The 48,933-nt window shown below is 67.8% G+C and carries 44 protein-coding genes and 2 pseudogenes; 18 read left to right on the plus strand and 28 right to left on the minus strand.

Annotated elements, in window-relative coordinates:
• The first annotated feature begins 111 nt into the window (after positions 1-111).
• From ACH4YP_RS46685 to ACH4YP_RS46695, 3 genes are all read left to right on the plus strand, one after another.
• Positions 112-507: a hypothetical protein gene (locus tag ACH4YP_RS46685; protein WP_398497559.1), complete on the plus strand. Its 396-nt coding sequence runs from the start codon at positions 112-114 to the stop codon at positions 505-507.
• 659 nt (positions 508-1,166) lie between these two features.
• Positions 1,167-1,961 (plus strand): hypothetical protein, encoded by a 795-nt coding sequence (locus ACH4YP_RS46690; RefSeq protein WP_398497560.1) that lies wholly within the window; start codon positions 1,167-1,169, stop codon positions 1,959-1,961.
• Entirely contained in the window at positions 1,954-2,340 is a 387-nt protein-coding gene (locus ACH4YP_RS46695; protein ID WP_398497562.1) for a GntR family transcriptional regulator, read from the plus strand. Before ACH4YP_RS46690 ends, ACH4YP_RS46695 begins: the two co-directional genes overlap by 8 nt.
• On the opposite strand, the gene ACH4YP_RS46700 is transcribed toward ACH4YP_RS46695, so the two are convergent.
• From ACH4YP_RS46700 to ACH4YP_RS46710, 3 genes are read right to left on the minus strand one after another with little or no spacing between them, the layout of a single operon-like run.
• Entirely contained in the window at positions 2,337-5,735 is a 3,399-nt protein-coding gene (locus tag ACH4YP_RS46700; RefSeq protein ID WP_398497564.1) for a hypothetical protein, read from the minus strand. The genes ACH4YP_RS46695 and ACH4YP_RS46700 overlap by 4 nt on opposite strands.
• On the minus strand, positions 5,728-6,588 hold the full coding sequence (locus ACH4YP_RS46705) for a serine protease (protein WP_398497566.1): 861 nt from the start codon (positions 6,586-6,588) through the stop codon (positions 5,728-5,730). The genes ACH4YP_RS46700 and ACH4YP_RS46705 overlap by 8 nt, the downstream gene beginning before the upstream one ends.
• Positions 6,585-6,920: a CU044_2847 family protein gene (locus ACH4YP_RS46710; RefSeq protein ID WP_398497568.1), complete on the minus strand. Its 336-nt coding sequence runs from the start codon at positions 6,918-6,920 to the stop codon at positions 6,585-6,587. The genes ACH4YP_RS46705 and ACH4YP_RS46710 overlap by 4 nt, the downstream gene beginning before the upstream one ends.
• 391 nt (positions 6,921-7,311) lie before the next feature.
• Here ACH4YP_RS46710 and ACH4YP_RS46715 point away from each other — a divergent pair, with 391 nt between their 5' ends.
• Complete coding sequence (locus tag ACH4YP_RS46715; RefSeq protein WP_398497570.1) at positions 7,312-8,184, plus strand: hypothetical protein; 873 nt, start codon at positions 7,312-7,314, stop codon at positions 8,182-8,184.
• A 127-nt stretch (positions 8,185-8,311) separates the two neighbouring features.
• On the opposite strand, the gene ACH4YP_RS46720 is transcribed toward ACH4YP_RS46715, so the two are convergent.
• Positions 8,312-9,514, minus strand: a complete 1,203-nt coding sequence (locus ACH4YP_RS46720) for an IS110 family transposase (protein WP_398497572.1) — start codon at positions 9,512-9,514, stop codon at positions 8,312-8,314.
• 243 nt (positions 9,515-9,757) lie between these two features.
• Between ACH4YP_RS46720 and ACH4YP_RS46725 the strand changes: the two are divergent.
• Positions 9,758-10,150 (plus strand): annotated as a pseudogene (locus ACH4YP_RS46725) (transposase family protein); the annotation flags it as partial.
• 491 nt (positions 10,151-10,641) lie between these two features.
• On the opposite strand, the gene ACH4YP_RS46730 reads toward ACH4YP_RS46725, so the two are convergent.
• The 8 genes from ACH4YP_RS46730 to ACH4YP_RS46765 form a co-directional block, all read right to left on the minus strand.
• Entirely contained in the window at positions 10,642-11,226 is a 585-nt protein-coding gene (locus tag ACH4YP_RS46730) for a hypothetical protein (protein ID WP_398497574.1), read from the minus strand.
• 209 nt (positions 11,227-11,435) lie between these two features.
• A complete protein-coding gene (locus ACH4YP_RS46735) occupies positions 11,436-13,490 on the minus strand; it encodes a hypothetical protein (protein WP_398497575.1) in 2,055 nt (684 codons plus the stop codon).
• Positions 13,487-14,227: a hypothetical protein gene (locus ACH4YP_RS46740; protein WP_398497577.1), complete on the minus strand. Its 741-nt coding sequence runs from the start codon at positions 14,225-14,227 to the stop codon at positions 13,487-13,489. Before ACH4YP_RS46740 ends, ACH4YP_RS46735 begins: the two co-directional genes overlap by 4 nt.
• 158 nt (positions 14,228-14,385) lie before the next feature.
• The gene (locus ACH4YP_RS46745; RefSeq protein WP_398497579.1) at positions 14,386-15,114 is read right to left on the minus strand and encodes a Crp/Fnr family transcriptional regulator; all 729 of its coding nucleotides are present in this window, start codon (positions 15,112-15,114) and stop codon (positions 14,386-14,388) included.
• The gene (locus ACH4YP_RS46750) at positions 15,111-15,632 is read right to left on the minus strand and encodes a Pycsar system effector family protein (RefSeq protein WP_398497580.1); all 522 of its coding nucleotides are present in this window, start codon (positions 15,630-15,632) and stop codon (positions 15,111-15,113) included. Before ACH4YP_RS46750 ends, ACH4YP_RS46745 begins: the two co-directional genes overlap by 4 nt.
• 335 nt (positions 15,633-15,967) lie before the next feature.
• On the minus strand, positions 15,968-17,875 hold the full coding sequence (locus tag ACH4YP_RS46755) for a UvrD-helicase domain-containing protein (RefSeq protein ID WP_398497582.1): 1,908 nt from the start codon (positions 17,873-17,875) through the stop codon (positions 15,968-15,970).
• Positions 17,876-17,878: 3 nt separating this feature from the next.
• On the minus strand, positions 17,879-19,759 hold the full coding sequence (locus ACH4YP_RS46760) for an ATP-dependent nuclease (RefSeq protein ID WP_398497584.1): 1,881 nt from the start codon (positions 19,757-19,759) through the stop codon (positions 17,879-17,881).
• A 409-nt stretch (positions 19,760-20,168) separates the two neighbouring features.
• Entirely contained in the window at positions 20,169-20,471 is a 303-nt protein-coding gene (locus ACH4YP_RS46765; RefSeq protein WP_398497626.1) for a helix-turn-helix domain-containing protein, read from the minus strand.
• Positions 20,472-20,929: 458 nt separating this feature from the next.
• Here ACH4YP_RS46765 and ACH4YP_RS46770 point away from each other — a divergent pair, with 458 nt between their 5' ends.
• On the plus strand, positions 20,930-21,937 hold the full coding sequence (locus ACH4YP_RS46770) for a tyrosine-type recombinase/integrase (RefSeq protein WP_398497585.1): 1,008 nt from the start codon (positions 20,930-20,932) through the stop codon (positions 21,935-21,937).
• Between the two features lie 16 nt (positions 21,938-21,953).
• Here the strand turns inward: ACH4YP_RS46770 and ACH4YP_RS46775 are convergent, their stop codons facing one another.
• Together ACH4YP_RS46775 and ACH4YP_RS46780 are read right to left on the minus strand one after the other, a co-directional pair.
• The gene (locus ACH4YP_RS46775; RefSeq protein ID WP_398497587.1) at positions 21,954-23,102 is read right to left on the minus strand and encodes a hypothetical protein; all 1,149 of its coding nucleotides are present in this window, start codon (positions 23,100-23,102) and stop codon (positions 21,954-21,956) included.
• Complete coding sequence (locus ACH4YP_RS46780) at positions 23,003-24,004, minus strand: ATP-binding protein (RefSeq protein ID WP_398497589.1); 1,002 nt, start codon at positions 24,002-24,004, stop codon at positions 23,003-23,005. Before ACH4YP_RS46780 ends, ACH4YP_RS46775 begins: the two co-directional genes overlap by 100 nt.
• A 326-nt stretch (positions 24,005-24,330) precedes the next feature.
• Between ACH4YP_RS46780 and ACH4YP_RS46785 the strand changes: the two genes are divergently transcribed.
• Positions 24,331-24,762 carry an MFS transporter gene (locus ACH4YP_RS46785; protein WP_398497591.1) on the plus strand — a complete coding sequence of 144 codons (432 nt, stop codon included), beginning with the start codon at positions 24,331-24,333 and terminating at the stop codon, positions 24,760-24,762.
• Between the two features lie 231 nt (positions 24,763-24,993).
• On the opposite strand, the gene ACH4YP_RS46790 is transcribed toward ACH4YP_RS46785, so the two are convergent.
• From ACH4YP_RS46790 to ACH4YP_RS46805, 4 genes are all read right to left on the minus strand, one after another.
• Complete coding sequence (locus ACH4YP_RS46790) at positions 24,994-26,346, minus strand: hypothetical protein (RefSeq protein WP_398497593.1); 1,353 nt, start codon at positions 26,344-26,346, stop codon at positions 24,994-24,996.
• A 198-nt stretch (positions 26,347-26,544) separates the two neighbouring features.
• On the minus strand, positions 26,545-27,774 hold the full coding sequence (locus ACH4YP_RS46795; protein ID WP_398497595.1) for a sensor histidine kinase: 1,230 nt from the start codon (positions 27,772-27,774) through the stop codon (positions 26,545-26,547).
• The gene (locus tag ACH4YP_RS46800) at positions 27,764-28,441 is read right to left on the minus strand and encodes a response regulator transcription factor (protein WP_398497596.1); all 678 of its coding nucleotides are present in this window, start codon (positions 28,439-28,441) and stop codon (positions 27,764-27,766) included. The genes ACH4YP_RS46795 and ACH4YP_RS46800 overlap by 11 nt, the downstream gene beginning before the upstream one ends.
• Positions 28,442-28,976: 535 nt before the next feature.
• Positions 28,977-29,303 (minus strand): hypothetical protein, encoded by a 327-nt coding sequence (locus tag ACH4YP_RS46805; RefSeq protein ID WP_398497598.1) that lies wholly within the window; start codon positions 29,301-29,303, stop codon positions 28,977-28,979.
• A gap of 339 nt (positions 29,304-29,642) precedes the next feature.
• Between ACH4YP_RS46805 and ACH4YP_RS46810 the strand changes: the two genes are divergently transcribed.
• The gene (locus ACH4YP_RS46810) at positions 29,643-29,891 is read left to right on the plus strand and encodes a transposase (protein WP_398497600.1); all 249 of its coding nucleotides are present in this window, start codon (positions 29,643-29,645) and stop codon (positions 29,889-29,891) included.
• A 105-nt stretch (positions 29,892-29,996) separates the two neighbouring features.
• The gene (locus tag ACH4YP_RS46815) at positions 29,997-30,806 is read left to right on the plus strand and encodes a hypothetical protein (protein WP_398497602.1); all 810 of its coding nucleotides are present in this window, start codon (positions 29,997-29,999) and stop codon (positions 30,804-30,806) included.
• 450 nt (positions 30,807-31,256) lie between these two features.
• Here ACH4YP_RS46815 and ACH4YP_RS46820 read toward each other — a convergent pair whose 3' ends face one another.
• From ACH4YP_RS46820 to ACH4YP_RS46830, 3 genes are all read right to left on the minus strand, one after another.
• The gene (locus ACH4YP_RS46820) at positions 31,257-31,529 is read right to left on the minus strand and encodes a LuxR C-terminal-related transcriptional regulator (protein WP_398497604.1); all 273 of its coding nucleotides are present in this window, start codon (positions 31,527-31,529) and stop codon (positions 31,257-31,259) included.
• Between the two features lie 94 nt (positions 31,530-31,623).
• Positions 31,624-32,085: a hypothetical protein gene (locus ACH4YP_RS46825; RefSeq protein ID WP_398497605.1), complete on the minus strand. Its 462-nt coding sequence runs from the start codon at positions 32,083-32,085 to the stop codon at positions 31,624-31,626.
• 249 nt (positions 32,086-32,334) lie between these two features.
• Positions 32,335-32,943 carry a TetR/AcrR family transcriptional regulator gene (locus ACH4YP_RS46830; RefSeq protein ID WP_398497607.1) on the minus strand — a complete coding sequence of 203 codons (609 nt, stop codon included), beginning with the start codon at positions 32,941-32,943 and terminating at the stop codon, positions 32,335-32,337.
• Between the two features lie 241 nt (positions 32,944-33,184).
• Between ACH4YP_RS46830 and ACH4YP_RS46835 the strand changes: the two genes are divergently transcribed.
• From ACH4YP_RS46835 to ACH4YP_RS46850, 4 genes are all read left to right on the plus strand, one after another.
• Positions 33,185-34,240, plus strand: a complete 1,056-nt coding sequence (locus ACH4YP_RS46835; RefSeq protein WP_398497608.1) for an aldo/keto reductase — start codon at positions 33,185-33,187, stop codon at positions 34,238-34,240.
• 393 nt (positions 34,241-34,633) lie between these two features.
• Positions 34,634-34,933 (plus strand): winged helix-turn-helix transcriptional regulator, encoded by a 300-nt coding sequence (locus ACH4YP_RS46840; RefSeq protein WP_398497610.1) that lies wholly within the window; start codon positions 34,634-34,636, stop codon positions 34,931-34,933.
• 417 nt (positions 34,934-35,350) lie between these two features.
• Entirely contained in the window at positions 35,351-36,817 is a 1,467-nt protein-coding gene (locus ACH4YP_RS46845; protein WP_398497611.1) for an amidase, read from the plus strand.
• A gap of 168 nt (positions 36,818-36,985) precedes the next feature.
• The gene (locus tag ACH4YP_RS46850; protein WP_398497628.1) at positions 36,986-37,459 is read left to right on the plus strand and encodes a hypothetical protein; all 474 of its coding nucleotides are present in this window, start codon (positions 36,986-36,988) and stop codon (positions 37,457-37,459) included.
• A gap of 55 nt (positions 37,460-37,514) precedes the next feature.
• Here ACH4YP_RS46850 and lpdA read toward each other — a convergent pair whose 3' ends face one another.
• Both lpdA and ACH4YP_RS46860 read right to left on the minus strand, forming a co-directional pair.
• On the minus strand, positions 37,515-38,927 hold the full coding sequence (gene lpdA, locus ACH4YP_RS46855; RefSeq protein ID WP_398497613.1) for a dihydrolipoyl dehydrogenase: 1,413 nt from the start codon (positions 38,925-38,927) through the stop codon (positions 37,515-37,517).
• A gap of 226 nt (positions 38,928-39,153) precedes the next feature.
• Complete coding sequence (locus ACH4YP_RS46860; protein WP_398497615.1) at positions 39,154-40,395, minus strand: saccharopine dehydrogenase NADP-binding domain-containing protein; 1,242 nt, start codon at positions 40,393-40,395, stop codon at positions 39,154-39,156.
• 33 nt (positions 40,396-40,428) lie between these two features.
• Here ACH4YP_RS46860 and ACH4YP_RS46865 point away from each other — a divergent pair, with 33 nt between their 5' ends.
• Positions 40,429-41,058, plus strand: coding sequence for a TetR/AcrR family transcriptional regulator (locus tag ACH4YP_RS46865; RefSeq protein ID WP_361062770.1), 630 nt, complete (start codon positions 40,429-40,431; stop codon positions 41,056-41,058).
• Between the two features lie 66 nt (positions 41,059-41,124).
• Here ACH4YP_RS46865 and ACH4YP_RS46870 read toward each other — a convergent pair whose 3' ends face one another.
• The 3 genes from ACH4YP_RS46870 to ACH4YP_RS46880 all read right to left on the minus strand — a co-directional run bounded on the left by ACH4YP_RS46870 (position 41,125) and on the right by ACH4YP_RS46880 (position 43,332).
• On the minus strand, positions 41,125-42,183 hold the full coding sequence (locus ACH4YP_RS46870) for an LLM class flavin-dependent oxidoreductase (protein WP_398497617.1): 1,059 nt from the start codon (positions 42,181-42,183) through the stop codon (positions 41,125-41,127).
• Positions 42,183-42,716, minus strand: coding sequence for an SRPBCC family protein (locus ACH4YP_RS46875; protein WP_398497619.1), 534 nt, complete (start codon positions 42,714-42,716; stop codon positions 42,183-42,185). The genes ACH4YP_RS46870 and ACH4YP_RS46875 overlap by 1 nt, the downstream gene beginning before the upstream one ends.
• Before the next feature lie 118 nt (positions 42,717-42,834).
• Positions 42,835-43,332, minus strand: a complete 498-nt coding sequence (locus tag ACH4YP_RS46880; RefSeq protein WP_398497621.1) for a winged helix-turn-helix transcriptional regulator — start codon at positions 43,330-43,332, stop codon at positions 42,835-42,837.
• Between the two features lie 111 nt (positions 43,333-43,443).
• Here ACH4YP_RS46880 and ACH4YP_RS46885 point away from each other — a divergent pair, with 111 nt between their 5' ends.
• The gene (locus ACH4YP_RS46885; RefSeq protein WP_361062758.1) at positions 43,444-43,728 is read left to right on the plus strand and encodes a hypothetical protein; all 285 of its coding nucleotides are present in this window, start codon (positions 43,444-43,446) and stop codon (positions 43,726-43,728) included.
• Positions 43,729-43,966: 238 nt separating this feature from the next.
• Positions 43,967-44,537, plus strand: a pseudogene (locus ACH4YP_RS46890) (PP2C family protein-serine/threonine phosphatase); the annotation flags it as partial.
• Positions 44,538-44,591: 54 nt separating this feature from the next.
• Here ACH4YP_RS46890 and dhaL read toward each other — a convergent pair.
• Together dhaL and ACH4YP_RS46900 are read right to left on the minus strand one after the other, a co-directional pair.
• The gene (gene dhaL, locus ACH4YP_RS46895) at positions 44,592-45,194 is read right to left on the minus strand and encodes a dihydroxyacetone kinase subunit DhaL (RefSeq protein WP_398497623.1); all 603 of its coding nucleotides are present in this window, start codon (positions 45,192-45,194) and stop codon (positions 44,592-44,594) included.
• A gap of 11 nt (positions 45,195-45,205) precedes the next feature.
• Positions 45,206-46,207 (minus strand): dihydroxyacetone kinase subunit DhaK, encoded by a 1,002-nt coding sequence (locus ACH4YP_RS46900; protein ID WP_361062752.1) that lies wholly within the window; start codon positions 46,205-46,207, stop codon positions 45,206-45,208.
• Between the two features lie 124 nt (positions 46,208-46,331).
• On the opposite strand from ACH4YP_RS46900, the gene ACH4YP_RS46905 reads away from it, so the two are divergent.
• Both ACH4YP_RS46905 and ACH4YP_RS46910 read left to right on the plus strand, forming a co-directional pair.
• A complete protein-coding gene (locus ACH4YP_RS46905) occupies positions 46,332-47,147 on the plus strand; it encodes a GntR family transcriptional regulator (protein ID WP_362307170.1) in 816 nt (271 codons plus the stop codon).
• A 131-nt stretch (positions 47,148-47,278) separates the two neighbouring features.
• The gene (locus tag ACH4YP_RS46910) at positions 47,279-48,643 is read left to right on the plus strand and encodes an ABC transporter substrate-binding protein (protein WP_398497625.1); all 1,365 of its coding nucleotides are present in this window, start codon (positions 47,279-47,281) and stop codon (positions 48,641-48,643) included.
• Positions 48,644-48,933 lie beyond the last annotated feature (290 nt).

A 48,933-nucleotide genomic window follows, 5' to 3' on the forward strand; every position in this document is an offset into this window, starting at 1 on the left:
GCTCTCCCGGTCCCCTTGCTGCACAACGGACATGACGCCACGTCACTCACGAGACCGGCGAACCGGACCAATCCCAATCACGCAATGCCCCTGGTCGCCTGAGGAGGCACGATGACCGGGACGGGCGGGCCGCAGTTCTTCGGGCCGGTCAGCGGAAGCCAGTTCGCCATCGGCAACCGCGATGTGGTGCAACACCAGTACGTCGCTGGTGGAGAACCGGGCTCGCAGCTCGCGAGGACGATGCGGACACTGCTGACTGCACTGGAAACCCTGGGGTTGTCTCCCGAAGGCGAGGTGACGGTACGCCAGGACGCCGAGGCGGTCCTCGAAGAGGTAGCGAACGAACAGCCCGACGAGGGGCGCCTACACCGGTTGGTGTCCCGCATCAGGAACGCCCTATCCGCCGTTGCCGCCGGAGCAGTCACTGGGGCCGCGACCGGCGCAGGAAGTGGCGCTGCCGAGCTGGCCCAGAGCATGCTGACTGATCTTCAGCGGGCGTTGCCCTGAAGGAGTAGCTCTACGTGGACGGCGACCGGGACGTTGTACGTCACCACAATCAAGTTGGAGCGGAAGCTGCAGGACCTCCAGTAGGTCCCGCGCTCCGAGTCCGATCGCAATGGCGAGCTGGATCATCGTCCCGGCACCCCGCGCTCATGCCGGACGGGAGCACCCTGGCTAGGACCTGTCTGATAGTTGATGAACGTCGAAGAGAAGCGGCCGCACCGTTGATGGTGCGGCCGCTTCTGTTCTCCCTCGCCATAGCGGGTATGCAGCATCGGAGAGGCCGCTCCGGGACGTCGTCCCGGCTTCGATGCTCACGGGACCGCCTGCGGCCATCGAGCTGCGTCAGCTGACCGTGTTGTACATGGTGAGCTCGAATTTGTAGTTGTCATTGCGGAGGCTGCCGAGAAAGTTCAGGCAGCGCGACGTGGAGTAGCTGCTGTTTTCTGCCCAATGCCAGTCGCCGTGCCCACCGCGGACCGCCTCCCCGTCGAACCGACCGCCTGCCCGTCCGCCGGCCGCTTCCCCGTCGTGTCTCGGGAACCGCCCCGCTCCGGAACCCGTCTTCCCCTCGCACCGCCTTGTATCGAATGTTTGACACAAGATCCCGGCCACGGCATCTTGTACTCACTGCTTGATACAAGATGATCCGGGGGGATCTCCGCATGCTCGACGCCGCCCCGCCCCAGTACCGGTTGCTCGACCACGCCGACCACTACGCCCGCTGGTCCGGTCTGGCCATCGGCCTCGTGGTCGCGCAGGCGCTGTCCACACTGGGGGACGTCGAGTTCGAGCAGCGCGTCGTGTTCTGCCTCACGGCCTTCGGCCTGTGCGCGGTGGCGGGTGTCCTGCTCGCCGACGCCCTGACCCTGCGCCCCCAGGAGGCGGTACGCACCGCGAGCCTCGCACCACGCCTGGTCAGAGACCATGTGCCGCCGCACATGGGCCCTCTGATCGCCCTCCAGGGGCTCTCCCTCGTCGTCCTGCTGGTGATCACGGCCGCCACGGCCTCCGTCGACCCCGACCGCGTCTTCAGCACGGGAAAGATCCTCACCCTCACCTGCAACGGGATGCGGGCGACCACCGGCCCCTGGCCCGGCCTGTACTACACCCTCCCGATGTTCGGCGCGCTCGCCATAGCCACCCCCACCTGCGTCTGGGCCCTGCGCCGCATCGCCCACGGTCCGGGTGAGGAGCAGCAGCGCCGCGACCGCGCATGGGCGGTCACCGGCGCCTGGGGCCTGCTGGTGTCCAGCCAGCAGCTGTACGCCGTGCTGATGGTCTCCCTCGCGCTGACGGAGACGGGCTGCGGCGGCGCGCTGGGCGTGCTCACCTTCTGGGTGTTCTACCCGCTGGCCCTGCTGAACCTGTTCACCGCCGTCTGGTCCCTGGTCACCGTGCTGGCACCGCGGGCCGTCGCCGACGAGGCGGCGGCAGAGGGGTCCTACGACGATGAGTGAGGCCGCCGTCCGCGTCGACACCACCAGCCAGGTCCCGCCGTACGAGCAGATCCGCGCGCAGCTCGCCGCGCTGATCGTCACCGGGCGGCTGGCCGAGGGCGACCGGCTGCCGACCGTGCGCCAGCTGGCCACGGACCTCGGGCTGGCACCGGGCACCGTCGCCCGCGCCTACCGTGAGCTGGAAGCCGGCGAGCTGATCCGCACCCGTCGGGGCGCGGGCACCCGGGTGGCGGCGCCGCCACCCGGCCCGACCCGCCCGCACACTGTCCAACTCGCCACTCTCGCCCGTGACTTCACTTCGTCCGCCCGCGCCCTGGGCGCCGACACCGAGGCCATTCTGACCGCCGTCCGCGACGCCCTGGGCCCGGACCCTGCCTAGTAGGACCGCGGCGGCAGCGGCTGGTGTTCCGGCGATTCGTGCAGCCGGCTCGCCGAGGGGGGCAGCGGCGGGCGGGAACGCGCGATCATGCGGAGGCGCTCCTCGGCGAAGGAGGGATCCGCGGCGTACTCGGCGTGTCCGAGGATCGGGGCTGGCAGCGGGTGGTGCAGGCTGCGGCCGTAGGTGAGCGGATCCTTCAAGTAGCGGTCGACCTCGGATCCCGCGTCTCCTACGAGGCGGACCGGGCCTCCGAGGGGATCGGTTGGGCGCCACAAGTTGCGCCAGACGTCCACTTCACGGTGGAGTCCACTGAGCGCCACAGGGCCGAAGTATGCCGGGAACCACCTCCCGTACAGCCGCTCCAACGGAGAGCCGTACGTGAGCAGCATGACGCGCTTGCGAAGGCTTGGGTCGAGCTGCCACAGGGCAGCGACGGCAAGCACGCTGCCCTGCGAGTGCCCGGAGATCAGGATGCGGCCTCCCGTACTTCGACCCCAGGCCGTCAGACGCCACACGAGATCGGGCACAGCGCGCTCTGAGTAGCACAGCCGCGCGAAGGGATGGGCGGCCCGCGGCCAGAAGGTGGCCAGGTCCCACAGCATGCCCAGCGCACCGCGGGAGTCGGGACTACTGCGGGTCCTGCGGCCGAAAGCGAGGAAGAGCAGAAGGCCGGCGGCGATGAGCCAGGAGCCCAGCGCCTGCGCGGTCTCGGCGACCTCTCGCACCATTCCGGATGCCTCTCCCGATGCCCGGCCCGGCGGTGTGTCGGTTAACGTGGGCCCGGTCAGGGCGTAGGCGTTGAACACGGCGGCGGCTGCGGCTGTGCTGCTCACCAGCAACGGTGCGAAGTCGGCGACCGTGGCGCGCGCCAGAGCGGCAGCGATGGTGCGGCTCCGCAGGGCGTCCTGGGGCTCGTCGGGATAGCTGTACCCCACAGAGGCCGCCGCCCTCCGCTCGGTCAGCCGCAGGCGGATGGACAACGTGCCCGCTTGGACGACGAACAGCGCGAGCAGCACCGGGATTGCGGACACCTGCCAGGTCATCACCAGGGGCGGCCCTGCGATTGAATCGTCCGCACCCGCCGACCTGCTGAGCCAGTCCGAGAGCCCATGGACCGCGCCCGCAGCCAGGATGTTGTAGAGGAAGCAGGCGAGCATGACGGCGGCCGCCGGCGCCAGTCCCGACAGCGCGGTGCGGATATTGGGCGTGGAGCGGTGGAGCGAGTGCCCGACGACCCCTAGTGCCACGACGAGGAGCCCTTGGACCAGAGGGCCCACCGAGAAGAGCGAGACGCCCGGCAGCCGCGCGACCGACTGCCAGTTCGGCCGGGACCACAGCGCATACCCGACGGCAAGCAGGAGGAGGGCTGCGGAGACGGCGGGAAGGCGGCGGACCAATGGGTCGGTCCGCGGGTCGATCCTCGCGGCGGCATGGCCCCGGCGGCACACGACCCACACCACGGACACGGCGAGCGCCGTAATCGCGCCCTCCAGGATCCACCCGGCCACGGCGAGCTCCGCGACACCGTCCGGTCCGCGGTCGAACCTGGCCGGCGCGAGGGTCAGGAAGGCGGCAACGACTAGGCAACCCGCCGTGGTGTGGGCGGCGTTGAGCCGGGCAACGAGGCGTCGGCCGTACCAGAAGCCGGGCAGTGATAGCGCCGGCTCCCAGCTGCCGGACTCCGGCTCGGGGCGGCGCTCGGGCGGCCGTTGGGACTCATACGCGTTCCAGGTCCGGTGGGACAGCCGCCACAGGAGGACGACGAGTGCACCGGGCAGCAGGGCGCCTGCCATGAGCCGCGGGCCGGGCCGACTCCACCAGCCGCCCGAGGACGGCGACATGAAGTCCAGCCAGAAGCTCTGACCGCGTGCGCACGCGGCGCTGCCCGCGCACTGCCAGGCGACCAGGTCCATCGAGAGCTCGCAGGCCGCCGCCACCATCAGGACGGTCAGACTGAGTGCGGCGAGCCGTACGAGGATCCCGTGGAGACGGAGAACCCTAGGGCGCCCCTGGGCCACTGGATGCATCCAGTGGGCGAGGTTGACGACCAGGAAGGGGAGCAGCAGGAACCACAGGGCCCGGCTGCCGCCGACCGACGCGAGCTTCGCCCAGCTGTAGGCCTCCGGAACCGGCGAGGTCCGATCGTCCTCCTGCTCCGCGTGTACGTCGTCGAGCCTGCGGTAGAACGCCGACGTGTCGTCCCCGGTAATCCGTACCACGCGGGGATCTCCCAGCATCTCCTCGGGCGTGGCTCCGTCGATACCGTGCAGCAGCAGCTCCAGCAGCGGGCCGGACGGTGAGGAGGAGGCCCACCTGGAGGGCGCCGCCCCCTGCGGCTCCGGCGGGGGCTCCTCCTCCGGCTCGGGTGCGGCGGCTTCGGCTCTCCGGCGGGTGGCGACGGGGCCGCCTTCCTCGCGCCCGTGCACGGCGAGGGCACCTTCCTCACGGACAGGTGCCTCTTCCTCGCGGACCCGTTCCGTGGCCTCATAGGCCTGTTCCAGTGCGCCCCGTACCGCCCGCGCCTGCGGATGCCGTGCTCCGAGCGTCGCCGAGAGCCGCTGAGCCGTCGCCGCGAGCACGTCGGTGAGACGGTCCATACGCTCCAGGTCGCGGTCCCGGAAGGCCAGTTCGTGGCGGGCCGAGGCCATGAGGGCCAGCGCCTCCAGGGACCGGAGGTGGCCACTTCCCCAGCGGTCGATCTGCTGCTGGCAGACGGCCTCCAGGTCGCGCGCGAACCGCCGGACGCGCCGTGTGCTACCGCCCTGGCGGGCAGCGAGGAAGAGTACGGACGTGGTCCGCATGCGGATGTCGAGCCGCTGCTTGTCCTCCCGCGCCCCCCGGGCGAGGCGCTCGCCGCGCCGGGCCTGGGCGCTGGCCCTGCGCCACCTCCCCTCCCGGGCGGCGAGGAGGGCGAGACCAGAGCGCGTGTAGGCCTCCTCGGTGCGGGTGCTCGCGGAGCGCAGGGCACTGTCCAGCGCGGCCTGTGCGCAGCTGAGGGCGTGCGTCGCAGAGAGGTCCGGAACCTTCTCCTCGGCCGCCTCGGTGAAGATAGTGGCCAGTCGGTTGAGCACCAGGCATCGGTGCTCCGGCGGGGTACGGCCGTTCACGATCCATTGTTCTGCGAGGGACAGGTGGCCGAGCCACAGCTGCCACAGCTCCAGCTCGCGCAGCAGGGCCATGAAGTAACCGAAGTCGGCGACGGACCGCGGCGTACCCAGCCACTCGGCGTCGCGGGGGGATGGCAGCAGACTCGACAGCCGACCCCGGGCCTCCGCCTCGCCCTGCACTGCAGCCTCGGCGGCTTCGATCCGCTTGCGCCAGGCACGACCGGCATCCGACGAGGCGTACTGCACCTCCTCCGCACGTCCGACCTCGGGCGGTGGCTCACTACGCACCGTCGGCCCCCCTGCCCAACAGTCGGTCGCTCAACTTCCGTAGAGCGCCGCGCCGTTGCTCCTCGGCCTCCGCCCGCGAGATAAGGCCACTCTCCTCCCATGCCCGCAGCGAGGCCAGGAAGTCCTGAGCGTCCGCGAGCGCGCCCTCCTGCGTTCCGCCTTCCGTGTGCGATGCCGGACGCTCCGGCTGCCGGGGTTCGGCGGACAGCCCCTCGGCCCCGGACACCAGCCACCTCAGATGTTCGACGTCGAAATACGGGAACAGTTCCAGCGCGTGCCGTACGGACGCTGCGTACAGCACGTTGCTGCCCTGGCCCGCGGCCTCGTCCCGCCGTGGCTCCTGCTCCATGAGGATGCCCACCACGCGCCGGAGCGCGCCCTGGGGGTCGCCCTCGGTGTCCACGGGGCTTCCGGAGTAGCCATGGAAGTCGCCGATCTCCTGGTCCACGGTCAGCTGAAGGCCAGTGAACTGCCTGTCCTCGACACGGTGGCGGACAGGCGCGTGGGTCACCATTCCGCTCAGGCGTGTGGTCTCGCCCGGCGGAAGGTACGCCCCCTGCCAACTCACCTGCGGGCGCGGCCAGTCCGTGGCAGGTGCGGGCGGCAGCCCGTGTGTGTGGGCGTACTCGACGGCAATCAGCGCAAGGTCGGCATCCTTGATCGCGTCGCACAGCCGGCCTGACAGCTCGCGGCCGTCCGCCAGGCGGAGATCCATCACGGCGTCCGGAGACGACAGGTCGCGCAGGCAGTGCAGTGCGGTGAGGACGAAGCCCCGGGTGACCAGGAGCCCGGCGCCGAGGTGCCGCAGACCCTCGTCTATCCGCACCCAGTGCGATGGCAGCGGCTCGCTCATGGTGCCGGAGTGGTCCGCTCCACGGTGAGCGTCACCTCGAAGGATGCCTCTGCGGACGCCTTGGAGAGAATGACCCCTGCCTCCGCCGAGAGCGTCAGCCCGAAGACCACCTCCATGCTCTTCACGGCCCACCCGGCCCGCTCGGGCACCCGCGCGAGAGAGTCCTGAGCGATGGCAGAAGCCTGCAGGATCGCCTCCTGCACTTCGCCGGCACGTTCGGTGAGCGGAGCCGACGTGCGTGATCTACGGGAAATCTGGCGTGCTCCCTGCGCGTCCAGCTCAACGGTCTCGACACGTACGACGGCCGCGCCGTCCGCCGACTGGTCCCCCATAGCCGTTCCCCTTCGCGCCGCCCGGTCGATCAAACAGCAGGGTAGACCGCGCGGCAGACCTAGGAGGGGTGGAATCGGAGGCCGGAGGGCGACGGCGGCCGTTCCCCGACCTAGACGACGATGTGCACGGTCCTTCCGGCATGAGTACGCCCGGCCCGAAGCCGTTGGCGCGTGACCATGACGACGCCGTCGCGAGGGACCCGGCGGGTGACGCTGATCGGCCCGGCGGCTGGTGGGGGCAGCGGGTCGGTGGCGAGGAGACCTGCGGGACCGGTCCCGGCGTCATCGGGCACACTGGACGCCAATGGAACCGGGGCTTGAACTACGCGGGCATAGTTGGATCATCCACCGTCTTGTCACCGTCCGTTCCGACGATGGTCGCGTTCTACTTGTGAGTGCTGACACCCACAACTCCGTGCGGGTATGGGATCCCTTGACCGGTGAGTTGGTGGGTGGGCCGGTCAAGGGCGATGAGGTCCGCACTAAGTTCGCCGCCCTGCGGTTCGGGCCAGTCGAGCTGGCACGGGCGTCCGGCCGCGGTGTCGTGCCTGCCACGGAACGGACTCGCGCCCTCATCGTGGACGTCGGCGGCGAGCGCGTTCGGGTCATCGACCCCGACACAGACCTGGTGGTGTTCGAGTTCACGCAGCCCCCCGACCCGCCGGAAAGCATCGGCCCAAGGGTTTTCGGGGAGGCTGGGGTGCGGTTGAGCGGCGGCATAGCAGGTTTCGTCACCGCTCGGTTCAGCGGCTTGGTCGAGCTGTGGGCGCCGACGCGGCCCCAGTTGGTGCCAAAACGGTGGAGGTGGCGTAGGCATGACCTGGCCCACGGATGCTTCGGAGGAGATTTGGCCGTGCTTGACCCCGGATCGGGCGGCTCGCACCTGGCTGTGAATCGTCGCCGGGCAATCGCGGTGTGGGACGTCACCGCCCGGCGCCAGGTGGCGCGGATTGACCTCGACGCACCCATCGACACCTTGGCACCGGTCCCGCTCGCGAGCGGACCGCTCCTCGCCGTAGGCGTCGGCTGCGGCCTTGATGCAGGGGTGCAGGTATGCGATCCGTATCGGGGACAGCTCGTCGGAGAGGTATTCAACCGGCACGGCCCCGCTTTCGGTCAGCAGGGCTACAAGTCGTCGATCATGGCGCTGACCGCAGTGCCCGGCCCTGAGGGCACCGTCCGGGTGGCGAGTGGAAGCCACGACGGCGTGGTCCGTATCTCGCCCCCGATCGGCAAGGCCAGTGATCTGGCGTTCACCAACTGACTGGATCACGAAGCCCTGCCAGGAGTCGCCTCAACCTGTAGCGCCATCAGGCTGCCTGGGCGAGGGAGGGCGGTGTCACGGCCGCCCCCGGGGTTGCCGAAGCGGGGGGGTGCCCCTATGGGTTTCGTCAAGCTGATGGGGCGGGCTGGGGTTCGTAGAAGGTGCCGTCGCGGAGCATCGCGAAGAGCACGTCGGCTCGTCGTCTCGCGAGGCAGAGGAGGGCTTGGGTGTGGTGCTTTCCCTGGCTGATCTTCTTGTCGTAGTAGGTCCGGGAGACCGGGTCGGCCAGAGCTGCGAACGCGGACAGGAAGAAGGCCCGTTTGAGCTGTTTGTTTCCGCGGCGGGATGGTTGTTCGCCGCGGATCGAGGAGCCGGAACTGCGGGTTGTGGGGGCGAGGCCGGCGTAGGCGGCGAGGTGGGCGGCGGTCGGGAACGAACTGCCGTCGCCGACGTCGATGAGGATGCGGGCTCCGGTCCTGACGCCGATCCCCGGCATGGACGTCAGGACCTTCGAAAGAGGGTGGTTCTCCAGCAGTTCATCGATCCGAGTGGCCAGGAGTTTCCGCTGGTCAAGCACTGCTTGGAGCGAGTTGGCGAGGCTGGGGACGATCAGAGCGGCTGCGTCGGTGCCCGGGACGACGACGGTTTGTTCGTCCAGTGCGGTGAAGATTTCTTCGACGAGTCGCTCGGCCATCCGCGGTGCCTTCGGACGTATCAGCGTAATGAGCCGTCGGCGTCCGGCTTTGCGGATCTGGGCCGGGGAGCCGAACTGGTCGAGGAGCTTGAGCACGGCCGGGTGCTGGACGCGTGGGCCCAGGACGCGTTCCAGCGACGGGTGGATCTGCGTCAGCAGGCCCCGCAGGCGGTTGCTGATGCGGGTTGCTTCGCCGGCCAGGTCGTCGTCGAAGCCGACGATCATCTCCAGCTCGGCGATGGTCTCGTCCTGGAGGTCGACCGAGCGGAGCGTGTGCGGCATGACGCGGGCCGCGTCCGCGATGACGAACGCGTCGCGGGCATCGGTCTTGGCCTCGCCGGGATAGAGGTCGGCGATCCGTCGCATCGTCAGGCCGGGCAGATAGGCGACCGGGCAGCCCATGTCCCGGGCCACCGCCAGCGGCAGGGCGCCGATGGAGGCCGGCTGATCGACCACCACGAGCACGGTCCCGTGCTTGGCCTGCAGTTTGCCGAACACTTCGCGGAGTTTCGGCTCGCTGTTGGGCAGCCGCTTGTCGAAGGCCTTCTTTCCGGCCGGTGTGACGGCGGTGGCGTGGTGTTCGCCCTTGCCGACGTCCAGGCCGAGGAAGGCGCCGATGTCACTGACGTCGATCACGTGCGTCCTTCGGTCGTCCTCGCCCGGCCGTCCCACGGCACCGATCGCCACATCCACATTACGAAGAGCCTCCCGACCTGCGAAGAAGCCGGTGGTCATGCCCCTAATCAGCGGTCTGTCGATGCCTCCGGAGCCGGTGACACCACCCCCCAAGACATGCGATCGACAGGGGGAGAAAGTCATGCCAACTCCGAAGGCCGGGCGCCCCATTGCGGGGCTACCAAAAAGGTAATGGGGGGCAGGAAACATAAACGGCAGGGCATGAACGTCCAGGTCCTCACCGATGCCTTCGGACGACTGATCTGGGCCTCGCCGGCTCTGCCCGGCTCGACGCACGACCTGACCGCCACTCGACAGCACGGCATCATCGAAGCCCTCGCCGATGCGGAACTCACATGCTGGGCGGCCAAGGCGTACCAAGGCGCCGGCGGACCCGTCCGAATACCGTTTCGGGGCCGCCACCTCAAGCGATGGAAGCGCCGCCACAACACCACCCACGCCAAGATCCGTTGCCTCGGCGAACGGGCCATGACCATCATCAAGGGCTGGCGCCTCCTGCGGCAGTTGCGCTGCAGCACCAACCGAATCACCAACCTGGTGAAGGCCGTCCTCGCCCTTCACCACGCATCAACGTGAGGTTGGAAAACGCTCATTGTCTGGATGGCGCTTGTCGGCGACGGGATTCAACCACCGTCGACACCGCTCGCACAGAATCCCCGGGCGAAGCACTGAGGGGTCCCTCCAGGCCGCCGATTGTCGGGGACTGCAGCGGACTGTGCAAGGCCCACCACCACCCAGCAGACGAGCAGGGATGGGCCCAAGGCCAGCCAGCCACGCCGCAGTCCGACCGGTCCCCCTCAGCGAGGTTCAGGCAGGGTGCTGTATCTGCCAAGGCGTTGAGGGGGGAGCAATCGATTCTCCCTTCTACCCGTCTGCTTACTGCGCTTCGTCGGGTGGGTCCTCGGCGAGGTGTCCGTGGTGGCGGTACACCATTTCGTCGGGGTGGCGTATCACCCGGGCCAGTCGCCAGGCCGCGTCGTAGGACATGCGTCCGCGTTCTTGGGCACGAAGCTGTAAGGCCAGGAGGCTGGTTGCCGGGTCGAGCAGCCAGCGCAAGGCGGGTGGCTTCATCGGGCGGTGCCCGCCTCAGCAACGAGGCGCGGCTCTGCCCCGTCACCGCGGCCACTTTCGGGCGAACCAGCGGCTGATTGCTCGCCCGGCGTCAGCAGGGCGATCGCGTCGTTCCAGCCCATCTGGTCCAAGACGGTGCGCACCGTGGTGGTGAAGCGCGCATGTTGCCCTGGGTTGTCGCCCAGTTTCTCCCAGACGTACAGGAGGGTTTGGGCGATGCGTTCGGCCTTGGACTGGATGTCGTCAGCCGCGCCGACCAGCGGGAGGATCTTCTCCTTGAAGACGTTCCAGTCGAGGGAGTCGAGGTCGTCCAGGTGGCGGTCGAGCCACCAGATGCGCGTGGTGTCCGGCGTGTGGAAGACTGCTTGTCTGAACCGTTCTCGGCGTTCGTGTTCCTGCGCAAGCTGGAGCGTCACCTCGCGTAAGGCGTCTTGGTGTCTCTGGGCCCGGTCCGCGTTTTGCTCGGTGAGCATCAGCGTGATGCGTGCCTTCAGCCAGAGACCAGGGGTGTCTTCGGGGGTGTGCCAATGCGCTGCGGCGAGAGTGAGGCGTTCCTGTGCGGTGGCGAGTTGTTCGGGCATGTGACACTCGGTGATGCCACGACCGAGTTCGTCCAGGGCGAGTCGCGCGGCGGCTCGGGCGGCTGCTGTGCCAGCTGTCTTGAGGGGGGCGGGCACCCGGTAGGCGAGTGTGCCGCGGGCGCAGAAGCGGATACCGGGCAGGCGTGTGGGCCACTGGGCCCGGATCCGACTGCGCCGGCGACTCCACCACGGGCCCGGTCCGTCGATCGTCAAGAGGTTGATGCCTCCTCGGACGCCCGGTAGCGGTAGGCGGCCCGTTCCAAGACCTCCCGCCAGAACGGATCGATCGCCGACTCTTCCGTCACCATGAGCCCGTCGAGGCCGGAGCGGCGGCTGGGCGGGGTGAAAATGTCCGCGAGCAGGTCCAGTACCGGTTCCTGGCGCTCGGGGTCGTCTTGGAAGCGTTCTTGCCACCGGGTCAGTTGCCTGCCGACCGCCTTCACAGCGGCGTCGGTGGACAGCAGTTGCTGCCATGCGCGGACGAGTCGCAGCCGAGCCTCAGGGGTGGGCACGTCGTTCAGGACCAGGTCTGTTCCCTCGTCACTGGAGACAAGAGCGAGGAACGCTCGCAGAGTCTGACGGCGCACGGCCTCGTCGGCTTGTCCGGTCTCTGCGTCGCTGAGCCATTGGTCGACGGCCTTGCGCACCTGCTCCGGCCGTCGCACGGCGAGCTGCTGGAAAGCATGGACGACGGTCGCGGAGCCGAAGTCCTTATGCCCTGCCGCCTTGCCCAGACGTGTCAGTGCGAGCGCCGGCTGGTTGATTCCCCAAGTGCCTGCGCAGATCTCGATGACGAGGTCGACCTTGCTGTCCGACGGGTTCTTGGCATCCATCCACTGGCGCAGGCGATCCCTGACGTAGCGGCCGAACTCAGCATCCCCGGCTGCGTCGGTCAGGGCTTCCACGGCCAGGACCCGTCGGGGGCCTTGGAGGTCGCTGGCCAGCCCGTCGAGGACGGCCCGGTCGTGGCGGCGCACCGCCAGATCCAACAGCGCAGTAGTGACCCGGCGGGCGTCCTCTTCCGGGATGGTCCGGTCTGCGGCGAAACCGATGGCCCACGTGCGCAGAAGTTCGCGCTGAGTGGGGAACTCGTCCCACAGATGGCGCAGGATGGCTGCGGGCAGGCCTTTCATATTCTTGTCATGGAAGGCCCGGTCCCCGTCGCAAGTGATATTCGCAGCGTCCAGTCGGCTCGACGTGGTGGCGTCGGTCAGGACGTTGGCAGGGTCGCGTTCGAAGCCGAGTCGGGCCAGGAGGTCGTCGGCTGCTTTGACGACGGACCTGCGCTGCCCTCCGTGCAGCAAGGCGCCAGCCCAGACCATGACCCTGGTGGACAACAGCTGCGTGTCGCTCCCCCTCGCCCGGTCCTTGCTGAGGAGGGTTTCGATGTCGGCGTGCCAGTCGCCGAACTCGTTGACGATTGCCTGGATCTGCTCAGGACCGGATGCCCGGATGAGACGGTCGGCCAGACGCCACGACGCGCGTGCGGAGGGGTTGGCCTTCCAGATGTCACCAAACTGGTTCCCCTCCAGCCAGGCCACACGATCGCCGCGATGGTGCGCCCGCAGTTCGGCCGTGACGAGGGCCCTCGCGTCGGGAGACTCCAGCCGGACGGTGAAAGGCAGCGTGGGTTCGGCCCAGTGGCCGTACCAGTCAGCGGGCGTGGCCAGGATGACGAGGAAGGAGTTCTTCTTGCGCAAGTCCTCCCCATAGCCAACCAGGTCAGTGCCCAGCCGGTCGTCTGGCTGCTCCGGGAGGTCGGATAGATCGAGGACGTATCCCGTCGCTTCCTCTTCCGGTAGCGGGCGGACCGAGGGCTTGGACCACTCCGGGTCAAGGTCGAAAATGGCCGGCGGAGGGTTGGTCGCCTTACGTAGCAGGCGTACGGCAGCCGTGCGTCGGCCAGTGCCTGAGGCTGCACAGAGCACGACGACTCCGTGCTCCTCCAGCAATTCGGAGGCGGCCTCCCACTGGCCCGTGTTGCGCGGCGGGACGAACCGGCCGTCCTGGCTCGCCTTGTAGGCGGCGTCGCTCTCGGCGATGAGGATGGGGATCGCCTGGTCGCCGTTCAAGTGCAGGTTGTAGGCCTGGATACCGTGCTTGCCGGAGTGACTGAAGCTCACCGGGCCGGAGCGCGGCTGGCCGTTGTGCTCCCTGTCTTCTGGCGGTGAAGGGAAGCCTGCAGGCTCGTGCGGCACCGCGGGCTCCGCCGACGGTGCCGCGGGGTCCGTACGGTCTTGCTGGCGCGGCTCGTGGCCGATCATCGCTGCCCCCGTCCAGCGCCGAAGTGGTTGTAGGCCTGGACGCCGTGCTTGCCGGAGTGACTGAAGCTCACTGTGCCCGGGGCGGGGGAAGCCGCCTGGGGTGAAGCTCCGGGCACAGAGGCCAGCTGCTCAGTGGCCACGTCCGTGGTGTGGAGGGGTTCGAAGATTTCCGGATCCGCGAGCCGCCAGTCGAAGCCGGGGACGTGGACATAGGCCGGCTGCTGGAACTTCTTCACCTTCACCAGGTGGCGCATGAACTGGTCGGGCAGGACGTCGCCGTTGAGACAGCCGCTTTCGAAAACGTCCTCGTAGACGCGTTGCGAGATGATCACTGCGGTGTTGGTGATCTCCGGGTTCGCGCGGTTCAGCAGGGTGCGCAGCGCGTCGTCGTCCAGGAGCCGGTGGGTGTGAACCATTGGTACGCCCAGTCCGGTGTTCGGCAGCGGGCCTACGTGGATGCTGACCCTGAGTTGCAGGGGCGTGCTGGCGGGGGCATCGGCGCGTCGGTGGGCCAGGGCCTTCCGGAGGGCATCGGGGAAACAGCCCACCAAGGCGGGCAGGACCTCTGGGTCCATGCCGGCGACGTAGCTGTCGCCGGCGTGCTGGCCGAACATCCGCCGCTCCCAGTGAGCGCTCACGTTGCTTGCGCCGAGCGACTGCGCCAGCAGCGGCAAGATGTCGGCGTTCACCTGTTGCATGCCCTTGCTGTCCAGCGCGCTGAAGTTGCGGGCGTCCACGGCCAGTACGGCTCGGTAGGGCCACAACGGTTCCCATGACGGCAACATGTGCCGCTCCTCTCGTCGCGTGTGTTCGCCGCAAATGACGGCGAACGCCACCCTCGTGGAGCAGCAACGGCGAGACGGTCCAGCATTGGACGGTACGAGCGTGCGGTGAATCACATCGCAGATGTGGCGCCCTTGCGGCTTTTGACGCTGGGGAACTCTCCACCCCGGGCGACTGCCCTGAGGCGGGCCATGTCTGTGATGATCAGGCGCCGTCGACCCAGTGTCAGGATGCCGGCCAACTGAAGCTCGCCCAGAGCTGCAAGCGCAGACGAACGGCGCATCGCCGCCATGGTGGCCAGCTCTGTGCGGGGCATGCCCAGTTCCACGAGCAGGCCGGTCGCCCCCTGGGGACGCCCGACTTCGTCCGCGAGATGGCTCACTACTCGGGCCACGCGTGCCGTACAAGATAGGTGCATCAAGTCTGCCCGTAGGCGTTCGTGGCTGTTGAGCCGTTCCACGGTCAGCTGGTAGATGACCGACTCCAAACGATGACGCTCCACATAGCCGCGGAAGGCATGGGCGGGGAGCACGACTCCGGTACAGCGGCGTGCCGCCGTTACGGTGGCTGAGCGTGGACGACCGAGTAAGGCGCCCATTTCCCCGAGGACTTCGCCTGGTCCGCGCAGCATCAGAGTCAGTTCGTCACCACATTCGTTGCTTTGGCCGACCTTTACTAGGCCGTCGACCAGTGCGATCACGCAGTCGGGTGACTCGCCCTGGGCGAGGAGCACGGATTTGGATGGGTAGGTCCGTCGACGTCCACGGTCGATCAGGTCACGCCAGACGTCGGTGGATACCAGGGAGCGGAAGTTCACGGCGGTGCCCTCCTGGTGTGTCATCCGACGACGGTTGCCAAGCCGAAGGCGCCACATCCCGCGACCGCCAACATCAGCGACCACTGCACCCGGCGGTGCTTGTTCCAGGCGATCTCGCTCATCACCACCACCTGTCGGGACAACGACGGCAACGGGTCCTTGTCCCGAAGCGCCGCCTCCAGCACCAGCGGATCCAAGTTCCGAACGTGCCCGAAGTACAGGAAGTCGTCGTTACTCTGCGGCCCCCGTCGTTCCTTGCGGAGGTTGGGAGAGATGGCCAATGCCGCGCAGCCGATTCCGCCCACCATGAGTAGGACACCGGTCCACAGCAGCAGCCGGGAACCGGTCGAGTCGAGATCACCAGCCGCTCGCTTCGAGCTTGCCAACAGACCCAAGACGGCAAGAGCAGTGGATTGCATCGTCAGGGCGAACGACGCCTTGGAATCAGCCTTGGCCGTCCAATCTGCAACAGATGCCTGGATCCGCCACGCAGTCTCTGCCGGTTCAACCGCCATCACGTCATCCCCCTCGGAGTCGGCCAAGGCATTACCTGCCCGCCCGGGCAGAAGCCTGGACAAGGCAGCCAGACCCAAAACACCACTTAGGGCACTTTGGCCGAGAAAGGACACTTGTCGACCGCAAGACGAGAGACAACCCGCCGCCAGAAGAAGAACACCCACGGCACGCACGAACCGGGCATCCGCCACGGTGCCGGGCCGCCATCCACGCCGCCCGCCAGCGCCGAAATCGGCGCCCTGCGCGCCACGGACAAGCCGCGTGTTGGGCCGCTGCGTCGCCACCGCACGTAGTTGCTGACCTGCTCGGATCGCACCTGACTCACAGAGACGGTCCTGATCACAGCGGTTCCGTCACAGGTTTAGCGGATGCCGATGTCGTGGACGGACCAGCCTCGGGCCGTCATCGCCTCGACGTACGGTTCGGCTCTTGTGCGGTGCGCGGCGAGGGCCAGAAGATGGGTGGGGCGGGTGGCGCCCACGAAGACGAGCTGTGCAGCGCGCTGGATCGTGACGAGCGCCTTGGAAGCGTCCTGCTGCCGGCTCAAGAGTCCCAGGACCTCGTGCACGTCGTACTTCTTGCCGCTGCGTTCCAGGCATTCGAGGATGAGCGTGGCCGCATGAGTTTCGCCCTTGGCGCTCTGGATCGATCCCGCAACCGACAGCACCACACCCTGCTCCGCGTCAGCCGACGCCTCAAGCACGGAGGCTGGCTGGGCAACGTACGGGACGTGAGCAAGGGGATCTGCGAGGCGCACCACCCCTTTCAGGGGGCTCTGAGTCAGGTCGGGCAGCAACCGCACAAGCCGGGCGGTGAAGACAGCCCATTCGGCGTGGCTTTCGAGTGGGCTCGTCAGCATCTCGTGCAGGAGCAGACGTGTCCGGCCTCCGGCGGTGGCCGGGTCTCGGTCCAGTCGCCTCAACGGGGGCAGGCCGCCTGAACTGGTCAGTCGGGCGAGGTCACGTATTGCCTTCCACAGAAGGGTGACGGCTGCGTGGTTGTCGCCGGATTGCCGCGCTGTCTGGGCAGCGCGTGCCGTCGTGATGAGGCTGCCGGTTGCCTGGCTGGGCACGGTGGTGAATCCGGGCACGTAGCAAGAAACGGATTGCGGAAAGGCCTGCGCTCCTCCGCGGGTGAGGCGGGCGCCCAGTACGCGGGGCGGGCAGTCCAGCAGCAGTTGCCGTGGGACCGCGGCTGCTGCCATCCGCTCGAAGGTCGGCACGACCTCGGTGACAGAGTCGTCGTCGAAGAGCAGGAGGGCGATGGTCCCCTCGTGGCCGGCGCCGTCGATGCTCTGGCGGCGGTGGACGGTGAGGTCGCTGGCGAGTGCTGCGACCTTGCTGCCGAAGCGGCGGCTGACGGGGAGTTGGGCGGCGTGAGGCAGGGGGAACGACGAGGGCTGTGCAGCATCCGGTCCGTCAGCAAAGATGCGCTGATTGACGTCACCCACTCGCTGGACGACCGTGCTCGGCGAGCCGAAGACCTTGTCGAGCAGGCGTTGCTGAAGGTCACTGGTGTCCTGCATTTCGTCCAGGAGGACGAAGGGGAAGCGGTGGGCGGCGGCCAGCGCGAGCTGGGGGTGATGAAAGAGGTGGTGCTCTGCGATGGCGAACATGTCGTGGTAGCGGAAGACGCCTCGCTCGGTGAGCGTTTCTTTGAGAGCGGCGAATTGTTGGCCACTGTCACTGGATGCTTTGAAGGGAGGGGTGCCGTCAGGTCCTGTCGCGATCAGATCTCCGGCGTCACACACGTAGCGGGCCTCGGCGACCAGAGAGGGGCCGTTCGTGCGGTGTCCGAGTGCGGTGTTGAGTTTCCGAAACTGGGGGTGGCGTTCGAACATCCGGAGGGCTTCGTCCGCGTAAGCGTGGTCGTCTACGATCTGGACCTCAATGCCCCGGGCTCGTAGGGCCGGCAGGGCGAAGAAGGTGTTGGTGAACGCCTGGATCGTGCCGATGAAGTGCGGGTACTGCAGCAGGCGGCGCCCCGCCGGGCTGGCGGCGAGGCGGTGGGCAATTTCGTCCTTGGCCGTGTTGGTGTGGGACAGGACGCAGATGCCGCGCGTGGGCGAGGTCCATCCCTGGCACAGGAGGGCGAGCTTGAGTCCGATCAGGCTGGTCTTGCCCGAGCCGGGAGCTGCTTGCAGGTCTAGGGTCTCCGCGCTCTGGATGAAGTCCCACTGTTCCTGGTGCGGCAGTTCGAGGCCGAGTTGCTGGGCGAGTGCCTCGACCTTGTCCTTGATGAAGACGTCGGGCGCGTAGAGGCTTGTCATCGCTCAGACCTCGCTGCACAGGTACGTGAAGGCGGCCACGAGGTAGGGCGGGAGATCGGCCTCGGTCACGGAGGTGGTCTTCAGAAGCCTGGCCGCGTGATGGGCGGCGATGGGCTTGCTGCCCCGGGCCCTGCGCAGCGGTTCATAGATGTCCAACGCCGCTTTCTCCAGGGGGACGTTGTTCTCTCGCCACTTCGTGACCTCGTCCCGCGCGGAGCGGTCGAGGTCAGCGAGCTTGTCCGCGGTGGGCCAGGTGGTCTTGGAGGCGACGGCGGCGCGGACGGCCTGGTGCATCAGGGTCGCCATGGTCCAGGAGGCGGCGGCCAGGTCGTACTCCAGGGTCCAGTGGTCGGAGACGAAGGTGCGTACGTGGCCGCTGTCCTCTTCTTTCAACCCTGCGACGTGTTTGTCGATCTCTTGCTTGGTCATCTCCGCTGAGCACTTCAGCTTTTTGCGCATTTCCTCCGAGGTGCCGGCGGGGACGAGGTCCCGGTCTCGGATGCAGGCCACTGCGACCGGGATCTGCTCGCCGTCGCGTTGGAAGATCCGGCTGTAGCGGAAGAGGCCGACGCCGCCGACGTTGACGACGCTGACGCCGCATTCGTTGAACGACTTACCGACTGCCTGGGCGAGGGCGGGCAGGACGATGGCTTCGGCGTCGCCTTCGACAATGGCGACGCTGCGGGCGAAGAACAGGTTGGCCTTGGTGACGTCGAGGAAGCGGGTGAGGAAGGCGTAGTCGCCGTCGTCGAGGCGGGTCAGGCCTGGGGCGAGGCGGAAGGTGGATCCGCGGGCGACGAGGGTGAGGTGTTCGACCGGGATGGCCGACGCGAGGTTGGGGCTGTGAGTGGTGAGGATGACCTGGACCGGTGGTGTCCCAACCCCTTTGGGGGCGCCGGCGCGATCCCGCAGAAGGTCCATGATGCGGGTCTGGAGCTGCGGGTGGAGGTGGGCTTCGGGTTCCTCGATCAGCAGCAGGGGCGCGAAGGCGCTGTTGCCGAGCAGGAGCAGTTCGGCCGCCATGAACAGGGCGTTGTTGTAACCCAGGCCGTGCCTGGTCCACTCCCCCGTGCCCGCGAACAGAGTGAGCTCCAGCCGCTCCAGCGCACGGGCGAGCGTGGCGTCACCCGCGACACCGATCTCGCCGCGCAGGACGTCGGAGCCGATGGAGAACTTCTGCAGGTAGCCGGAGTTGATGTCGTCCCGGGCTGCCTTCACGGCCTCGTTGTCGCTGATGTCGCGCTCCGCGCGGCGCAGGATGCCGACCAAGGTGGTCGCGCTGCCTGACTCATCGTCGAAGTCGACCTCACCTTGTGCGCGCATGGCCGGATAACCGGCCAGGATCTGCGAAAGCCGTGATCCACGGCCCGAGCGCAGCTCCGCCTCGGCATCCCGCAACGGACGCAGGTAGGTGGCCTTCAACAGTTCTCGGGCGGCACCGTCCAGGGCCGGCCCCTGCCCGTCGCGCCCGGTGCGCGTGGTCACCGCGACGCGATGGGGACGCAGCGGGTCCATCAACTCCGCTTTGACGGTGACGTAGAGGGCGACGTTGCCGTCGTCGTCCGTGGTGAGCAGCTCCAGGAAGACCGCTTGTTCTTCCGTCGTCAGGTCCTTGAAACCGCAGGTGATCTTGAAGGTTCCCGCGCGGCCGTCCGGTCCGACGTGGAAGTCGTCGCGCGTGATGCGGTAGAAGTCAGCCGCGGTCGTCAGCAGGCACAGGCGGATCGCATCAATGATGGCCGTCTTGCCGCTGTCGTTCTCGCCGACGAGGACGTTCGTGGCGGGACCGAAGCCCAGGCTCAGACTGGCGTCCTTGTCACCGTCCTTCTGCGGCGCCGCGCCGAAGATCCGGAAGTTCTCCGCGTACAGGCAGGCAAGGTACAACGACGTCCCCCGAGTGATGAGCCCGAGCCCCGAATGGCCCAAGCGGCTGCAACCGCCTCAAGTGCCCCACTCGCATGCGGTCCTGACGCATCATACGATTCTTCGCAACACTTATGTCCCGTTAGGAAAATCCGCTCCCAAAGCTGGAAAAGACACCTCAGATCGCCAACTCCAACAGCAGGGCGAGATCGTCATTGCGGCACGTCTGCAAGGAGATGGACCCTCACGGCGAGCGTGCGTGACAGCAGGACGCCTCCCACGTGCACGCCTTGTGGCGCCGCACTGAGTGGACGCGTCGGTAGGTTCGCGCGCACCTCCTCCGCGGGGCCTCCGAAAGCATCGCGACGATCACGCCTGCGGGCTCACCGTGACCCCGGGAAAACCACGATCGTTTGGTTGACGCCCCGGACTACTGAGGCCGGGATTTGCCAGATTCTTCCCGGGTGATGTGGTTGACGAGTTCCCCCGGCTCTACATCGAGCCCAGCAGCGATATCCAGGAGCGTAAGCACGCTGGGGCTGCGCTGCCCATGCTCGATATAGATGAGCCCACGGAAACTCAACCCGCTGCGCTCCGCGAGCTCTTCCAAGCTGTATCCCCGCCCCTCTCTGAGTCGTCGAATCTGCATACCGAGGGATAGGAGTCGGGGATCTGGTGACGGTTCGCGTGCTGGCACACAGCGACACCATCCGCACCACTTCCCCCAGACCATGAACAGCTGTGCATAATCGAGCCCCAAGCGGGAAATCCTGCATGTGAGCACACACGACCAGTTCCGCAGCTACGGCACCCGTGCACCTTGCCCGGCACAAACGGGCAGACCCCCTGTGACGGCAAGGCCGCCAGCCCACCAGCAATGAACGAGAAAATATGGCCAGACCCGCGCTGCCATTCGACCGATGGCATAAGTCATTTCCGAAACCCCACCGCGGCGATACACCCTGCAGGTGCGGGACCAGAAACCGGCCCCTCTACCCGTCAGCAGACCACGGACGGGGATTCCGCTGGCAGGCCCGCTACGTAGATCACCTCAGGAAGGAACGCAGAGAATCGTTCGGCACGTGGCAGGAGGCTCTCGACCGGCTCTGCGAGTTGACGGCGGAAGGTGCGACCGCAACGGGATGGAACCCGTCGGCACGCGGTGCGCGAGTAGCCTTCTTCGGTGCGCAGATGATTGAGCGCAAACGGAAGAAGAAAAAGAGACCCAACACGATCAACAACTACGAGAGTCATCTCCGTAACCACATTCTCCCGTTCGCCGGGGATCGCCTGCCGGCATCACTGCGGCGCCGTGACTCGATGGCCTTCATCGATCACCTGCTGGAGAAACCCAGCCTCAGATCAGCGCGCACAGTTGTCCAGATTTTCAAGACGTGGCGCATTCTCATCCACTACATGACGGACGAGGATATTCCGCTGCCCGCAAACATCGTGTCCCGCATCGAGCTTCCCGAGATCGATGACAGCGGAGTCGCTCTGACTCCCGATGAGGTGGCTGCAGCAGCCGTAGCCATGCGGGAGATCGAGCCGCGCTACGAAGTCCTGGTATGGATCGGCGCGTGCGCAGGACTACGCGTCGGCGAAGCCCTGGGCCTCACGCGCTCACGCGTCGACTGGCAGGAAGATCTCCTCCACGTCCAGGAGCAACGCCAGCGCGGCAAGGCAGCGCCACTCAAGACGAAGGCCAGCTACGCAACCCTGCCTGTGGATCACTTTCTGATCGAACGGTTGACGGCACATGTGGCTTGCTTCAGCGAGCCGGAACCCATCACCCAGGAGGCTGCGCGCAAGCGTCGGGCCCGGGGTCACGTCGAACCAATGGACGAAGACCTCATCGTGACAAACCGATATGGGAAGCCCGTGCAGAGCAGTGACTTCAACGGGAAGTGGCGACGCGTCGTCGCCCGAGCCGGTCTTCCTGAAGGAACCCGCTTCCACGACCTCAAGGGCTTCTACACCACCATCCTCGGCGGGCCAGGCCAGCATGATCCGAAGACAGTCCAAGTCCTCTCACGTCACGCCCGGTTCACCGAAACATGGGACACCTATGCGCGCCCGCCGAGGGCAGCGGAGGGCCTGCACGTGACCGCGTTCGGCGACGCATTCCGTTCCATGAGCTTCGTGAGTCTGCGGTGCGGTGGTGTCACCACCCGTTCAACGAACGAGTCCTGGATATGAGGGCTTCCGCCCCAGGTCAGGGGATCTGCGCGCTCTCTGCTTCAGTGCCCGTGTCGCTGCCGGCCGCTGCCGCGCCGTTCTGGCTGTCCTCGGCGAGGCTCTCCGGGATGAAACGGGAGTAGCTTTCGCGCAGGTGCTGTGTGACGCGGTCGTCGGTGGCCTCGTAGTTCAGCTGTCGCTGGAAGAACAGCAGTTTCTTCTCCGCCGTTTCCAGGATCTCGCCCCAGTTCTTGACCCAGACTTCGTAGTCGTGGTGGTCGTCGGCGAGGCCCTCCAGTTTGTCCTTCTGCCGGATGTCGCGAAGAATCTTGTCCGAGTATTCGTAGGTGATCAGGTAGAAGCGCCATTTGCAGTCGACGCCGCTGTACTGCGGGTCGTCGACGATGGCCCGGGCGTAGCCCTTGATCTGGTCGAGTTCCTTCTTACCGACGCGGACATTGGGGCGCTTGAGCTCGATGACGAGCCGTTCGGTGGAGCTGTCGTCGCGCCGACTGCGGAACAGCAGGACGTCCACCCGGCCGGAACGTCCGTCCGGCTGCGTGACGGTTTCGAGCCGGTTCTCCAGCACGACGTCCTCACCAAAATGGTCTTCCAGGTGGGCTTGGAGCACGTTGGTGAGCCCGACTTCGTTCATGGCCATGTTCCAGTCGTCGCCGAACAGCCAGAGGTTCTTGGCGATCATGGGGTGAAGCTGGTCGACTTCACGCAAGTCCTTTCGGAGATGGGGGTCGGCAAAGATCTTCCGCAGTGCGCCGATGAAGTTGAGGCGGTTGGTGACGGTGGTGGCGGCCTCGATGACATGGGTCAGGTCGGTGCTGTCCAAGAGATTCTTCAGGTGCCGGCCGTCTTCGTCACTGAGCGCGAGAACCTTCGCCAGGATGGCGTGGAGGTCGCCGGGGCTGCTTTCCAGTGCGGTCTGGATGAGACTCACGGAGAGCCGGCGCGCTGCGCCTTTACTCGGGAGGGCGTCGCGAGCGACGGTCACCACAACATCAAAGGTCTGGCGCTCAATTGCCTGTGTACGGCTGGCGGGCGGCCCCGAGTAGGGGTAGATACCTTCGTCCTTCAGCTGCCGCACCACCGCTGCGGAGATCTGGGCACCGCGTAGAGAGAGGTGTTCCTGGACGGCCTTGGCGGCTGCATCCAGGAGGCCGCCGCGAGACATGGGCAGGCCGTGCAGGTCGTCGACGGAGATGTCGTTGAACAGGTTGGACCGCAGGTAGGGCGTGAAGCTGACGATACTGTCGGCCCACTCCCCACCCTGCTCGTACAGGCGATGCCGTCGGCGTTACAGATGAGCATCCTGCGGTCGCTCATCCGCTGGTTCCATTCCACGAAGGTCACGACGGGAGCCGGGTCCTCCTGGGTGTATTCCTCTGGCAGGCTCAGCGGCAGGTCGACGGGTTCACCGACGATGATGTCGCTGGGATCCAGTCGCCTGCCGTCGAACGTCACGCAGACATCGGGGTAGGCCATGAGGTAGAACGCCAGCTTCGCCGTGAGGTTCGCAGCAGCGTCGTCGCGCTCTAACCGGCGCAGTGTCTTGCCCTGGGGAACGTCGATCCGGACCGCGGTACCGGTCTTGTCACGGGCGGGCGTCGTCTCCTGGGCCTGCCAGACAGTGGAGTGGTCGGCATTGCCGCCGATCCAGACCCCGACGAGTCTGCCGTCGATCTCAGCCACCGATTCCCAGGTGAGCCGGTCGCCCAGAGCGAGGGCGTACAGGCGCCCTTCGCCGTTGTGGCCGTGCAGGATGCGCGTGTTGCCTTCGGTGTGCGTCTTGCCGGTCTTCCAGGTTTCGCCGTATCCCGCGAACGCGGCGCGGGCCCGTGCCGGCGTCATGCCGTGACCGTTGTCGGTCACCACGATCTGAGTGATGGCGTCCCACTCGCGGCACAGTTCGACGTCGCCCTGCGTTGCGTTGGCGTCCAGGGCGTTCCACACCAGCTCTGCGACGGCGGCGATTTGGGGCTTCTTCTTGAACTGAAGGATCTTTCCCTCACCGACCGACAGCTGGAACTCTGTCGGATGCGGTCCCGCTTGCGACGGCACGGCGGCGCTCGCCATCCCTACCCCAACTCCGCTGCGGGAAGGGCCTTCTGTGTCGTGCTCCCCCATAGGCATGCGCAGACCGTACCCGTTACGCACGCTTAGTTACATAGCACGTACGCGAGGCGGGTTCTGCCCCTGCAGCCGCGGCCTCAGTCCGGCACCGGATCAGCAGCGCAATCGGGAGTCTCCGTGGTTGGGTACGACAACCAAGCCGACCGCAGCCACCCGGGTGGCGACAGGACCGGCGGCAGGCAGGCGGACGTAGACGCTGACGGAGCCGATGCTGACTACGCCCGCCCCGGGCCCGATCACGGCAGCCGCCAGATCGCGGGCCGTCAGAGGTGTCCCGAGCCGGGCGGGCGCTGGACGCCGGGCGCATCACCGCCCCCGCCGGGATCGGCATCGGACTGCTTGTCACGGCCGTCGGCCTGGCCTGCGCCATGCTGCCGGGCCTGACCGGCGTACTCATCGCAGCGGCGCTGATCGGCGCCGGCACGGGTCTGATCACCCCGCTCGGCTTCGCGGCTCTGGCGGCCTCCACCCCACAGGAGCGTCTCGGTCAGACCATGGGTTCCGCCGAGCTCGGACGTGAACTCGGTGACGCGGGCGGTCCGTTGCTGGTGGCTGCGGTCGCCACCTTGGCCACCCTCACCTACGGCTACGCGGCTCTCGCCCTGTTCCTGGCAACAGGCCCGGCCATCACGCTCGTTCACAGGCGCCGAGCCGGGCACCGCCCCACGGTAACCGCACGCGCCGACGAGGCCGAGAGGTAGCCGCGGGGCGAACACGGACACGGGGCTTGACCCAAGGCCGGGTCGGTCTGCCTGCAGGGTAACCACGCTGCACCCGGCAGAACCGGGGCGAACGAGGCACTTGGAATACGGCCCCGGCACCCCAGATCGCACGATCCCGTTGATCCGGCCGGCCCAAGCTGCCGCTGGCCAGCAAGCGGACCATCACACGGTCGAGCCGACTCGACCGTGTGCGCGCTCTCCTGTCGACGGCTACTTGCCCTCCAACTCCGCGATGTGCTTGGCGAGTTCGGGCGTGGTCCGCTGCACTTCGGCCGTGTCCTTGCCATCGGCTGCCGCGCGGAGCTTCTTCAGGTCCTGGTCCACCGACAGGGCGTCCGGGGCCTGGTGCCGCACGCGCTCCCACGCGAGCTCCAGGGCGGTTATGTCGCCTGCGACGGCGCCCTCGTTCGCTGCTTTCGCGTCGATCGTCAACTGGCGCGTCCAGAGGGCGAGTCGGTCCCGGTCGACCGTGGGCACGGGCTCGTAGCGGAGCCGCAGGTCCGTCACGTTCTGGGCGACGCGCAGGGCGGGGTCCACCGCCCGCGCACCGTCCCCGGCCTTCTCCAGGGTGACGAGGTCACGCTCCATCTGCCGCTCCAGCAGGTCCGGTACGGCGTCGGAGGCACGGTACGCGTCCCACGCGGCGCGGACCTCGCGGACGGTGGCGGCGCTGGGCGACTCGTGGGCGGCAACGGCCGCGCGGTCCAGGGTGGTCAGCCGGGCCGGCAGCGGCCCGGGCCTCGCGTCGGTGGGCACCGCGAGCGACACCGCCTCCAGGTCACCGCCCTCGGTGCCGGTCGAGAACTCCCCGTACCCCGGTGCGAACACCTTGTCCTCGGTCGAGCCGTCCATGTGCAGTTCGCGTACGGTCATCGCGCCCTCGATCCTGCCGTACGGCCCGTCGACCGTCTGGTCCACGGCTCGTACGGTGACTTCCTCGAAGACGATCTCCGGCAGGTTCTCGGGACGGTAGACGTTGCCCTTCTCCGGGGCCGCGGGCATGATCATCGCGGCCGGTGCGTTGCGGCGGCCTGCCTGCCAAGTGCCTTCGGTGTCGGCGACCACCCCGTTGTCGTAGTTGAAGACGTCTTCGCCGAGGTACCAGACGGAACCGTCGTCGGCCTGTGCGTACCAGTCGAGGGCAACCTCCTGGATCCGACCGTCGGAGAAGGCCGCGTACTGGCTGATGCGGGCCTCGACCGGCTTGCCGTCCACCTCGATGGTCTTCGTGCCGGGCAGCAGGCTGACCTCGGTACGGAAGGGTTTACCGTCCACCTGGCCGCCGTAGATCGTCTGGGTGACCTCGCTGGTGGGGTGGAGCGGGTTCGCGATCTTCGTAGGGTGGGTGAAGCCCGGCGCGGTGAGGTCGACGCGGTCCGCCGCGGACGCCGTGGGCAGGCAGGCGTCGCCCGTCCTGCCGGTGTCCGCGCCGACGACGTGAACGCAGGCGCTCGGCCCGGTTCGGCCGGCAGCGTTGTCGGTAGTTCCCGAACACGCACCGGCCAGGAGCGCCGCGGCAGTCACGGAGACTCCAGTCAGCAGGATGTGGCGGTTGGTGCTCATTGCAGCCTCCCTGGGCTGTGGCCTGCGATGAGCGTCCCGCCGACCCACTGAATGGACGCTGAACACACCTGAACGTGCTGTCAGGCGGCCTGGGTGGGGCATGCGGTTCGTGGGCGGCTGCGGGTTCGTGTGGCTGGTCGCTCCGTGGCTGGTCGCGCCCTCGCGGCGGAGCGGCACAAGTGCGCAGCCCCGCGCCCGTCAGGGGGTGGCCGGCAACCTCACGGTGAAGCGTGCACCGCCCAGCTCCGGTGCCGTCCCCACTGTCACCGTGCCCCCGTGCGCCGCCACCAGCTCGACCACGATCGCGAGGCCCAGTCCGGCTCCGCCCTCTCCCCGCGCGCGGGCCTCGTCCAGACGTACGAAGCGGTCGAAGATCCGGGCCCGCTCCCCCTCCGGCACCCCGGGGCCGTCGTCGTCCACGTCCAGCCGTACGGTTGCGCCGAACTCGCCGAGCGTCAGTGCGACCCGGGAGCGGGCGTGGCGGGCGGCGTTCTCGCCGAGGTTGCGGACCACGCGGCGCAGGGCGTCCTCATCTCCCAGGACCCGCCCGGCCGAGACCCCGCCGCTGTCGACGCGTGGACCGTTCGGCCGTTCCCGCAGCCGCCGGGCCTCCTCGAAGACCAGGTCGTCCAGGTCGACGGGGCGCCGCGGTGGCCGGATCGCGTCCTCGTCGGCGCGGGCGAGGAGCAGGAGATCCTCCACGAGGCGCTGCATGCGAACGGCCTCGTCCAGGACCGTCCCGGCCAGCACCCCCGCATCGGCGCGCCCCGGATGGGCGAGAGCCACCTCGGCGTGCTGGCGGACCGTGGCGACGGGTGAGCGCAGTTCGTGAGAGGCGTCCGAGACGAAGTGCCGTTGCGCCGCCTCGGCGCGTGCCACCCGCCGCAGCGTCCGCCCCACGGCCGCCCAGGTCGCGCCGGCCGCCAGGACCAGCAGCACGGGCAGGCCGATGAACAGCATCCGGGTGACCGTGGAGGTGGCCTCGGCGACCCCGGCGGGCGCACGGCCGTCCAGGACGGTCAGGCGCCGGTCGCCGTCCCGCGCTCCGACCGCCACCACCAGGAACGGGTCCTCGTCGATCGGGGTGTCGACCTCGGTGTCACCGCCGGGCCGGAGCCGGGCCAGCGCCGGCAGTCCCTCGATGTTCGAGCTCGCCGCGACGACCGTCCCCCGCTCGTCGACGACCTGCAGAAACTCCTCCTCGGCGTCGGCCACGCTCACCTCGGGCACTCCCCGCCCCGCCTCGATCACCCGGGCCACCTCCTGGGCGCGGGCCCGCGCGGCGTCCCGCACGTCGTTGCTCAGCTCGACCCGCAGCCCGAGCACCAGGACGGCGCCTCCGGCGACCAGCGCAAGCGCCACAGCCAGTGCGGCGATCACCGTGGCCCGGATGCGCACCGCCCGCAGGCCCCGCCGCTCACCCGCCATCGGGCACCAACCGATACCCGTGCCCCCGCACGGTCCGCAGCGAGTCCCGCCCGAAGGGACGATCGACCTTGTTGCGCAGGCGCCGCACATACACCTCGACGATGTTCGGATCGCCCTCGAAGTCGTCGCCCCACACATGGTCGAGGATCGTCCGCTTGCTCACGGACTCACCTGTCCGCCGCATCAGGAACTCCAGCACGGCCAACTCCCGTGCCGTCACCTCGACCTGACGCCCGGACCGGGTCACCGTGCGCGCGGCCGGATCCAGCCACAGGTCCCCCACCGCGAGCACCGCAGGCCGCTCACGTGCCTCCCGCCGCAACAGCGCCCGCAGCCGGGCGAGCAGCACCGCGTACGAGACGGGCTTGGTGAGGTAGTCGTCGGCACCCGTGTCGAGGCCCTCGATCTCGTCCCACTCGCCCTCCTTGGCGGTGAGCATGAGGATCGGCGTCCAGTTCCCCTCGCCACGCAGCGTCCGGCAGACCCGGTAGCCGTTGAGCTTCGGCAGCATGATGTCCAGGACAATCGCGTCGTAGGCGTTCTCACGCGCCATCCACAGTCCGTCCACCCCGTCGAGCGCCACGTCCACGGCGAAACCCTCGGCCTCCAGACCGTCCCTGAGCCCGGCCGCGAACCGCTCCTCATCCTCGACGATCAGCACGCGCATATGGTCCACGCTACGGGAGCCCCGCGCGGAGACAAGCGGAAGTGGAAGTGCAGACGGAACACCGTGGCGCCGACTCCGGAACCCGGATGGCGTGGGCGTTCGAGTCCGGCACGACATTCGACTTCACACGGTCTCCGCGTCACATTCCTCGCTCCATATCAAGATCAGAGGCGCCCACGACCCAACACTTCCGAGGGAACAACACGGCCTCCTTCTCATCCCCGACCTGGCTAGGCAACCAGCCACATCCACGCACGCGGCCCCGCGAAGTCCCGCGCCAGCCCGAAGAGTCCGAGCTGCTCGCCCGGCATCGGGGAGAGCGGCCGTGTCTCACAAACCGCTGACGCCAGAGGTCCGGGACGAGAACTGACTCGCCTACCAACACCCACCGCCGCCTCATCGATGCGGCCGATTCCTCCTCGCGCCCGGCCCGGCCGCCACGGATCACCAGCTCTGGACACGGCCATCGACCGGAGCCCTGACCGGCGCCGCACCGGGCAACGGGCGCGGTCCGGCGCGGCGCGCCGCGCCGGGATCAGTCCTTGTCGTTCGGCTCGTCCCCGCCGTCCACCTGGCTGCCAAGGACCTTGAAGTCCTTGTCGAGGTGTACGTCGGCCTGCTTGCCGCTGTCGAGCGTGACCTCGACCTCGTAGTAGCCCTCCTCGTCGCCGACCTCGGAGTCCGTAACCTTGCCTTCTCCGGTGTACGCGAGTGCCGCGGCGCTCGCCTTCTCCAGCGCGGGTACCGAGATGGGTGTCTCGTTGTCGTCACCACCGGTCGTGGCTACAGCGATGCCGGTACCACCTCCGATGAGGGCGGCCGAGAGCACCGCGCCCACGATCCACTTTCCCTTGCGTTTCATGCCGCATCCTCTCGCCGCAACCCCCGGCCACTGCGTGCGGCCGAGCTGGCTGTCTCAGGGTGCGACAGACCCGCTGAACAGACGCTGAACGAATCTGAAGGAGCGGTCAGGGGACTCGCGAGGGCGCGCGCTGCTCGCGTGCATTGGGCCCCAAGCCTCCCCGACGGAGTCCGCACGGCGGTCGCTCCACAGCCACCGCAGCCTGCGACTTCGCCCGCGCGTTCACCGACCTGATCCAACATCGCCGAGGCCCCCTCCTGGAGGACCGGATACACCAGGCCCAACGAACCGCACCGCCACCCATCAAGGGCTTCGCGGGGTTTCCGCGACTTCGGTGACATGCTCACGCAGCAGACCGGCGTCCTCCCGCCCGCCTGGATCAACGAGAGCCTCGCGGCGGACTTGCCCGGCCTGACCGGATTCGCCCGAGGGCTCACCAATGATCTCGATGCCGTCACCGCTGGACTGACGCTCCTCTGGAGCCCGGGCGGTACCGAAGGCACCGTGCGCCGCATCAAGAAGATCAAGAGGCAGCTGTACGGCCTTACCGAATTCGAACTGTCGCGGAAGATGATCCTTCTGGCGTGATACGCAGTGACGGCCAATGCTCCGCTGATTGAACCCGGCCATGACCAAGAACTCACCGCCCTCTCCACCTACCGCATTGACTAATTCTGCAGGACTCTATACATCATGCTGGTCAGTTTCCTGCCGGGACTTCGCGAGATCCGCACGCCGCTCGCCACGGGCATACTGTGGATCACGGCGATCTGGATCGTTGCGGGCGAACACTTTCCGGAAGAGCAAGAAACTAGCGGCGCGGTTAGGCGTATCTATGTTCTTGTCGATCAGCTCGGAAAACCCACATTGACCACTGTCGGTATTTTCGGTGCTTACCTCGTGGGCAGCATCGTGACTATCTCAGTCAGACACCCTCCTCTTTTTAGCATCGCTTCAGTCAAGGTACGTCCAGAGATGCGATTTGCAACGGGAGTTGCTTACAGCCAATTGATGCGAAGGGTTGACTCCATGATGATCAATCAGATGATTCGGCAAACGGTGCGTCCAGAGCCACCCGACAGATCCTTGAAGGCACAGTTCGACCGGTCCGCTGACGACGTCTGTGACGAGCTAGAGGGAGAACTCGCCCAGCTGGCAACGAGGCTCCATGTCGTCCACGATGGCCTGTTTGACGAGTATGACCGACTGATAGCAGAGGGGGATCTGCGCCTCAATGTTGGTATCGCCATAGGAGGTTTAATTGCGGCTATGGCGATAGTTCAGGACCCATGGTTCCTCCTGGGATTGACGGTGGCCTCGGCTCTTATGAGGAGAGGGCGGATGCGCGGCCGACAGGCCAACGACATCCTTATTCAAGCCCTCTTGTCGGGTTTGATCGAGTCCACGACCCTCAATGACCTCAAAGCATGCGAAGTCGAAGCTGAGGAGAAACTTGAGAAACGGTCAAAAAGTAATCCCGATGGTAGCAGCGATAGTCGGTGACTCCTCTACGCCGCAGAATCTTGACTACAATGCGCTGATTACCGGTAGGTGCCCCTCTGCGCCGTCGCCGCCGGGCTCATGCTCAGCTGAGGTTCGGGCGGTACCGAGGACGCCGTGAACCGCATCAAGAAGATCAAGAGGCAGCTGTACGGCCGGGCTGAATTCGGACTGTTGCGGAAGATGATCCTTCTGGCGTGACACGCCGCGACCGCCCCCGTGATCGCTGCCAGAGCCCAGTTGTCACCGCCATAGCCAACCGGGCGATGCGTACCGCACATACAGCCCGCACAACTCTGAATGTCACCTATAGGCCATCCGCCCTCCGCGCCGCCGGCAGCGTCGTCCTTCGCGAAGAAGGTTGCATCGTAGACAGCGGCCCACACCACGAACGTCTCACCCGCTGCTGCCGTGAGGGAAGTGGCGGCCCATCTCGGGTCGGTGTTGCAGGCCCTAGATCAGCCCCTGTTGCGCGGCCTTGGCCACCAACTCCCTGCGGTCGACGGCGCCCAGGAGTGTCATGAGCCGCTGGATCCGGCGCGAGATGGTACGGCGCGAGACACTCACCCTGGCCCCGATGTTGGCGATGGACTCGTCCTGACCCATCCAGCGGAGAATTTCGACGTCCAGCGGGGCTAGCTGAGGGTGCGCCGTGTCGCTCGTGGGGCGGGCCGGCGGCGGGACCGTGCCATCAGCCCGCCCGGAAACTCCAGCCTGCTCAGTCATGACCTCGTTTCCCTTCTGCACCCAGCAAGAGGGGGTATTGACTCGTCCCCGGGGTGCCTTCCTACCAGAGAGGGGCGCGTCCGCGCGGCGTTCGCTAAAGGTTGAGGCCATCCTCCGCCAGGGCCGCAGAAGCCGCGTTCAGAAACCGCACGAGCGGCTGGTGCACGGCCAACAGCGCGTCGTCCGCCACGCGTTCGCGATCCTCCGCAGTGGCTCCGCGCTCCAACTGCCGGATCCAGCGGGACAACTCGACGCGCGAAGCGAGCAGGGCATCCTCCGCCTCGAACGCGGCAGTCGTGACGACGGGCGGACCTTCGACAGTAACGGCCGACTGCCGTTGCTGGAGTTCACCGTGCAGCAGTTCACCGGCTCGCTCATAGGCTCCGTCGGCATCGCGAAGCAGCCTGCCGCGGTCCGGCTCCCCCGCCTCCGCAGACACGGATATGGCTGCCTCCGTATGGAGGGCGTGCACCTCCTGGAAGCACTCGGTGAACGCAACGTACGCGGAGCGCCGCGGCTCGCGCAGCAACCGTGCATGCTCGGCGCGGAGTTGCATCCGAGTCTGCCCGCGGCCCAGAAGCCCGGTGACGGCGGACTCCCCCACTTGCAGCGAGGGCCCGTATGCACCTTCGGGACTTCGAGCTGTACTGGGATCCTTGGAGCCCCACGCCTGCCCCGAATTGCGCGGGCTGTTGGCCGGCATTTCAAGGCCACGTGCCTACCTGGTCAACGGCTTCGAGACGGTCGGCCCGTCTTGCCGTTCGTCACGGATGGTGAGACTTCGCCGGGTAGGTCGCCGACCTCATCACGGAGATGCCGGGCGGACATCGGCGAGGGCGGCATCGACCAACGATTCCGCGATGGATCGCGCGCACGCGGCTGTGTGGCTGCTGTTGAGGGCAGTGCCGCGTGCGGCCGCGCCGTCAAATAGCAGCGCCAGTTGCTCACCGAGGGTTTCCGGGTCGGCGACGCCGGCCTGCCGTGCGATGTCCGTGAGGTGGCGGGCGAACTCCCTCTTGTACGCCGCGGCTAGCTGATGGGCGGGATGCCCGGGGTCGGGCATCTCGACGCTGACGTTCAGGAACGGGCACCCCCGGAGCGGAGCGGTGGTTTCCGGCGGCTTCCGGTCGAATACGGAGAGGAGCTGCTCACGCGGGCTCGTTGCCGGTTGAGCGGGCAGCGGGGGGACTGCGGAGAGAGAGGTTGTCAGGGACTGCAGGTATGCCCCGACAAGCTCGTCTTTGCTGGGGAAGTGCACGTAGAGAGTGCGCTTCGACACTTCGGCGACGGTCGACAGCTGAGCCATCCCGGTCGCGTTGATCCCCTGAGCCGTGAACAGCTCGGTCGCCGCTTTGAGGATCCGCTCCCGGGCGCCACGCCCATGGCGCCGACGTACGGGGTGAGATTCGGTCATAGCCTTGAGGATACCGATCGTTTTACATGGGTCGATGGGCAAGCTACGGTGTACCCCAAGTAGACCGATCGCCTTACTTGGCTCGGTCTGGCAGCGCGCCGTACGTGGATCGATGGCTCTTCGGCGCCGAATCCCCATGCAGGGCTTGCTCGGCACCCCTCTGATCGCCCTGCCAGGCGATAGCCCTGACCGCCAGCGCTCATCCCGATCATCGATGCGAAATCGTCACAAAGGAGACCTGATGCGTTACACGACCTTCGGACGACAGACTGGACTGCGCGTTTCCGAGTACGCGCTCGGCACGGGGAACTTCGGCACCGGCTGGGGTGCCGGGGCGGAGCCGGACGAGGCTCGTCGGATGTTCGACCGGTTCGCCGAGGCCGGCGGAACGTTTCTCGATACCGCGGACGGCTACCAGTTCGGTGAGTCGGAGGAGCTGGTGGGCAAGTTCGTCGCCGCCGACCGGGACCACTTCGTCCTGGCCACCAAGTTCACCAACGGGGCCAGCCCGCAGCCCGGCATCTCCAGGACGGGCAACAGCCGCAAGAACATGGTCACTTCGCTGGAGGCGAGTCTGAAGCGCCTCGGTACCGACTACATCGACCTGTACTGGGTTCACTTCCCCGACGACCTCACGCCCATGGAGGAGATCCTGCGCGGGCTGGACGACCTGGTCCGCTCCGGCAAGATCCTCCACGCCGCCCTGTCCAACTTCCCCGCCTGGCGTGTCTCCCGCGCTGCCACCCTCGCGGACCTGAAGAACTGGGCACCGGTCACAGGCATCCAGATCGAGTACAGCCTCGTCGAGAGGACCCCCGACCGCGAACTGCTGCCGATGGCCGAAAGCCTGGGCCTCGGTGCCGCACTCTGGTCTCCGCTCGGCGGCGGACTGCTGACGGGCAAGTACCGCCGCAGCACCGAGGGACGGCTGACCGATTTCAAGACGCTCGTGCACACCGAGAGCAGCGACCAGAAGACCACCGTCGTCGACACCGTTCTGGCCATCGCCGAGGAGAGCGGCGCGACGCCGGCCCAGGTGTCGGTGGCCTGGCTCCGTGAGCGTGCCGTCCAGGCATCGACCTCGTTCGTGCCGATCATCGGCCCGCGCAGCCTCACCCAGCTCGACGACTACCTGGGCGCCCTGGACGTCAAACTCACGCCGAAGCAGTTCGCGCGCCTGTCCGACGTCAGCGCAATCCCCCTCGGAGTCCCCCACGAGGCGACCGCCCGTGCCCGCGACGCCGTCCAGGGCGGTGACGCCTCCCTCGTCGCCCAGCCCGCAGTGCCGGCAGCCTGAGCCGCGGATCCTGCCGTTGGCGGCCGCATGCCGTCGGTTCCCCTTCCGTCCCGCATCGTGTGCACGGTCCGGGGCATGTGGTCTGCCTGGCCGCGGCACTTCCCGCTCAACCGTCACAGCCCCCATCGTGTCGATCGATTCCCGCCGAACCGACCACTGGCACCGTCGGGCCTCGCTAGCCGCGAAAGCCCCGGGGCCCACGCATCGCGTCGGCGACCGTGGCACACCCGCCTGTCGGTGACTCACCAGGCGAAGAGGAGAGACCGCGACGCGGCGTTCCCGATCAGCGTCAGTGGCACTCTGGCCACACGACCACAGCGAAAGGGAAGCCATGAAGGGGCGTGACCTGTCGGGCGAGCAGGGCGCGGACGTAAGAGCCGCCAGGTGGACACGGTGACAACGCTCATCTTCGACCCGCTGGGCAAGCTCTGGAGCGGTCGGCTCATCGCCGTACTCCTCGATGGTCCCGTGCATTTCACCGAGGTGCACCGTGCTGTTCCCGGGATCAAGGTGCGAATGCTCTCCGGCCGGCTGGCCTACCTGGCGGCGGCTGGCCTCGTCGTGCGCGAGGTGAGGGCAGGGCCGCCACTGCGGGTTCGGTACCGCTTGGCGTCGGCCGGAGTGGCGATCCGCCCGGCGCTGGAGGAGCTCCGAAACTGGGCAGTGGCCCACCTCGGCGATCCTGCTTGGTGATCCTCTCTGACCCTGGCGGACGACGCTGTCGCTGCCGGTGCGGCCCTTGTCGGGCTCGGCATGCGCGGACTCACCGACTCGGAGACTGACCTCACCGGGGCATCAAGGCCTCCGAAGGCTGCCGGGTGGCCAGCGGTCCAGCAACCCGACTCCATCAGAACGGGGCATACCACTCCGGACCGGGGAGACCTCCTATTACCGTTAAGCCCTTTTCGCTCCACTCTGCTCTCGGAGGGCGCCGAACAAAGAGGAGGAAACCGGACCCCGGCGAGGCCGCCCAGCAGGGCATGAAGCGAGTGCCGTTCTTCATTCCGCAAGGCCATTGCCTTGCGCCCCACCCCAAGCCTATGGTCTGTCGAATGTAATATTACGATGCACATTTGATTGACGCCGTCAGGGCCAGGGATGAGGCATGCCGTGAGTGAGGTCCCCTTCCAGTCCGCCGTGGAGCAGTCACGCGCACTGTCCGCGGGTGAGATCTCGAGCCGGGAACTCATCGAGCTCTATCTCGAGCGGACCGCCATCCACAACACCGCACTGAACGCGGTGGTGACCCTCGACTCCGAGCGTGCCCGTCGCGAGGCCGGGAAAGCGGACGCCGCGCGGGCGGCGGGGCGGGACCTCGGTCCGCTGCATGGCCTGCCGATCACGGTCAAGGACAGCTTCGAGACAGCTGGGATGCGCACCGTCTGCGGGCGAACAGACCTCAAGGACTACGTGCCCGACCAGGACGCCGAGGCAGTCAAGCGGCTGCGTTCGGCCGGCGCCGTGATCATGGGGAAGAGCAACATGCCTCCGGGCAATCAGGACGTCCAGGCCGACAACCCCGTGTTCGGTCCTTCATCGAACCCGTGGGACACGACCCGCACCTCGGGCGGGTCCGCCGGGGGCGGCGCCGTCGCCACGGCCGCGGGCCTCACGGCGTTCGACTTCGGCTCGGAGATCGGCGGATCGACCAGGATCCCGTCCCACTTCAACGGCCTGTACGGGCACAAGTCGACCTGGCGGTCGATACCCCTCATCGGGCATGTGCCCTACGGCCCGGGCACGGGACGATGGACGGACGCCGACATGGCCTGCGGCGGCGCGCAGGTCCGCGACGCCCGTGACCTCGTCCCGATCCTGCGGGCAACGGTCGGGACGGCCGACTACGACGGCGGTTTCAGCTACACGCTCGCACCGTCGCGCGCGACCAAGCTCGCCGACTTCCGGGTCGCCGTCTGGGGTGAGGATCCCTCGTGTCCGGTCGACAGCGACATCGCGGCAGCCGTGGACGACGCGGTCACTGTGCTGCGGGCGGCCGGTGCGAAGGTCACCGTCCAGCCCGCGAGCCTCCCCGTCGATCTCGCGACGAATCACCGGAAGGCCTTCCAGCCCCTGCTCTTCGGCGCGGGTGACCGCACCGGCCTCGCTCCTGCCCCCAGCGCCGCAACGCTGGCCCGGTTCGTCCAGCACCCCCGGGGCGACGCCGGCCCCGCCCTGCACGGAACCTTCCAGTCCCACTACCACTGGCTGCAGGCCCACATGGTGCGCAATGAGATCCGGCAGCGGTGGTTCGAGTTCTTCCAGGACTTCGACATCGTGCTCATGCCGGTCACCCCGACAGCCGCCCCCGCCCACCACAACAAGCTGATCGACTGGTTCGGACGGCCCTACGAAGTCGACGGCGTGCGACGTCCCTACTGGGACCAGGTCAAGTGGAGCGCCGTTGCCAACGTCTCCGGGGGCCCGGCGACGACCATCCCGGTGCGCAAGGGCAGGAACGGACTGCCCATCGGTCTGCAGGCGATGGGCCCCAGCGGGGGCGATCTCACCACCATCGAGTTCGCCGCGCTGCTGGGTCGGGAAGTGGAGGGCTTCGTGGCGCCTCCTGCCTTCATCTAGACCCCGACCGCCCACTCCGAGTCCCAGCCGCCACGTGTCACGACCGCTGACGGATTCCGCGCCCCGCTACCCGGAGCACACCACGATCGTCTTCGGCGACGACCACGTCACGTACGGTGCATCAACACCGCGGCCAAGCGGGTCGCGAAGCTGCTCGTCTCGCGCGGGATCCGGCCGGGGGACAAGGTCGCACTGTCCTGCCCCAACCTGCCCTATCTCTCCGGCATCTGCTTCGGCATCCTCAAGTTCCGGGCTGTGGTCGTGCCGCTGAACGTGCTGTTGAACGCCCGCGAGGCCGCATTCCATCTCAACCGGTCGGGCGACACCGAAGGTCATGGACAGGGCCTCCGGCGCCACAGTGTCCTCTCTGCGCGGCCTGCGGCGTCCAGTCACCTTCGTCGGTCGATTCATGTCTCGAACCGGCTGCCAGTGAATAGGTGCCGCCATTCATCTTCGACACGCTGGCACCGTGCGCGCCATCGGTACGATCGTCGGCAGCGGCCGTCATACCGCCCTCGCCCGGGCCCCGTTGGCGATGAGAGGAGCCGGGCGCCTCTTGGGGCGTCTGTGCGGCGCCAACGTGACCGCCACCACCATGAGCGCCAAGACAGCGCACGCTCCGTCTCGCGCACAGGTCGGTAACGCGACGGACCACCCGGGCCATACTCACGGCGCACTTCTAGGGGGCGGCGCCCTACTACATGTTGATCATGTGGCCGGCGAGGCCGTGGACGGCTTCCTTGACCGCCTCGCCCAGGGTGGGGTGTGCGTGGACGTTGCGGGCGACCTCGTGGACCGTGAGGTCCCACTGTTGGGCCAGGGTCAGCTCAGGGAGCAGTTCGGTGACGTCCGGGCCGATGAGATGGCCCCCTAGGAGTTCGCCGTACTTGGCGTCGCTGATCAGCTTCACGAAGCCGCTCGCGTCGCCCAGCCCGTGGGCCTTGGCGTTCGCGGTGAACGGGAACTTGGCCACCTGGACGTCGAACCCCTTCTCCCTCGCCTGCGCCTCGGTGTAGCCGAAGCTGGCGATCTGTGGCTGGCAGAAGGTGGCGCGCGGGATCATCACATAGTCCAGCTCCATGGTCTCCGCGTCCGCGATCGTCTCGGCGGCGACCACGCCCATCGCCTCGGCCGCGTGCGCGAGCATCAGCTTCGCGGTGACGTCGCCGATGGCGTAGATGTGCGGGACGGAGGTGCGGCAGCGGCCGTCGATGTCGATCGCGCCGCGGTCGGTGACAGTGACGCCGGTGTTCTCCAGGCCGTAGCCGGTGACGTTCGGCGCGAAGCCGATCGCCTGCAACACCTTGTCGGCCTCCAGGACCTGCTGGGCGCCGTCCTTGCCGGTGACCGTGACACGGACCTGCGGACCGGACTCGTCGATCGACTCGACGCGGGTCGAGGTGAGAACGTCGATGCCCAACTTCCGGTACTGCTTGGCCAGTTCGGCGGAGACCTCGGCGTCCTCCAGCGGGGCGATCCGGTCCAGGAACTCGACGACGGTGACCTTCACGCCGTAGTTGTGCAGCACGTAGGCGAACTCGATACCGATGGCCCCGGCGCCGGCGATCACGATCGACTGCGGCAGGTCCTCGGCGAGGATCTGCTCCTCGAACGTCACCACACGCGACGTACGACGGGTGCCGGGCAGCAGCTTGGGGGTCGCTCCGGTGGCGATGATGCACTGGTCGAAGCCGATGGTGCGGGTGTTGCCTTCGTAGTCGGCCACCTGGAGCGTGCGCGGGTCGAGGAACGTGCCGCGACCGCTGATTTCCGTAATCTTGTTCTTCTTCATCAGGTAGTGGACGCCCTTGACCCGGCCGTCCGCGACCTTCCGGCTGCGGCGGAAGGCCTCCCCGTAGTCGAAGGAGACCTCGCCCTCGACTTTGATGCCGAAGGTCTTCGCCTCGCGCGTGAAGATGTGCGCGAGCTCGGCGTTGCGCAGCAGGGCCTTGGTGGGGATACAGCCCACGTTCAGGCAGACGCCGCCCCAGTACTTCTCCTCGACCACCGCGACGCTCTTGCCCAGTTGGGCGGCCCGGATGGCGGCGACGTATCCGCCGGGGCCCGCACCGAGTACGACGACGTCGAAGCGTTCACCCTGCTCGTCCATGGACGGCTTCCTTTCCGCTGGGACGGCCGGCTCCCCGCGAGGGGCCGACTCGCTCCCGATCGAACCACCTGTTCATCAACTCAACAGCGGTGGCTTCCGCCATCGCTCGCCGCGGGAGATCCCCGGAGTACGAGGGAGGTGACCGAATGGTCCCCACCTCGACGGCAGCCACCCGGACGATGTCCGCTTCAGCACCACGACGCCGTGATCTATGCCCACGGAGCAATCATCGGCGGCGGGCCGACGCCTCGTCGACTTCGTGTACTCCGGCCTCGGCGGCACCGAGCCTGAGGGTCTCGAGCCCGAAGGCCGCGACCGGGCCGTGCACACCCGGCTTCAGGACGGCATCCTGCGCCGCCGCGCGGACGGCGCCCCACGCCAGGAGGGATCCCGTCATCTCGTACGGATCGGGTCCGGTGAGGGCCGTTCTGGCCAGGTGCCGGCCCGAGTCGTCGCGGGCGACGGCGATCACGAGGGATCGGCCGTCGCTGTCCGGCTCGCGCTGCGCTCCCGGGAGCCGCCCTGACAACCGTGTCACCGCGGCCCGCACCTTCGCCGACCGCAGCAGGGGCGCCTGGAGCGTGGCGGCGATCTGTACCGGACGCGTCCACCGCCCGAGCCAGCCCAGGCCCACCTCGACGCTCTCCAACTGAGGGAAGATTTCCGGCAGCCCGAGATGTTCCGAGCCCGGGACGGTCATGGCCGCACGCTTCACACCGGCATAGCGGAACGTGCGCACGCGCTTGGCGGCACGCTCGTCGACCAGACGGGAAGGAACCCCGGGCCGCGGGGGTCGGTAGGCGAAGCCGTCCTCGGCCGCAGCGCCGACCAGCGTCTGACGTGTGCCTCCCGTGGACAGGGTGTAGGCGTCGCGCAGAGTGCTTCTGTAGAGCAGCTCGTCCCCGTGCCCCGAACGGGTGACGAAGTAGCCGATCTCGACATGACGTGCCCGCTCACCCGCCCTGGTCAGCGCGAGGGCGCCGGCGAGGTTGCCCGGCACGTAGTCGTAGCCGAACGCGGGCACGAGGGTCGCTCCCCGGGCGGCCGCGACGGAGTCCAGCTCGAGGAGGACGCGGCGGGCGAAGGTTCCCTCCCCCGTGGAGTCGAAGTAGTGCGCCCCTGCCAGCGCCGCCGCCGTCACCGTGGCCGTACCGAGCTGCATGAACGGCCCGACCGTGGAGACGACCACATCGTTCGGCTCCAGGAGCCGCGAGAGGTCGGCCATCGAGGTGACATCCACCTCGGCCACCGACAGCTCCGTCTCGTAGCTATCGGCCAGGGTCAGCATCTTGGTTCGGTTTCGCCCGATCAAGGTCGGCTTCTCACCTCGCGCGAGCAGTTCCCGGAGCACTCGCCGCCCGGTGTACCCCGTTGCGCCCAGCAATACGATCCTGCGCTTTTCCACGGCTCCGCCTGCCTTCCGGAGGGTATGGTCGCGACGACCATCGACTGACCTAAAGTCATTCACTGACCTTGGGTCAATAAATATACGATGGTGAGCATGAGAGGGCCAAACCGACGACAGATGTATGCGGAGCAGACCCGGGCGGACCTGGTGGCGACCGCGCGCAAGCTGTTCGTCGACAACGGGTTCGCGGGCACCTCGGTCGAAGCCGTCACCGGGGCGGCACAGGTGAGCAAGGGCACCTTCTACCACCACTTCCCCGACAAGAAAGCGATGTTCGCCGAGCTCTACACGGAGCTGATCCAGCAGGTCGGGGCCCTGGGCGACGCAACGGCGGAGGCGGTCCGTGCCGCACCGGACGAGCCCGCCATGACCGCGGTGGCCCACCTCACGCACGCCTTCCTGCGGCGGACCATCGACGACCCCCTGCACCGTGAGCTGATGGCCCAGGCGCCCTCCGTCCTGGGAGAGCAGTACCGGCACATCAACGACACCGTCGCCCAGCCGCCGATCGAACGGTTGCTGACCGTTCTGGCCGAACGAGGTGATCTGCAACCGGACGTTCCCGTGGCCACTGTCGCCCGGCTGCTGTTGGCCGGCCTGTGCGAGGGCAACCAGATCATCGCCACCGCGGCGGACCGGGAGGAAGCCCTCACCAGGACGTTCCGTGCGATCACCCTGCTGTTGTCGGGCCTGGCGGCCGACGGCATCAGCACCCACAGTTGACCTCGACCGGTGCCTTGTGGAAGGCGCCGGCGCCTAGCGGCCCTCCCCGGTCATCAGGGCCTGGCGCTACCGTGCCGCTTCGTCCTCGATGTCGCGGACCAGCTCGATGGCTCGTCCCAGGGTGGCGAGTCGGACGTCGAGGGTCTCGCCGGCGGGATAGAAACGCACGGTGTCGACACCGGCGTCGCGCCACACTCGCAGGCGCTCGCGCACCATGTCCTCGGTTCCGATCAGCGTGGTAGCCAGCACCATCTCGTCGGTGACCAGACCGGCCGCACCGTCCCGGTCACCGGCCTGCCAACGTGTCCGGACCTCGGCCGCCACCTCGGCCCAACCCTGGCGGCTGTAGGCGTTGTTGTAGAAGTTCGTGCTCGCGGAACCCATACCGCCGAGGCTGAAGGCCAGCTCCTTCTTGCGTCCGGCCACCATCGCGCGCAACACGTCCTCGTCGTCCGCGAAGGCGACCTCGGCGCCCTGGCAGATATCCAGGTCCGCGCGCTTGCGACCGGCGGCGGCCAGCCCCTGGTCCAGGTGGTCGAAGTACGCCTCCTTGGCGCCCTCGGGTACGAAACTGGTGCCCAGCCAGCCGTCGGCGATCTCGCCGGTCAGGTGCAGCATCTTCGGCGAGAGGGTCGCCAGGTAGACGGGGATGTCGTACTCGGCGCGCATCGACAGACGCATGGGTTTCGCCTCACCCGGCAGCGGGATCCGGAACTCCCGCCCCGCGTAGGAGACCTTCTCTCCGGTCGCGGCCTGTCGCACGATGTCGACGGTCTCGCGCATCCGCGACAACGGCCGGGGGAACGGCACACCGTGCAGCCCCTCGATCACCTGCGGTCCGGAGGGGCCGAGCCCAAGAAGGAAGCGCCCTTCGGAGATCTGCGAGAGTGTGATCGCGGCGCGGGCGATGGCCATCGGCGTGCGGGTGCCGAGCTGGATGATTCCGGAGCCGAGCAGCATGCGCTCGGTCTTCGCGGCGAGGTAGCCCAACGGCGAGGGCGCCTCCGAGCCCCACGCCTCCGCCACCCAGCAGATGTCCAGACCGAGCTTCTCCGCCTCGGTGACGTAGTCGACGATCTCCCGCCAGTCACCACCGGAGGCTTCGATCGTGGTGGACGTACGCATCAGAGACTCGTCTCTCCCGAAGTCCGGGCGCTCTCGGACAGTTTCTTGATCTCTTCGAGGGTGGCGGTCATGTTGGCCTCGAACTCCCGCATGCGTACGAAGACGATCTTCTGCTCCTTCTCCGGCATGCGATCGATGGCGAAGGACAAACCCGAGCGGGCCGGCCCCATCTGCATCCATTCCCGCAGCAGAGTGCCGCCGTCCTGCGGCTCGAGAGTGAACCGCCAGACAGCCGTGGGGTGTTCGGGGTCCTCGACCGCCCAGGTGAGCACCCGGGGCGGCTCGTACTCCACGATGTGAGATGTGGTGGCCCACTCCCCCAACGCCTCGTGCTTGCTCCGGCCGACGAACCGGGCTCCCTGGGCAGGGCCACTCCTGCCGTCCAGCCATTGCACCGACTGCAGTTCGGCGCTCATACGCGGCATCAGCTCGATGTCGGCCACCAAGGTCCACACCTGCGTGGGCGGGGCGGCAATCCAGGTGTGGACCTCGACCGTCGGCTTGTCCGCATACCGCGCGCCTGTCCACTCCATGACTGCCGGGCCTCCCTGCCGTACCGAGATCTCTCTTGCCATGAGGTATCTGACCTGTAAAGTTGCGTAAATAGACTTACTTGTCAAGGGCAGACACAGCCACCGTGGAACTGTTCAGTCAGCCCGCGAAACGCTCGCGCACGTCGGGCCGTTCGGCAAGATGCGGCGGATAGCCGGGCCCCATCCGAGGACGGGTGTCGTCCGCGGTCATCGGCTCGCCGCAGGCGGCGCACACCACCTCGGCGTGACTCTCCTGCCCGCACGCGTCGTGGTGCATGGCCACCGGCGGGCCCGCTTCACCGGCGAGCCAGCGATCCCCCCACCGGTTCATCACCAGCAGTACGCCGTAGAAGTCACGCCCCATCTCGGTGAGCACGTAGTCGTACCGAACCGGCTCCGTCTGGTACGGCCGCTTCTCCAGCAGCCCTTCCTCCACCAGCCGACGCAGCCGGTCCGTCAGTGTGTTGCGGGCGATCCCCAGCGATTCCTGGAATGCGTCGAACCGCTGGATGCCATAGAACGCCTCGCGCAGCACCAATGGTGTCCACCAGTCCCCGAGCAGGTCCATGGTTCGCGCGATCGAGCAGGGCCACTTCGCAAAGGATGTCCGCCTCATGACAGTCAGCATAGGTTCGTCCAGTCGTGAGACCCAGCAGGTCAGCAAGACGTCGACGTGCACGATGCCTTGTGTTTCCTCAATAGCGAAGTTAAGTAGCCGCCATGAAACGTGACTTGCTCCTACCCGGGCAACGTCACCACGAGCGCCGACCGGGCGGCTGCCGCGATCGTCAACGGGCTGGTGCGTCGGCGCAGCCGCGTGTACGTCCCGCGCGCCGTCGTCGTGGCCAACTGGGCGAAGGCGGCACTGAACTCACCGCTGGCCTGGCCATGGGCGAGGCGCTTCGCGGCCCGGGCGGTTCCGTCCCTCGAACGGGAGGTCGCGGCATTGGGGAGGCATGACCAACTCACGCCAGGCACCGACGCACACGCTGCAGAGACCAAGTCGTCCTAGCCGCGCACGGCGAGCGCTCACCTGCCTCGTGCGAGGCCTCGGCACGCTCCCGCTCGTCCCCCAGCCCGACAGAGAAGTTCACACCCAGGGGGCAGCAGCACCTGCGCCACAGAGTCCTTGAACTCGACGAAATGCTCGGCGAGTTCAAGGGTGGTGTAGCCGTGGACCAGACTCCACAACTGAGCAGCTATGACCTCGGGTTCCTGCCGCTCGACCCGGCCGACACCCACAAGCCGCCCCCGGAGCAGCCGCCAGAGTCCGGGAGCAGGGCATCCACTCGGTGATGATCGTGCCCCTGCTCGCCCGCGGCACCACGCTGGGAGTCGCCCTCTTCCTGCGCCACCAGCGGCCTTTCCCCTTCGATGACGACGACCTGCTGCTAGCGGAGGAGATCTGCGCCCGCGCGGCTGTGTGCATCGACAACGCCCGCAGCTATACCCGTGAGCGCGCCACCGCCCTTGCCCTTCAGCGCAGCCTGCTACCCCAGAACGTACCCGAGCAGGCAGGGGGCGAGGTGGCCTCTCGCTATCTGCCGACCGACTCCCGGGCCGGTGTGGGCGGCGACTGGTTCGACGTCATCCCCCTGTCCGGTACCCGGATCGCCCTGGTCGTCGGCGACGTGGTCGGGCGTGCAGGCCGCGGCCGCCATGGGACGGCTGAGGTCCGCCGTCCGCACGCTGGCCGATGTCGATCTGCCACCCGATGAGCTGCTCACCCATCTGGACGACCTGGTAGCGCACACCGACTCCGATGACGATGCTCTTCCGGGCGACAGCACCACCGGCTTCTGCGCCAGCTGTCTCTACGCACCGAAGAACTCAATAGGGCCCGCCCGACCTCGCCCACCCCTACTGGGCACACTCCTAGCCGACTCTGGCGGTCTCGACCAAGAGGGCGACCGTCACAGCGCCCGGGTCGAGGACGCCGCGGGCAACCTCGCCGACGTAGCTGGCACGGCCGCGCTTCGCCAGCAGGGGCGCCGTTGCCTCGGCACCAGATCGGGCCGCTACTGCTGCGGCGGCGAGGGCATCATCCAGGCTGCCCGAGGCCGTAGCCAGAGCATCACTGGCCGGGACCATGGCGTCCACCATGGTCTTGTCACCCGGCTTCGCACCGCCGAGCCGCTGCACGGTCGCGGTCCCGTCGGCGAAGCCGCGGGCCAGTTCAGCCACGCCGATCCGCTCGATGCGAGTCGCCTTGGCCAGCTCCCTGAACCACATACCGAACAGTGGGCCGGATGTCCCGCCGGTGTGCAGGAACGCGGTTGAGACGACGCCGAACACGTCGCCCGGGGTGGCGGTGTCGGCGTTCTCGAGCCCGGCGCGGGCCCTGCCGAGGGCGGAGCGCAGATTGGCGCCGAAGTCTCCGTCGCCGGTCTGGCGGTCGAGCTCGGTGAGGGCCTGCTGTTCGCGATCGAACGCGACGAAGAACCGCCGCATCCAGTCCTGTACGTCTGATGCTTTCATGGGGGAGCCTTTCACCAGGTCAGAGCGGGTGTGCGGACGGGAGCGTCCCACAGCGCGACGCGGGTGTCGTCGGAGCGGACCAGCGTCAGTGAGAGGCCGGCCATGTCGAGCGATGTGACGTACGCGCCCACCAGGCTGCGAGCCACCGTGATGCCGCGCCGGGCGAGCTGCCCGTGCACGGCCCGGTGCACCAGAGCCAGTTCGAGCCCATGGGTGGCGCCGAGGGAGTTCACCACGACGAGCACGCTGTCACCGCGGCCCAGCCCGAGCGCGCTCACCAGCCGGTCGAGCAAGTCGGCTGTGAGCTCGTCGGCACTAGCGAACGCCCGGCGGCCGATGCCGCGCTCGCCGTGGATGCCAACGCCCAACTCGACCTCGTCGTCGGCCAGTTCCCAAGCGGGAACACGGTCACCGGGATGAGCGCCTGCGGCAAGCGCGATGCCCATACTGCGGGCGTCGCCCGCCAGCGCCCGTCCGAACCGTGCCAGCTCACTGAGGTCGGCCCCCTGTTCGGCCAGAGCTCCGCACAGCTTCTCGATCACCACGGCCGCGGCGGTGCCGCGGCGCCCGGGGCCTTCGCCGTCGGCTCGCTGCGAGGCCAGATCGTCGTCGACCAGGACCTGCTCGACTGCGATGCCGTCATCGGCGGCGATCTCCGCGGCGATTCGGAAGTTCAGCAGGTCGCCGGTGTAGTTCTTGACGATGTGCAGGACGCCGCGCCCGGTGTCCACCGTGGTGGTGGCTGCTGCCACCTGAAGCGCGGTCGGGCTGGCGAAGACCGCGCCGGGCACGGCTGCGTCGAGCATGCCGGTGCCGACGAAGCCGGTGTGCAGGGGTTCATGTCCGGAGCCGCCGCCGGAGACGAGGGAGACCTTGTCGGTGGCGGGTTTCGCCCGGGTCACGAAGGCAGGATCGGCGTGCAGTCGCAGCAGTCCCTGATGTGCGAGGACGAGCCCCTCGAGCGCTTCGGGCACCACCTGATCGGGGTCGTTGAGGAATTGTCGTCGGCTCATGCGCGGTCCTGTCTTCGTTGTTACAGGCTCTTGACGAGCCCGAAAACTAATGCATACAGTCCAGCCTGTCCAGCCTGACCGGCTTGTACGTACCAGAGCAGTGACCTTGACTTTTGGAGAACCCATGAGTGGACCCGACGGCGCTGACGCCATCAACCGCGTCTCGGTCGAGCCCTACTACCTGCAGTTGGCGGATCGGATCCGCAACCAGATCTCCACGGGTGCCATCGCCGTCGACGACCGGCTGCCCAGCGAGGGCGAGCTGGCCACCACCTGGAACCTCTCCCGGGCCACCGTCCGTGAGGCCCTGCGGCTACTGGAAGAGGAAGGCTGGGTCACCCGCATCGCCCGGCGGGGGGCGTTCGCCTCGATGCCGCCGCGCCGGGGCTGGCTGCTGCAGGGCCGCGAGGGCTTTTTCGAGGACGAGGTGGAGGGACGCCAGCGTCGGGTCACCACCCAGGTGCTGCGCGCCGAGCAGGCGCCGCTGCCGGCGTCGGCAGCGGAGGCGCTGCAGATGCCCTTGGGCAGCCACGGCTACATCCTCGAACGGCTCCGCTCCCTCGACGGCATGGTGGCGCTCTTCTCCGTCAACTACCTGCCCCCGCAGGTCGGGACGCTGGTGGCGCGCAGCGATGTGCCGGTGGGCGAAGGCTCCCTCAACAGAACACTGCGCCAGGGTGGCTATGCCGTCGCGGGCGCCTCCCGCACGGTCGAGGCCGTCTCCGCGCAGGGTGTGGCCACCGACCGGCTCCAGGTACCCACCGGCGCCCCGCTGTTGAAGATCAAGTCGACCTCCTGGGACACGAACCTGGTGGTGTTCGAGCACCACGAGGTCTGGGTCCGCAGTGACGTGGTGCAAGTCGAGATCCAGGTCGGCGCTCCCGCCCTGACGCAGACCGCTTCACCCTCTCCCGAGATCGCCCGGATCGTCAGCCCGTGATCCCGGCCAAGAGACGACACGCTTTCACGCCCGGCCCACACACAACGTAGGCGCCGGTCAGCGTCACTCCCCGGCACACACAACGAAGGCGGTCGGTCAGCCCTTCACTCCCCGCTCCTAGGAGAAGCCCCATGCCCCGCAACGGACGTAGACAACTCATCACGGCGACACTCGTCGTGGGTACGCTGACCGCCGCCGCGGCCTGCTCCGACCCCACGGCCGGGCAGGACGCCTCGGGCAACACCACGATCACCGTGGCGCTCGCGGCCAACCCGCAGATGAAGACGGCCGAGAGCCTGATCTCCGACTTCGAGAAGAAGAACCCCGGGATCAAGGTCAAGTTCACCACCCTGCCGGAGAACGACCTGCGGCCGGCAGTCACCAAGGACGTCGCCACGAAGGCAGGCCAGTACGACGTCGCCATGATAGGCAGCTACGAGGTGCCGATCTGGGCGAAGAACGGCTGGATCGTCCCGCTCGACGACTACGTCGCCAAGGACACCGCCTGGGACTCGAACGACGTCCTGCAGCCGATCAAGGACATCGTCTCGGCCGACGGCAAGCTGTACGCCGCCCCGTTCTACGGTTCCAGCTCCTTCCTGTTCTATCGCAAGGATCTCGCCCGGAAGGCCGGCGTGACGATCCCGCAGAAGCCGACCTGGGAGCAGGTCGCGGCGGCCGCGGCCAAGATGGACGACAAGAAGGACGGTGTCTCCGGCATCTGCCTGCGCGGGCTGCCCGGCTGGGGCCAGAACCTGGCTTCGCTGACCACGGTCATCAACACGTTCGGCGGCCGCTGGTTCGACGAGCAGTGGCACCCGCAGCTCACCTCACCCGAGACCGAGAAGGCCGTGCAGTTCTACGTGGACCTGCTGCGTTCGCATGGTCAGCAGGACGCCGCCAAGGACGGCTGGGAGGGCTGCCTGCAGCAGATCACCCAGGGCAAGACCGCGATGTGGTATGACGACACGGTCTTCGCCGGCTCCGCCCTGCAGCAGGCCACCTCGCAGGTCAAGAACAACCTTGGATTCGCGCTGGCGCCGGTGGAAAAGACCCAGGCCTCCGGCTGGTTGTGGTCCTGGGGCCTGGGGATAACCCAGTCCAGCCAGCACAAGGACGCCGCCTGGAAGTTCATCTCGTGGGCGACCAGCAAGGACTACATCAAGCTCGCCGGGGCCAAGGCCGGCTGGGACTCGATCCCGCCCGGATCTCGCACCTCGACCTACTCGATCCCCGAGTACCAGACCGCTGCCAAGTCCTACGCCGACCTGACATTGAAGTCGATCAACACCGCCAACCCGAAGCAGCCGACCGTCAAACCGGTGCCCTACAGCGGCGTGCAGTACGTGCAGATCCCTGAGTTCACCGATATCGGTGACTACGTCTCACAGCAGATCGCGGGCGCCATCAGCGGCACCCAGAGTGTGAAGCAGGCGCTCAAGAAGTCCCAGTCATACACCGAGGGTGTGGTCAAGAAGGCCGGCTACCTCAACTAGCAACTCGGGCGGCGGGTCGGGCCCCCCCCCCCCGCCCCCCCCCCCCCAAACCCGGAGGGAAATAGCCCATAACGCCCAAACCCAACACGCCCCCCCCCGGTGGCCCCCCGGCCACCGCCGGGGCGGGGGCCCGGGCGCCCCCCGGGGCTTGGCCGTGGTGGTTTGTGGTGTCCCGTCTAAGAGCGGGGGCCCCCGGGGGGGGGGGGCCCCCGCTTCTGTTCTCCCTCGCCATAGCGGGTATGCAGCATCGGAGAGGCCGCTCCGGGACGTCGTCCCGGCTTCGATGCTCA

This window comes from Streptomyces sp. NPDC020747 (assembly GCF_044334695.1).
Lineage (GTDB): Bacteria > Actinomycetota > Actinomycetes > Streptomycetales > Streptomycetaceae > Streptomyces.

Bases quoted from the DNA above. Each gene is read 5' to 3' on its own strand.
- ACH4YP_RS46685 (WP_398497559.1), top strand. From the start codon at position 112: ATGACCGGGACGGGCGGGCCGCAGTTCTTCGGGCCGGTCAGCGGAAGC.
- ACH4YP_RS46690 (WP_398497560.1), top strand. From the start codon at position 1,167: ATGCTCGACGCCGCCCCGCCCCAGTACCGGTTGCTCGACCACGCCGAC.
- ACH4YP_RS46695 (WP_398497562.1), top strand. From the start codon at position 1,954: ATGAGTGAGGCCGCCGTCCGCGTCGACACCACCAGCCAGGTCCCGCCG.
- ACH4YP_RS46705 (WP_398497566.1), bottom strand. From the start codon at position 6,588: ATGAGCGAGCCGCTGCCATCGCACTGGGTGCGGATAGACGAGGGTCTG.
- ACH4YP_RS46710 (WP_398497568.1), bottom strand. From the start codon at position 6,920: ATGGGGGACCAGTCGGCGGACGGCGCGGCCGTCGTACGTGTCGAGACC.
- ACH4YP_RS46730 (WP_398497574.1), bottom strand. From the start codon at position 11,226: ATGCCCGAACAACTCGCCACCGCACAGGAACGCCTCACTCTCGCCGCA.
- ACH4YP_RS46735 (WP_398497575.1), bottom strand. From the start codon at position 13,490: ATGATCGGCCACGAGCCGCGCCAGCAAGACCGTACGGACCCCGCGGCA.
- ACH4YP_RS46745 (WP_398497579.1), bottom strand. From the start codon at position 15,114: ATGACACACCAGGAGGGCACCGCCGTGAACTTCCGCTCCCTGGTATCC.
- ACH4YP_RS46755 (WP_398497582.1), bottom strand. From the start codon at position 17,875: ATGACAAGCCTCTACGCGCCCGACGTCTTCATCAAGGACAAGGTCGAG.
- ACH4YP_RS46765 (WP_398497626.1), bottom strand. From the start codon at position 20,471: ATGGTCTGGGGGAAGTGGTGCGGATGGTGTCGCTGTGTGCCAGCACGC.
- ACH4YP_RS46770 (WP_398497585.1), top strand. From the start codon at position 20,930: ATGATTGAGCGCAAACGGAAGAAGAAAAAGAGACCCAACACGATCAAC.
- ACH4YP_RS46775 (WP_398497587.1), bottom strand. From the start codon at position 23,102: ATGTCTCGCGGCGGCCTCCTGGATGCAGCCGCCAAGGCCGTCCAGGAA.
- ACH4YP_RS46780 (WP_398497589.1), bottom strand. From the start codon at position 24,004: ATGGCGAGCGCCGCCGTGCCGTCGCAAGCGGGACCGCATCCGACAGAG.
- ACH4YP_RS46790 (WP_398497593.1), bottom strand. From the start codon at position 26,346: ATGAGCACCAACCGCCACATCCTGCTGACTGGAGTCTCCGTGACTGCC.
- ACH4YP_RS46795 (WP_398497595.1), bottom strand. From the start codon at position 27,774: ATGGCGGGTGAGCGGCGGGGCCTGCGGGCGGTGCGCATCCGGGCCACG.
- ACH4YP_RS46800 (WP_398497596.1), bottom strand. From the start codon at position 28,441: ATGCGCGTGCTGATCGTCGAGGATGAGGAGCGGTTCGCGGCCGGGCTC.
- ACH4YP_RS46805 (WP_398497598.1), bottom strand. From the start codon at position 29,303: ATGAAACGCAAGGGAAAGTGGATCGTGGGCGCGGTGCTCTCGGCCGCC.
- ACH4YP_RS46810 (WP_398497600.1), top strand. From the start codon at position 29,643: ATGCTCACGCAGCAGACCGGCGTCCTCCCGCCCGCCTGGATCAACGAG.
- ACH4YP_RS46815 (WP_398497602.1), top strand. From the start codon at position 29,997: ATGCTGGTCAGTTTCCTGCCGGGACTTCGCGAGATCCGCACGCCGCTC.
- ACH4YP_RS46820 (WP_398497604.1), bottom strand. From the start codon at position 31,529: ATGACTGAGCAGGCTGGAGTTTCCGGGCGGGCTGATGGCACGGTCCCG.
- ACH4YP_RS46825 (WP_398497605.1), bottom strand. From the start codon at position 32,085: ATGCAACTCCGCGCCGAGCATGCACGGTTGCTGCGCGAGCCGCGGCGC.
- ACH4YP_RS46830 (WP_398497607.1), bottom strand. From the start codon at position 32,943: ATGACCGAATCTCACCCCGTACGTCGGCGCCATGGGCGTGGCGCCCGG.
- ACH4YP_RS46835 (WP_398497608.1), top strand. From the start codon at position 33,185: ATGCGTTACACGACCTTCGGACGACAGACTGGACTGCGCGTTTCCGAG.
- lpdA (WP_398497613.1), bottom strand. From the start codon at position 38,927: ATGGACGAGCAGGGTGAACGCTTCGACGTCGTCGTACTCGGTGCGGGC.
- ACH4YP_RS46865 (WP_361062770.1), top strand. From the start codon at position 40,429: ATGAGAGGGCCAAACCGACGACAGATGTATGCGGAGCAGACCCGGGCG.
- ACH4YP_RS46870 (WP_398497617.1), bottom strand. From the start codon at position 42,183: ATGCGTACGTCCACCACGATCGAAGCCTCCGGTGGTGACTGGCGGGAG.
- ACH4YP_RS46875 (WP_398497619.1), bottom strand. From the start codon at position 42,716: ATGGAGTGGACAGGCGCGCGGTATGCGGACAAGCCGACGGTCGAGGTC.
- ACH4YP_RS46880 (WP_398497621.1), bottom strand. From the start codon at position 43,332: ATGAGGCGGACATCCTTTGCGAAGTGGCCCTGCTCGATCGCGCGAACC.
- dhaL (WP_398497623.1), bottom strand. From the start codon at position 45,194: ATGAAAGCATCAGACGTACAGGACTGGATGCGGCGGTTCTTCGTCGCG.
- ACH4YP_RS46900 (WP_361062752.1), bottom strand. From the start codon at position 46,207: ATGAGCCGACGACAATTCCTCAACGACCCCGATCAGGTGGTGCCCGAA.
- ACH4YP_RS46905 (WP_362307170.1), top strand. From the start codon at position 46,332: ATGAGTGGACCCGACGGCGCTGACGCCATCAACCGCGTCTCGGTCGAG.
- ACH4YP_RS46910 (WP_398497625.1), top strand. From the start codon at position 47,279: ATGCCCCGCAACGGACGTAGACAACTCATCACGGCGACACTCGTCGTG.